The sequence below is a fragment of the Ralstonia mannitolilytica genome (genome assembly GCF_905397375.1).
Lineage (GTDB): Bacteria > Pseudomonadota > Gammaproteobacteria > Burkholderiales > Burkholderiaceae > Ralstonia > Ralstonia mannitolilytica.
On the sequence record NZ_CAJPVG010000003.1, the window covers coordinates 56,480 to 114,150 of the forward strand.

The 57,671-nt window shown below is 64.6% G+C and carries 46 protein-coding genes and 3 tRNA genes (1 of these 49 cut by a window edge); 37 read left to right on the forward strand and 12 right to left on the reverse strand.

Annotated elements, in window-relative coordinates:
• Nucleotides 1-90 precede the first annotated feature (90 nt).
• From KHN96_RS08380 to KHN96_RS08410, 7 genes are all read left to right on the forward strand, one after another.
• Entirely contained in the window at nt 91-831 is a 741-nt protein-coding gene (locus tag KHN96_RS08380) for a 3-ketoacyl-ACP reductase (protein ID WP_045786938.1), read from the forward strand.
• Nucleotides 832-1,215: 384 nt separating this feature from the next.
• Nucleotides 1,216-1,770 (forward strand): polyhydroxyalkanoate synthesis repressor PhaR, encoded by a 555-nt coding sequence (phaR, locus tag KHN96_RS08385; RefSeq protein WP_045786937.1) that lies wholly within the window; start codon nt 1,216-1,218, stop codon nt 1,768-1,770.
• A gap of 194 nt (nt 1,771-1,964) precedes the next feature.
• A complete protein-coding gene (locus tag KHN96_RS08390; RefSeq protein ID WP_062738504.1) occupies nt 1,965-2,945 on the forward strand; it encodes a tRNA dihydrouridine synthase in 981 nt (326 codons plus the stop codon).
• Between the two features lie 62 nt (nt 2,946-3,007).
• A complete protein-coding gene (gene rimO / locus KHN96_RS08395; protein WP_045786935.1) occupies nt 3,008-4,369 on the forward strand; it encodes a 30S ribosomal protein S12 methylthiotransferase RimO in 1,362 nt (453 codons plus the stop codon).
• 87 nt (nt 4,370-4,456) lie between these two features.
• Entirely contained in the window at nt 4,457-5,641 is a 1,185-nt protein-coding gene (gene bktB, locus KHN96_RS08400) for a beta-ketothiolase BktB (RefSeq protein WP_062738505.1), read from the forward strand.
• A complete protein-coding gene (locus KHN96_RS08405; RefSeq protein ID WP_045786933.1) occupies nt 5,616-6,374 on the forward strand; it encodes a hypothetical protein in 759 nt (252 codons plus the stop codon). Before bktB ends, KHN96_RS08405 begins: the two co-directional genes overlap by 26 nt.
• Before the next feature lie 53 nt (nt 6,375-6,427).
• Nucleotides 6,428-7,639, forward strand: a complete 1,212-nt coding sequence (locus KHN96_RS08410) for a cystathionine beta-lyase (RefSeq protein ID WP_045786932.1) — start codon at nt 6,428-6,430, stop codon at nt 7,637-7,639.
• 49 nt (nt 7,640-7,688) lie between these two features.
• On the opposite strand, the gene KHN96_RS08415 is transcribed toward KHN96_RS08410, so the two are convergent.
• From KHN96_RS08415 to mfd, 4 genes are all read right to left on the reverse strand, one after another.
• Nucleotides 7,689-8,750, reverse strand: a complete 1,062-nt coding sequence (locus KHN96_RS08415; RefSeq protein WP_062738506.1) for a PDDEXK nuclease domain-containing protein — start codon at nt 8,748-8,750, stop codon at nt 7,689-7,691.
• A gap of 14 nt (nt 8,751-8,764) precedes the next feature.
• Nucleotides 8,765-9,622 (reverse strand): phosphoserine phosphatase SerB, encoded by an 858-nt coding sequence (serB, locus tag KHN96_RS08420; protein ID WP_062738507.1) that lies wholly within the window; start codon nt 9,620-9,622, stop codon nt 8,765-8,767.
• A gap of 67 nt (nt 9,623-9,689) precedes the next feature.
• Nucleotides 9,690-10,883, reverse strand: a complete 1,194-nt coding sequence (argE, locus tag KHN96_RS08425; protein ID WP_045786929.1) for an acetylornithine deacetylase — start codon at nt 10,881-10,883, stop codon at nt 9,690-9,692.
• A gap of 39 nt (nt 10,884-10,922) precedes the next feature.
• Nucleotides 10,923-14,354: a transcription-repair coupling factor gene (gene mfd / locus KHN96_RS08430; protein WP_062738508.1), complete on the reverse strand. Its 3,432-nt coding sequence runs from the start codon at nt 14,352-14,354 to the stop codon at nt 10,923-10,925.
• A 159-nt stretch (nt 14,355-14,513) separates the two neighbouring features.
• On the opposite strand from mfd, the gene ispD reads away from it, so the two are divergent.
• Together ispD and ispF are read left to right on the forward strand one after the other, a co-directional pair.
• On the forward strand, nt 14,514-15,254 hold the full coding sequence (gene ispD / locus KHN96_RS08435) for a 2-C-methyl-D-erythritol 4-phosphate cytidylyltransferase (RefSeq protein ID WP_045786927.1): 741 nt from the start codon (nt 14,514-14,516) through the stop codon (nt 15,252-15,254).
• A 17-nt stretch (nt 15,255-15,271) separates the two neighbouring features.
• The gene (gene ispF, locus KHN96_RS08440; protein ID WP_045786926.1) at nt 15,272-15,778 is read left to right on the forward strand and encodes a 2-C-methyl-D-erythritol 2,4-cyclodiphosphate synthase; all 507 of its coding nucleotides are present in this window, start codon (nt 15,272-15,274) and stop codon (nt 15,776-15,778) included.
• Nucleotides 15,779-15,866: 88 nt separating this feature from the next.
• On the opposite strand, the gene KHN96_RS08445 is transcribed toward ispF, so the two are convergent.
• The 5 genes from KHN96_RS08445 to KHN96_RS08465 form a co-directional block, all read right to left on the reverse strand.
• Nucleotides 15,867-16,385 (reverse strand): carboxymuconolactone decarboxylase family protein, encoded by a 519-nt coding sequence (locus KHN96_RS08445; protein ID WP_045786925.1) that lies wholly within the window; start codon nt 16,383-16,385, stop codon nt 15,867-15,869.
• 84 nt (nt 16,386-16,469) lie between these two features.
• Nucleotides 16,470-17,018, reverse strand: a complete 549-nt coding sequence (locus KHN96_RS08450) for a peroxiredoxin (protein WP_045786924.1) — start codon at nt 17,016-17,018, stop codon at nt 16,470-16,472.
• A gap of 261 nt (nt 17,019-17,279) precedes the next feature.
• The gene (locus tag KHN96_RS08455; RefSeq protein WP_045786923.1) at nt 17,280-18,641 is read right to left on the reverse strand and encodes an ATP-binding protein; all 1,362 of its coding nucleotides are present in this window, start codon (nt 18,639-18,641) and stop codon (nt 17,280-17,282) included.
• Between the two features lie 33 nt (nt 18,642-18,674).
• Nucleotides 18,675-19,397 (reverse strand): osmolarity response regulator transcription factor OmpR, encoded by a 723-nt coding sequence (ompR, locus tag KHN96_RS08460; RefSeq protein ID WP_045786922.1) that lies wholly within the window; start codon nt 19,395-19,397, stop codon nt 18,675-18,677.
• A gap of 276 nt (nt 19,398-19,673) precedes the next feature.
• The gene (locus KHN96_RS08465) at nt 19,674-20,048 is read right to left on the reverse strand and encodes a hypothetical protein (RefSeq protein WP_181817396.1); all 375 of its coding nucleotides are present in this window, start codon (nt 20,046-20,048) and stop codon (nt 19,674-19,676) included.
• 75 nt (nt 20,049-20,123) lie between these two features.
• Here KHN96_RS08465 and KHN96_RS08470 point away from each other — a divergent pair, with 75 nt between their 5' ends.
• Nucleotides 20,124-21,731 carry a DUF1800 domain-containing protein gene (locus KHN96_RS08470; RefSeq protein WP_045786920.1) on the forward strand — a complete coding sequence of 536 codons (1,608 nt, stop codon included), beginning with the start codon at nt 20,124-20,126 and terminating at the stop codon, nt 21,729-21,731.
• Nucleotides 21,732-21,756: 25 nt separating this feature from the next.
• Nucleotides 21,757-22,941: a DUF1501 domain-containing protein gene (locus KHN96_RS08475; RefSeq protein ID WP_045786919.1), complete on the forward strand. Its 1,185-nt coding sequence runs from the start codon at nt 21,757-21,759 to the stop codon at nt 22,939-22,941.
• Here KHN96_RS08475 and hpnD read toward each other — a convergent pair whose 3' ends face one another.
• Nucleotides 22,942-23,814: a presqualene diphosphate synthase HpnD gene (hpnD, locus tag KHN96_RS08480; RefSeq protein WP_082062893.1), complete on the reverse strand. Its 873-nt coding sequence runs from the start codon at nt 23,812-23,814 to the stop codon at nt 22,942-22,944.
• Between the two features lie 137 nt (nt 23,815-23,951).
• On the opposite strand from hpnD, the gene KHN96_RS08485 reads away from it, so the two are divergent.
• The 3 genes from KHN96_RS08485 (at nt 23,952) to KHN96_RS08495 (ending at nt 28,536) form a co-directional block, all read left to right on the forward strand.
• Nucleotides 23,952-25,160: an efflux RND transporter periplasmic adaptor subunit gene (locus tag KHN96_RS08485; protein WP_062738509.1), complete on the forward strand. Its 1,209-nt coding sequence runs from the start codon at nt 23,952-23,954 to the stop codon at nt 25,158-25,160.
• Nucleotides 25,161-25,202: 42 nt separating this feature from the next.
• A complete protein-coding gene (locus KHN96_RS08490; protein WP_062738510.1) occupies nt 25,203-28,322 on the forward strand; it encodes an efflux RND transporter permease subunit in 3,120 nt (1,039 codons plus the stop codon).
• A gap of 127 nt (nt 28,323-28,449) precedes the next feature.
• Nucleotides 28,450-28,536: transfer RNA gene (locus tag KHN96_RS08495), tRNA-Leu, on the forward strand.
• Nucleotides 28,537-28,619: 83 nt separating this feature from the next.
• Here KHN96_RS08495 and KHN96_RS08500 read toward each other — a convergent pair.
• On the reverse strand, nt 28,620-29,204 hold the full coding sequence (locus KHN96_RS08500; protein WP_045786915.1) for a PAS domain S-box protein: 585 nt from the start codon (nt 29,202-29,204) through the stop codon (nt 28,620-28,622).
• A gap of 549 nt (nt 29,205-29,753) precedes the next feature.
• Between KHN96_RS08500 and KHN96_RS08505 the strand changes: the two genes are divergently transcribed.
• Complete coding sequence (locus tag KHN96_RS08505) at nt 29,754-30,203, forward strand: hypothetical protein (RefSeq protein ID WP_062738511.1); 450 nt, start codon at nt 29,754-29,756, stop codon at nt 30,201-30,203.
• Between the two features lie 93 nt (nt 30,204-30,296).
• Here the strand turns inward: KHN96_RS08505 and KHN96_RS08510 are convergent, their stop codons facing one another.
• Nucleotides 30,297-31,616, reverse strand: a complete 1,320-nt coding sequence (locus KHN96_RS08510) for an MFS transporter (RefSeq protein ID WP_045786913.1) — start codon at nt 31,614-31,616, stop codon at nt 30,297-30,299.
• Nucleotides 31,617-31,762: 146 nt separating this feature from the next.
• Here KHN96_RS08510 and cyoA point away from each other — a divergent pair, with 146 nt between their 5' ends.
• The 22 genes from cyoA to KHN96_RS08620 all read left to right on the forward strand — a co-directional run.
• Nucleotides 31,763-32,818: a ubiquinol oxidase subunit II gene (gene cyoA, locus KHN96_RS08515; RefSeq protein WP_062738512.1), complete on the forward strand. Its 1,056-nt coding sequence runs from the start codon at nt 31,763-31,765 to the stop codon at nt 32,816-32,818.
• A 62-nt stretch (nt 32,819-32,880) separates the two neighbouring features.
• Entirely contained in the window at nt 32,881-34,884 is a 2,004-nt protein-coding gene (gene cyoB, locus KHN96_RS08520; protein ID WP_062738513.1) for a cytochrome o ubiquinol oxidase subunit I, read from the forward strand.
• Nucleotides 34,877-35,539, forward strand: coding sequence for a cytochrome o ubiquinol oxidase subunit III (cyoC, locus tag KHN96_RS08525; protein WP_082062895.1), 663 nt, complete (start codon nt 34,877-34,879; stop codon nt 35,537-35,539). Before cyoB ends, cyoC begins: the two co-directional genes overlap by 8 nt.
• Entirely contained in the window at nt 35,536-35,964 is a 429-nt protein-coding gene (gene cyoD, locus KHN96_RS08530) for a cytochrome o ubiquinol oxidase subunit IV (protein WP_045786910.1), read from the forward strand. The genes cyoC and cyoD overlap by 4 nt, the downstream gene beginning before the upstream one ends.
• Nucleotides 35,965-36,126: 162 nt before the next feature.
• Nucleotides 36,127-36,321, forward strand: coding sequence for a hypothetical protein (locus tag KHN96_RS08535; protein WP_045786909.1), 195 nt, complete (start codon nt 36,127-36,129; stop codon nt 36,319-36,321).
• Nucleotides 36,322-36,464: 143 nt separating this feature from the next.
• Nucleotides 36,465-36,974, forward strand: a complete 510-nt coding sequence (locus tag KHN96_RS08540) for a sigma-70 family RNA polymerase sigma factor (RefSeq protein WP_045786908.1) — start codon at nt 36,465-36,467, stop codon at nt 36,972-36,974.
• 83 nt (nt 36,975-37,057) lie between these two features.
• The gene (locus KHN96_RS08545; protein ID WP_233902575.1) at nt 37,058-39,259 is read left to right on the forward strand and encodes a TonB-dependent siderophore receptor; all 2,202 of its coding nucleotides are present in this window, start codon (nt 37,058-37,060) and stop codon (nt 39,257-39,259) included.
• 304 nt (nt 39,260-39,563) lie between these two features.
• Nucleotides 39,564-40,943: a lysine N(6)-hydroxylase/L-ornithine N(5)-oxygenase family protein gene (locus tag KHN96_RS08550; protein WP_062738514.1), complete on the forward strand. Its 1,380-nt coding sequence runs from the start codon at nt 39,564-39,566 to the stop codon at nt 40,941-40,943.
• Nucleotides 40,940-42,178 carry an MFS transporter gene (locus KHN96_RS08555; RefSeq protein WP_062738515.1) on the forward strand — a complete coding sequence of 413 codons (1,239 nt, stop codon included), beginning with the start codon at nt 40,940-40,942 and terminating at the stop codon, nt 42,176-42,178. The genes KHN96_RS08550 and KHN96_RS08555 overlap by 4 nt, the downstream gene beginning before the upstream one ends.
• Nucleotides 42,168-42,761 carry a GNAT family N-acetyltransferase gene (locus tag KHN96_RS08560; RefSeq protein WP_062738516.1) on the forward strand — a complete coding sequence of 198 codons (594 nt, stop codon included), beginning with the start codon at nt 42,168-42,170 and terminating at the stop codon, nt 42,759-42,761. Before KHN96_RS08555 ends, KHN96_RS08560 begins: the two co-directional genes overlap by 11 nt.
• A gap of 13 nt (nt 42,762-42,774) precedes the next feature.
• A complete protein-coding gene (locus KHN96_RS08565) occupies nt 42,775-44,655 on the forward strand; it encodes an IucA/IucC family protein (RefSeq protein WP_062738517.1) in 1,881 nt (626 codons plus the stop codon).
• Nucleotides 44,652-45,467, forward strand: a complete 816-nt coding sequence (locus KHN96_RS08570; RefSeq protein WP_147282531.1) for a siderophore ferric iron reductase — start codon at nt 44,652-44,654, stop codon at nt 45,465-45,467. Before KHN96_RS08565 ends, KHN96_RS08570 begins: the two co-directional genes overlap by 4 nt.
• Before the next feature lie 39 nt (nt 45,468-45,506).
• Nucleotides 45,507-46,667 carry an aromatic ring-hydroxylating oxygenase subunit alpha gene (locus KHN96_RS08575; protein WP_062738519.1) on the forward strand — a complete coding sequence of 387 codons (1,161 nt, stop codon included), beginning with the start codon at nt 45,507-45,509 and terminating at the stop codon, nt 46,665-46,667.
• 64 nt (nt 46,668-46,731) lie between these two features.
• Nucleotides 46,732-48,738 carry a bifunctional tRNA (5-methylaminomethyl-2-thiouridine)(34)-methyltransferase MnmC2/FAD-dependent 5-carboxymethylaminomethyl-2-thiouridine(34) oxidoreductase MnmC1 gene (gene mnmC, locus KHN96_RS08580; protein WP_062738520.1) on the forward strand — a complete coding sequence of 669 codons (2,007 nt, stop codon included), beginning with the start codon at nt 46,732-46,734 and terminating at the stop codon, nt 48,736-48,738.
• Nucleotides 48,739-48,979: 241 nt separating this feature from the next.
• A complete protein-coding gene (gene tig / locus KHN96_RS08585) occupies nt 48,980-50,326 on the forward strand; it encodes a trigger factor (protein WP_062738521.1) in 1,347 nt (448 codons plus the stop codon).
• 34 nt (nt 50,327-50,360) lie between these two features.
• A complete protein-coding gene (gene clpP / locus KHN96_RS08590) occupies nt 50,361-51,008 on the forward strand; it encodes an ATP-dependent Clp endopeptidase proteolytic subunit ClpP (RefSeq protein ID WP_045786900.1) in 648 nt (215 codons plus the stop codon).
• Nucleotides 51,009-51,195: 187 nt separating this feature from the next.
• Nucleotides 51,196-52,470 carry an ATP-dependent Clp protease ATP-binding subunit ClpX gene (clpX, locus tag KHN96_RS08595; protein WP_045786899.1) on the forward strand — a complete coding sequence of 425 codons (1,275 nt, stop codon included), beginning with the start codon at nt 51,196-51,198 and terminating at the stop codon, nt 52,468-52,470.
• Between the two features lie 210 nt (nt 52,471-52,680).
• On the forward strand, nt 52,681-55,095 hold the full coding sequence (gene lon, locus KHN96_RS08600) for an endopeptidase La (protein WP_062738522.1): 2,415 nt from the start codon (nt 52,681-52,683) through the stop codon (nt 55,093-55,095).
• Nucleotides 55,096-55,253: 158 nt separating this feature from the next.
• Nucleotides 55,254-55,526: an HU family DNA-binding protein gene (locus KHN96_RS08605; RefSeq protein ID WP_045786897.1), complete on the forward strand. Its 273-nt coding sequence runs from the start codon at nt 55,254-55,256 to the stop codon at nt 55,524-55,526.
• A 76-nt stretch (nt 55,527-55,602) separates the two neighbouring features.
• A tRNA-Val gene (locus KHN96_RS08610) sits at nt 55,603-55,678 on the forward strand.
• A 47-nt stretch (nt 55,679-55,725) separates the two neighbouring features.
• Nucleotides 55,726-55,802 (forward strand) — tRNA-Asp (locus tag KHN96_RS08615).
• A gap of 155 nt (nt 55,803-55,957) precedes the next feature.
• A protein-coding gene (locus tag KHN96_RS08620; RefSeq protein WP_045786896.1) for a SurA N-terminal domain-containing protein crosses the window boundary here: on the forward strand, nt 55,958-57,671 show its 5' portion. The gene runs 233 nt beyond the window's last position; the window shows 1,714 of its 1,947 coding nt (coding positions 1-1,714); its start codon is at nt 55,958-55,960; its stop codon lies beyond the right edge, outside the window.

Consider the following 57,671-nt stretch of genomic DNA (forward strand, 5'->3'; position numbering starts at 1 on the left):
ACAAAAAGCGCGCACGCCGATCGGAGAGAACCGAGCACCACCGCCCGGCAGGACGCTGGGCGGCTCTAACAACAAGGACTAGGAGTGGACATGACCAAACGCATCGCATACGTCACCGGTGGCATGGGTGGTATCGGAACGGCGATCTGCCAGCGCTTGGCGCGCGATGGCTTCACCGTCATTGCCGGTTGCGGCCCGAACTCGCCGCGCAAGGCCAAGTGGCTCGAGCAGCAGAAGGCGCTCGGCTTTGATTTCATTCCGTCCGAGGGCAACGTCGGCGACTGGGAATCGACCAAGGCCGCATTCGACAAGGTCAAGGCAGAAGTGGGTGAGGTGGATGTTCTCATCAACAACGCCGGCATCACGCGCGACGTGGTGTTCCGCAAGATGACGCGTGCCGATTGGGACGCCGTGATCGACACCAACCTGACTTCGCTGTTCAACGTGACCAAGCAGGTCATCGATGGCATGGCGGACCGAGGCTGGGGCCGCATCATCAACATTTCGTCGGTGAACGGGCAGAAGGGGCAGTTCGGCCAGACCAACTACTCGACGGCCAAGGCCGGCCTGCACGGCTTCACGATGGCCCTCGCGCAGGAAGTCGCCACCAAGGGCGTGACGGTCAACACCGTGTCGCCGGGCTACATTGCCACGGACATGGTCAAAGCGATTCGTCAGGATGTGCTCGACAAGATCGTCGGCACGATTCCGGTCAAGCGACTCGGCGAGCCCGCGGAAATCGCTTCGATCTGCGCCTGGCTTGCCTCCGACGAGTCCGGTTTCGCCACGGGCGCGGACTTTTCCCTCAACGGCGGCCTGCACATGGGCTGACGCTCTCACGCCCATGCTACACAATTGCTGCAGCATGGGCGCAGCATTCTTTCCCCCGGTTTGCCCCACGGTGTTGCGATGCTCGATTGCACTGCAGCAGGCTTGCGGCGCGTGATCCAGCCCACATCATGGTGCCGCTACGGCACCAAAATGCTGCGGGTTTCTACCGGGGGAGGTCGCCTTTTCTTTGCACGGCGATCCGCATAGAATCCAGTCACGGAGGCGCTTCGCGGGGAGACACCGGAGCGTCCGATCATAACCGGATGCATCTGCGTTGCCGCATTCGCACGCAGATCGGCACAGCAGCGCAACCGCGATTTTGCTGTGCCGATTTCGCACTGCATCGGCTGCACCGCAGCAGCATCGCCAACACGGAAAGGCACGATGGCCACCAGTAAGAAGGGCACCGAACGGCTGATCAAGAAATATCCCAACCGCCGGCTCTACGACACCCAGACCAGCACGTACATCACGCTGGCAGACGTCAAGCAGCTCGTGATGGACACCGAGGAGTTTCGCGTCGTGGATGCGAAATCCGGTGAAGACCTGACGCGCAGCATCCTACTGCAGATCATTCTGGAAGAGGAAACCGGCGGCGTGCCGATGTTCTCCGGCTCGATGCTTGCGCAGATCATTCGTTTTTACGGCCACGCCATGCAGGGCATGATGGGCACGTACCTGGAGAAGAACATCCAGGCCTTCATCGACATCCAGAACAAGCTGGCCGAGAACTCGAAGGACCTGTACAGCGGCAACACGTTCAACCCCGATATGTGGTCGCAGTTCATGAACATGCAGGGGCCGATGATGCAGGGCATGATGAGCAACTACATCGAGCAGAGCAAGAACCTGTTCGTGCAGATGCAGGAGCAGATGCAGAGCCAGGCCAAGAACATGTTCGGCACGTTCCCGTTCAACCAGCCGCCCGAAAAGAAGTAATCCTTCGGCCTGGAGAACAGGGCGAATCGCATGGCGGTTCGCCTTTTTGCTTTGGGGGCGGCAAATCGGGCAGCAGGGTAAAATGCGGCATTTCCGGCAAGGCGCGGCTTTGCCGGAGGATCACACCCCTCAGATTGCCCCCAAATGTTCGATGTCAGCCCCCGGCCTGCAGGCCGGTTGATCGCCTTTTTCACATGAGCCGCCTCTTGCTTGCCCCGATGGAAGGGGTTGCGGATTTCGTCATGCGCGACGTGCTGACACAGGCGGGAGGCTATGACGGCTGCGTCTCGGAATTCGTTCGCGTGACGGGTTCAGTGCTTCCGTTGCGCACCTACGAGCGCGAAACTCCTGAGATTGCCAACGGCGGCTACACCGCCAGCGGTACGCCGATGGTGATCCAGCTCCTCGGCAGCGATCCGGAATGGATGGCGCGCAACGCAGCCTATGCGGCGACGCTGTCACCGCATGGCATCGACCTGAACTTCGGGTGCCCCGCCAAGGTGGTGAACCGGCACGGCGGCGGTGCCATGCTGCTCGACACGCCGGAAGTCCTGCACGCCATCGTGCGGGCGGTGCGCGGTGCGGTGCCGCCGCACATTGCAGTGACGGCCAAGATGCGGTTGGGCGTTTCGGACACTTCGCGTGCGATTGACTGCGCGACGGCGCTGGCCGAAGGCGGCGCGGTGTCGCTGGTGGTGCATGCCCGCACGCGCGATCATGGCTATCGCCCGCCGGCACATTGGGACTGGATTGCGCGCATTGCGGGCGCAGTCAGCATCCCCGTCACGGCCAATGGCGAGGTCTGGACCGTGGCCGATTGGGAGCGCTGCCGCGCCGTCAGCGGCTGTGACGACGTGATGATCGGCCGTGGCGCCGTGTCCGACCCGTTCCTGGCCCAGCGCATTCGCGGCCAGATGGCGCGTGAGCCGTCCGCCGCCGAATGGCCGATCGTACTCGGCTACCTTGCCGACTATCTCAAGAAGTTGCACGCCCGCATCTCCGCCAAGCACGAGCACGGCCGCGTCAAGCTGTGGCTCGGCTACCTGAAGCGGACATGGCCCCAGGCCGCGGAACTGCACGACGCGATCCGCCGCCTGCACGACGCGCTGGAAATCGAGCGTGTGATCGAACAGGCCCGGCTCGCGCTGGGCCGCCCCGGCGCAGTGAACGGTTAAAATACGCCACCGCGCGGCGCGCCATGCGCTGCGCCATCCTCTCCCCACTTCAGGTTGTTCCCATGTCCGACGTCAGTACCCAGAGCCCGAAGGTGGGCTTCGTTTCGCTCGGTTGTCCCAAGGCCCTGGTCGATTCCGAGCAGATCATCACCCAGCTCCGTGCGGAGGGGTACGAGATCTCCGGCACGTATGGCGGGGCAGACCTGGTGGTGGTCAATACGTGCGGCTTCATCGACGAGGCCGTGCAGGAAAGCCTCGATGCGATCGGCGAGGCGCTGGCCGAGAACGGCAAGGTGATCGTCACCGGCTGCCTCGGCGCCAAGAAGGATGCCGCCGGCCAGGACATCATCACGAGCGTGCACCCGAAGGTACTGGCCGTCACCGGCCCCCATGCGCTCGGCGAAGTCATGGAAGCAGTGCACACGCACCTGCCCAAGCCGCATGATCCGTTCATTGACCTGGTGCCGCCGCAGGGCATCAAGCTCACGCCGAAGCATTACGCGTATCTGAAGATCTCCGAGGGCTGCAACCACCGCTGCAGCTTTTGCATCATCCCGTCGATGCGGGGCGACCTGGTTTCGCGTCCGGTGGCCGAAGTGATGCTGGAGGCGGAAAACCTGCTGAAAGCCGGTGTGAAAGAGCTGCTCGTGATCTCGCAGGACACCAGCGCCTATGGCGTCGACGTCAAGTTCCGCACGGGCTTCTGGAACGGCCGGCCGCTGAAGACGCGCATGACCGAGCTGGTGGCCGCGCTGGGCGAACTGGCCTCGCAATACGGCGCCTGGGTGCGCCTGCATTACGTCTATCCGTACCCGAGCGTGGACGAAGTGATGCCGCTCATGGCCGAGGGCAAGGTGCTGCCGTACCTGGACGTGCCGCTGCAGCACGCCCACCCGGATGTGCTCAAGCGCATGAAGCGCCCGGCCAATGCCGAGAAAACGCTGGACCGCATCCGCGCCTGGCGCGAGGTGTGCCCCGAGCTGACCATCCGCAGCACCTTCATTGCCGGTTTCCCAGGCGAGACGGAAGAGGAATTCCAGACACTGCTCGACTTTATCGCCGAGGCCGAGCTGGACCGCGTGGGCTGCTTCGCGTATTCGCCGGTCGAAGGCGCCACCGCCAACGATCTGCCCGGTGCACTGCCCGACGAGGTGCGCGAAGAGCGCCGCGCGCGCTTCATGGAAGTGGCCGAGCGCGTGTCGGCGCGCCGCCTGCAGCGCAAGGTCGGCAAGACGCTGCGCGTGCTGGTGGACGAGGTCAACCAGGATGGCGGGATCGGTCGTTCGTCGGCGGATGCGCCCGAAATCGACGGCCTGGTCTATGTCGCGCCGCCGTCCAAGTCGTACAAGCGCTACAAGGCCGGCGATTTCGTGTCGGTCAAGATCACCGGTGCCGATGGGCACGACCTGTGGGGCGAGGTCTGAGCCACTTAGGTAGTCTTACCTAAAATTTGCGAACGACCGTGCGTTTATACTGGCCGCCATCCAATTCTGATGGCATGGGAGACAGCAATGGCACGTGAAGTGGTGGTGGTCAGCGGCGTTCGTACCGCAATCGGGACGTTTGGCGGCAGCCTGAAGGACGTGGCGCCGTGCGAACTGGGCGCGCTGGTCGTGCGCGAGGCGCTGGCCCGCGCCGGCGTAAAGGGCGAGGAGGTCGGCCACGTCGTGTTCGGCCACGTCATCAACACCGAGCCGCGCGACATGTATCTCTCGCGGGTGGCTGCCGTCAACGGCGGCGTGTCGGCCGAGACGCCCGCGTTCAACGTCAACCGCCTGTGCGGCTCGGGCCTGCAGGCCGTGGTGAGCGCCGCGCAGACCGTGCTGCTGGGCGATGCCGACATCGCCATTGCCGGCGGCGCCGAGAGCATGAGCCGCGCGCCGTACCTCGCTCCCGCCGCGCGCTGGGGCTCGCGCATGGGCGACGCCCAGATGGTCGACATGATGCTCGGCGCGCTGCACGACCCGTTCCACACGATCCACATGGGCGTGACGGCGGAAAACGTCGCCAGGGAATTCGGCATCAGCCGCGAGCAGCAGGACCAGACGGCGCTGGAATCGCACCAGCGCGCCTCGCGCGCCATCCGGGCCGGCTACTTCAAGGATCAGATCGTTCCGGTGACGATCAAGTCGCGCAAGGGCGACATCCAGTTCGACACCGACGAACACGTCCGCCACGACGCCACCATCGAAGATATGGCCAAGCTCAAGCCGGTTTTCGCAAAGGAGAACGGCACCGTCACCGCAGGCAACGCCTCGGGCCTGAACGATGCCGGTGCGGCGCTGGTGCTGATGGAGCGCTCGGTGGCTGAACAGCGTGGCCTCAAGCCGCTGGCGCGCCTCGTGTCGTACGGCCATGCGGGCGTGGAGCCGAAGATCATGGGGATCGGCCCGGTGCCGGCCACGCGCAAGGCGCTGGAACGTGCGGGCCTGTCGGTCAAGGATCTCGACGTCATCGAGGCGAACGAGGCATTCGCGGCCCAGGCCTGCGCCGTGACCAAGGAACTGGGGCTGGACCCGGCCAAGGTCAATCCGAACGGCTCGGGCATCTCGCTCGGCCACCCGATCGGCGCAACGGGGGCCCTCATTACGGTGAAGGCGCTGCACGAGCTGCAACGCATCGGTGGTCGCTACGCGCTGGTGACCATGTGTATTGGTGGAGGACAAGGCATTGCGGCGGTGTTCGAACGCATCTGAACGCTTTCTATCGATTGCACGCCTGACCCGGCCCGCCGGCGCGCTGCGTGCGCTGGTGCTGGCCGCAGGCGTTGCAGCTATGTCGGCGGCGTCTGCGCAAACGCCGTCTGCCAATAACGGCTACGACGTATCGACCGGCAGCATGACCGTGCAGCCGGGCGACCTCGGCCTGAACCGCGCCATCGCGGAGGGTGAAAAGCGCCGCGCTGCCAAGGCCGGCAATGGGTTCTCCGCCCAGACGCAGTCGCCCGCCGTGCTGCAGCCGCAGCCGGACTACGCAAAATATCCCGTCTACACCGGCGTGATCGGCGACGTGCCGATCCGCATGCGCCTGGGCCGCAAGCCTGGTGAGATCGACAGCGTCCACGGCGAATACGTAGCCGGCCAGCAACCGGGTGTACGCCTGGTGACAGGCGAATACGAAAACGGCGGCTTCCTCATGGAGGAGTCCGATGACGGCACGCACGTCACCGGCACGTGGGAGGGGGCGATCGATGCGCATGGCATCGTGCGCGGCACGTGGACCGATGTGGCCCACGACGGCCACACGCTGCCGTTTGTGCTCCGCCCCCTCGCCGTGGTGGTGATTCCGCCTTACGATGCCGCTGCCAACAGCAACGCGGCGGTCGCTGCAACGCCGCTGACGCCCGCGGCGCCCCTGGCACCGGGCCAGATTGCACCGCCGCCCGCGCTGCCAGCTGTCAATCCCGCACGGTCCGGCGCGCACTGGTAAGCTGACGGGCTGACCACCGAAGGTCGTCATCCGCCACTCATCAGGAATGTCTCGTGACCGACGATACCAAGCTTCCGCCCATGTTTCCCGCCACGAAAGCCGTCCACCCGGACCTGCAGATTCCACCCGGCTTTGCCGCGTTTTCTCAGGCCACGCATCGCGCGTCGACCGTCGTATTCAAGAACCTCGCCGACATGCGTGCCTTTGGCAGTGGCAGCGTGGTCCATTGGCGCTACGGCCTACATGCCACGCCAACGTCCGACGCGCTGTGCCAGGCGCTGGCGCAGATCGAGGGCGGCTCGCACACGCTGCTGCTGCCATCCGGGCTGGCCGCCATTTCGCTCGTGTACTTCACGCTCATCAAATCCGGCGATGACGTGTTGATTCCCGATAACGCGTACGGCCCCAACCGCGACCACGGCGAATGGATGGCGCGCCAGTTCGGCATCACCGTGCGGTATTACGACCCCATGATAGGCGCCGGCATTGCCGACCTCATTCGCCACAACACCAAGCTCGTGTGGCTTGAGGCGCCGGGTTCGGTGACGATGGAAGTGCCCGATTGCACGGCCATCGCCGAGGCGGCACGGGCGGCTGGCGCCATCACCGCCATCGACAACACGTGGAGCGGCGGCGTGTACTACCAGCCGTTTGCGCGTGGCATCGATATCTCGGTGCAGGCGCTGACCAAGTACCAGTCCGGTGGCAGCGATGTCCTCATGGGCGCGGCCATCACCAACGATGAAGCGCTGCACCAGAAGCTCCTCGCCACGCGCATGCGCATGGGGTGGGGCGTGTCGGCAGACGATTGCTATTTCGTGCTGCGCGGCCTGCCGAGCCTGCCGACGCGGCTGGCTGCCCACGACGCCCACGCGCGTGAAGTGGCGGAATGGCTTATGGACCGTCCCGAAGTCGTGCGCGTGCTGCATCCGGCGCTGCCGAGCTGCCCGGGCCATGAAAACTGGAAACGCGACTTTACCGGCGCAAGCGGCTTGTTCTCGATCGTGCTGCACGAGCGCTATTCGCAGGCACAGATCGATGCGTTCATCGAGGCCCTGCGCTATTTTGCGATCGGCTTTTCGTGGGGCGGCGCGCACAGCCTGGCGCTGCCATACAACATCCCGTCGATGCGCACGGCGACTGCTTGGCCGCCAGCCGATTGGGAAAACGCGGGTGGTTTCGTTCGCCTCTATATCGGCCTGGAAGACCCGCGCGACCTGATTGCCGATCTGAAGCAGGCGATGGAGACGCACCTGCGCGCTTGATCGGCCGGCATTGCGCCCCCGGGGCCACCGGCCAATATGCCGGTGGCGGCTATAGCGTTTCCAGCAGGCGCGCGATGACTTCCGGCGAGGGCAACTGGCCCTGCAGTTCCTTCGGCAGTGTCTTGGTGATTGCGTAGGTCGCCACGCCGATGGGCTTTCTCGCATCGCGCAAGGCGTATTCGACGATCGTGCGCTTCTTTTCCTTGCACAGGATGATGCCGATCGACGGATTCTCATCCTCCTGGCGGACCTGTTCGTCGAGCGCAGCAAGATAAAACTGCATCTTGCCGACGAATTCGGGCTCGAATTTGCCGATCTTCAGTTCTATGGCCACGAGTGAGCGCAGGCGCCGGTGGAACAGCAGCAGGTCGATGAAATACTCGTCGCCCTCGACTTCAAGCCGGTACTGGCTGCCCATGAAGGCAAACATGCCGCCCATTGCGCGCAGGAAATCTTCGATGCGTTCGATCAGTGCGCGCTCGAGTTCGCGTTCGCTGTGCTGTTCGCCTAGTTCCAAAAAGTCGAAGGCGTATTCGTCCTTGACCGCCAGCTTGGCCTGCGCGCGCAGGGCAGGGGTGAGTGCCTTGTCGAAATTGGTTTGGCCGAGCAGCGATTTTTCGTAGCTCTGGTTGTCGATCTGGTGCGCCAGAACGTTCTTCGACCAGCCGAACTTGCGCGTCATGCGCAGATAGAACTCGCGCTGCTGGATGTCCTTGCAGCGCTCGAGAATGAGCACGTTGTGGCTCCAGCCGATTTCTCGCACCAGTGGTGCGAGTTTCGGCGCGCCGCTGTAGGTCTCGAAGAAGCCCTTCATGCGCCACAGGTTGGACGCCGAGAACCCGCCCGTGCCAGGGAAGCTTGCCTGCAGGTCGGCGGCCAACTGCTGCACCACGGCCTTCCCCCAGCCCTCGGCTTGCTGCCGGGCTACGATCAGCTGTCCGATGTCCCAGTACAGGCCCACCAGCTCCTTGTTAACGGCCCGCAGCGCGGCGTACTGCGCGGCCTGGATGCGCGCTTTGACCTCCGTCAGCAGCGCGGCGTAATCCTGCGGCTCCACCATGTCTCGCACCCCCGGTGCGAGTTTCTTGCGGGAGGATTGCGGGGCCGCCATGGCGTGGTCTCGACCTACCGGTGCGGAAACAGGTTCAGCAGGCCGTCGAGGCCGACCACATTGAACGCCACATCCGCCTGCGCCTGCACGATTGGCTTGGCGCGGAACGCCACGGACAGCCCGGCCACCCCCATCATCTTCAGATCGTTCGAGCCGTCACCCATGGCGATCGCGTTATCCGGCGACACGCCGAGCTCCTTGCAGAACGCCTTGAGCGTCTGCGCCTTGACGTCTGCATTGACGATTTCACCGAGGATGCGGCCGGTCAGCTTGCCGTCGACGATCTCCAGCGTATTGGCACGCGCGCGGTCAAGGCCCAGGCGTTCCTGCAGGCGCGAGGTGAAGAACTCGAAGCCACCGGATACAAGCAACGTACGGATGCCCATGGCCTGCACCGCCTTGAGCATCTTTTCGGCGCCCGGCGAGAGTTGCAGGCGTTCGTTGTAGACGCGTTCCAGGACGCTGGCATCCAGCCCCTTGAGCAGTTCGACCCGGCGCGTCAGGCTCTCGTTGAAATCCTTGATCTCGCCGCGCATGGAGGCTTCGGTGATCGCGGCGACCTGCGGCTTGAGCCCGCAGAAATCGGCAATCTCGTCGATGCACTCGATGGTGATGAGCGTTGAGTCCATGTCCATGGCCAGCACGCGGAAGTCGCCGAACGTCCATTCGTCGGGAATCCACGCGTAGTCCATCTTCAGGCTCGCGCAGATGGCGTCGAGCTGGATGCGCAGCTCGCTGGGCAGTTCGTGCACCCAATCGATCGCCGCGACGTTGGGCGCGCGCATTTCGTAGGCAGCGGTGCCGAACAGGCTGCGGACGGATTCAATGTCGCCAGTGGACAGCGGCGACAGGCTTTGCAGGACGACGGGCATGAGAGAGAGGAGAGGGCGCCGGAAAGTCCGCTATTGTAGCGAACGCACCCGGCGGGGAACCGTGTAATCAGGCCGACGGGGCGTCGAGCATCAGGCTGCGCGCAACCTTGGCGAGAAAGCGGTCGCAGGCCTCCAGCTGAGCGAGCTCGACGTATTCGTTGGCCTTGTGCGCCTGCTCGATGTTGCCCGGGCCGCACAGCACGGCCGGAATGCCGGCGCGCTGGAACAGGCCGGCTTCGGTGCCGTAGGCGACCTTGCGCTTGTCGTTGTCTTCGGTCAGCACGCGCACGAGCTGCGTGATCGCTGCCTGCTCCGAGGCGTCGAGCGACGGCGCGGCGGCAATCTCTTCGAGCTCGATGCGGGCGTCCGGATGTTCGCGCTGCATGGCTGGCTCGATCGTCTCGCGCACATAGCGCTCCACGCGCGCCCGGATGGCCGGCGCATCCACGCCCGGCAGGTTGCGGAACTCGAAGACCAGTTCGCACAGGGCAGGAATCGTGTTGAGCGCGATGCCGCCCTGGATCAGGCCCGTCGAGGCGGTGGTGAACGGCACGTCGAACGCCTCGTCGAACGGGCCCTTGGCGCGGAATTCATCGGCCAGGTCGCGCACGAAGCAGATGATGCGCGCCGCGTATTCGATGGCGTTCACACCCTGCGGCGTGAGCGACGAATGCGCGGCGCGGCCGTGCACCCGGCAGCGGTAGGCGTTGATGCCCTTGTGCGCAACGATGGGCCGCATGCTGGTGGGCTCGCCGACGATGCAGCCGGCGGGCTTGATGCCGCGCGCCACCAGGTCGTCGATCATGCGCGGCGCGCCCACGCAGCCGACTTCTTCGTCGTACGAGAGCGCAAGATGCACGGGCTCGCGCAGCTTGGCACCGAGCAGCTGCGGCACCAGCGCAAGCGACGACGCAATGAAGCCTTTCATGTCGCAGGTGCCGCGACCGTAAAGCCGGCCGTCCCGGATTTCCGGGGTGAACGGGTTGCTGTCCCATTTCTGCCCATCCACCGGCACCACATCGGTATGGCCCGACAGCACGATGCCGCCTTGCACGCTGCCGTTGGCGGCCGGAATGGTGGCGAACAGATTGGCCTTGTTGCGATCGTCGTTGTGCGAGAGGTGCGAATCGATGCCGAGGCCGCGCAGGTAGTCGCGCACGGTTTCGATGAGCGCAAGGTTGGAGCCACGGCTGGTGGTGTCGAAGCTGACGAGCTTGGTGGTCCAGTCGAGTGTGGAGAGGGCGGTCACGGCGGTGCTCATGTTGGTTTTTCCTTGTTCGCGTCGCTGCATCCTAGCGGATCACATCAATTGCCGCATGGCATGGCGAATGGTCTGCGCGAGCGCAGCGGTCTCGGCCGGGATGTTCTCGATACGCAGGCGGTCCTGCCCGGCCAGCTTGATCTGCCGGTTCTTCTGCACGAGGTCGATGATCTTGATGGCGTCGATGGGCGGGTTCGGCACGAACTGCAGCGTGACGGCGTTCGTGCCGGTGTCGATCTTGCGGATGCCCAGCGGCTGCGCGGCAATGCGCAGACGATGCGTCTCGATGAGCGACTGCGCCTGCGGCGGCAGCTTGCCGAAGCGGTCGATCAGCTCTTCCTGGATGTTGTCGATGGCCTCGCTGCTCTCGCAGTTGGCCAGGCGCTTGTACAGCGACAGGCGCTCCTGTACGTCGCCGCAATAGTCCTGGGGCAGCAGGGCAGGCGTGCCGAGGTTGATTTCGGTGGTGGCGGCCAGTGGCGCCATCAGATCGGGCTCCTTGCCCGCCTTGAGCGACTTCACCGCCTGGTTCAGCATGTCCGTGTAAAGCTGGAAGCCGATCTCGGAGATCTCGCCAGACTGCTTGTCGCCGAGCACCTCGCCGGCGCCGCGGATTTCCAGGTCGTGCATCGCCAGGTAGAAGCCTGAGCCAAGCTCCTCCATCTGCTGGATTGCCTCCAGGCGGCGCTGTGCCTGCTTGGTCAGGCCGTCCACATCGTGCACCAGCAGGTACGCATACGCCTGGTGGTGCGAGCGACCGACACGGCCGCGCAGCTGGTGCAGCTGCGCCAGGCCGAACTTGTCCGCGCGGTGGATCAGGATCGTGTTGGCCGTGGGCACGTCGATGCCGGTTTCGATGATCGTCGTGCACAGCAGGATGTTGGCGCGCTGGGCCACGAAATCGCGCATCACGCGCTCGAGTTCGCGCTCGTGCATCTGGCCGTGGGCGACCGCCACGCGTGCTTCCGGAATCAGTTCCTCCAGCTTGGCGCGCTTGTTCTCGATGGTCTCGACCTCGTTGTGCAGGAAGTAGACCTGGCCGCCGCGTTTCAACTCGCGCAGGATGGCCTCGCGCAGCACGCCGTCTTCCTCGCGGCGCAGGAACGTCTTGATGGCCAGGCGCTTTTGCGGCGCGGTCGCAATCACCGAAAAATCGCGCAGGCCTTCGAGCGCCATGCCCAGCGTACGCGGGATTGGCGTGGCCGTGAGCGTGAGCACGTCCACCTCGGCGCGCAGCGTCTTGAGCGCCTCTTTCTGACGCACGCCAAAGCGGTGTTCCTCGTCGATGATGACGAGCCCCAGGCGGTTGAACTTCACATCAGGCGAGAGCAGCTTGTGCGTGCCGATCACGATGTCGATCGTGCCGGCGTTGATGGCTTCGATCGCGGCGTCGATCTCTTTCTTGTTCTTGAAACGCGAAATCTCGGCAATGCGCACCGGCCAGTCGGCAAAGCGGTCGACGAGCGTCTGGTAATGCTGTTCGGCCAGCAGCGTGGTCGGCGCGAGGATGGCCACCTGCTTGCCGCCCATCACCGCAACAAACGCGGCACGCAGCGCGACTTCCGTCTTGCCGAAGCCGACGTCGCCGCAGACGAGTCGGTCCATCGGCTTGCCAGACGTCATGTCGCCGATCACCGCAGCGATGGCGGCGGCCTGGTCGGGCGTTTCTTCAAAGCCGAAGCTCTCGGCAAACTTGACGTAGTCCTCCGGCGCAAGCGGGAAGGCAAAGCCCTGGCGCATTGCACGGCGTGCGTACAGGTTCAGCAGTTCGGCCGCCGTGTCGCGGATCTGCTGCGCCGCCTTGCGCTTGGCCTTTTCCCACTGACCCGAGCCCAGCGAGTGCAGCGGCGCCGTTTCCGGATCGGCGCCCGAGTAGCGCGAGATCACGTGCAGCTGGTGCACCGGCACGTACAGCTTGCTGCCCTTGTCGTAATCGAGGTGGAGGAATTCCTCCTCGCCGTTGCCCGTGTCCACCGACACCAGGCCCTGGTAGCGCCCGATGCCGTGCTCGCTGTGCACCACCGGGTCGCCGATCTTCAGTTCGGCCAGGTCGCGCACCATCGAATCGACGGCGGTGGCCTGTTCCTGCTTGCGACGGCCGGCGCGACGCGTGGTTTGCGCGTACAGCTCGGTTTCGGTGATGAAGGCGATGCGCTCGTCGCCGAGGATGAACCCCTGGTAAAGCGGCGCCACGCCGAGGACGAACTTCGCGTCGCCGGCGAGCAGGTCGGCGAAATCGGCCACGCCTTCCGGATGCAGGCCGCTGGCCGCGAGCATCTGCGCGAGCGTCTCGCGGCGGCCGGCGGATTCGGCGCAGATCATCACGCGGCAGTTGCCGCGCATCAGGAAGGATTCGAGGTTGACGAGCGGATCTTCCGCACGCCGGTTGACGGCCACGTTGGGCAGCGGCAGCGACAGCGGCGCGTCGCCGGGCTCGGTGCGCAGCACGAGACGGGCATGCGGCTTGGCGGCCACGAAGAACGATTCTTCGTCGAGGTACAGCGCCGAAGGCTGCAGCAAGGGCCGCTCGCGGTCGTGGCGCATGAAGTTGTAGCGCTGCGTGGCGTCGGCCCAGAAGCGGCGCACCGCACCTTCGATGTCGCCCACGAAGGCCAGGTGCGTGGCGCCCGGCAGATAGTCGAAGAGCGTGGCGGTCTCTTCAAAGAACAGCGGCAGGTAGTATTCGATGCCGGCCGAAGGCACGCCGTTGCCGATGTCTTTGTAGATCGGCGAGCGCGTCGGGTCGCCCTCGAACACCTCGCGCCAGCGGCCGCGGAAGGCCGTGCGCGACGCTTCGTCCATCGGGAATTCACGGCCGGGCAGCAGGCGCACTTCGTTCACGGGGTAGAGGCTGCGCTGCGTGTCGGGGTCGAACGCGCGGATGGTCTCGATCTCGTCGCCAAACAGGTCCAGCCGGTACGGCAGCGGCGAGCCCATCGGGAACAGGTCGATCAGGCCGCCGCGCACCGAGTATTCGCCGGGGCGCATGACGGCGCTGACGTGTTCGTAGCCGGCCAGCGTGAACTGCGCCTTGAGTGCCGCCTCGTCCAGCTTTTCGCCCTTCTTGAAGAAGAACGTGTAGGCCGCCAGAAAGGACGGCGGAGCGATGCGCTGCAATGCCGTCGATGCCGGCACCAGCAGGATGTCGCACGCGCCATTCTGCAGATCGTGCAGCGTGGCCAGCCGTTCGGAGATCAAGTCCTGGTGCGGCGAGAAATTGTCGTACGGCAGCGTCTCCCAGTCCGGCAGCAGCTTCACACGGGCCTGCGGAGCAAACCAGCGCAGTTCTTCCGCCAGGCGCTGCGCATCGACGGCATTGGCGCAGATCACCGCCAGCATCGGCACGGCAGCGCGATGCTGTTCGAGATAGCGCGCCAGGAGCAGGGCGTCCGCCGCGCCCTGCAGGCCGCTGAAGAGGAAGCGCTGGCCTGGTTTGACGACGGGCAGGGCAGAAAGCGAGAAATCGGACATGGGACGTCAAGATCGGAGGACAAAGCACGACACCCCGCCGGCATGTGCAGGCGGGGTGTCGTGACGCTGACCGCTATTATAAAATCCGCGCCAGCCGCGCGCTTGCACGGGCCCAAACCGACGCAAATCCTGCGCCCACGTCCCATTCTTCCGCCCTTCATGACGACTTCCCGCCCTGGCCGACGCCGTTTTGCGCTGATTCCGTCTGCGGGTACCGGCTCGCGTGCCGGGGGCGATCTGCCAAAGCAGTATCAATCGGTCGCCGGGCGGCCGATGCTGTGGCATACCGCGCAGGCGTTCCTGGCGAGCGCTGAAATCGATACGGTGCTGATCGTTACCACACCCGGCACAGAGCCGCTCGTGCAGCGGTTTCCCGGCTGCGGTTTCGACGTGCCCGGACTGGTGGAGGTCGATTGCGGCGGCGATTCGCGCCACGCGTCGGTCATGCATGGCCTGGCGGCGCTGCGAAGTCTCGGTGCAGAAGATGGCGACTGGGTGCTGGTGCACGACGCCGCGCGCCCCGGCCTGACGCCCGCGCTGGTCGCGCGTCTGATCGCGGCCGTTGAGGCGGAGGGCGCGCACGCGGCGGGCGGCATTCTCGCGCTGCCGGTGGCCGACACGCTCAAGCGCGCCGACGGCACCCAGCATATCGACGCCACGATCCAGCGCGAGGGCCTCTGGCAGGCGCAGACACCGCAGATGTTTCCGCTGGGCCTGCTGGAACGCGCCTTGCGTGACGCGCTGGCGCAGCACCGCATCGTCACCGACGAGGCGAGCGCCATGGAAGCCTGCGGGCACAAACCGCTGCTGGTGGCGGGCGCGCTGCGCAACTTCAAGGTGACGTATCCCGACGATTTCGCGCTGGCCGAGGCCATCCTGGCGCACGCCAGCCACGACTGAGAGAAAGGACCACACGCATGAACTGGATGGACATCCGCATCGGTCAGGGCTACGACGTGCATGCGCTCGTGGAGGGCCGCAAGCTCATCCTCGGCGGCGTGGAGATTCCGCACACGCGCGGCCTGCTCGGCCACTCCGACGCCGACGCGCTGCTGCACGCGATTACCGATGCGCTGTTCGGCGCGGCCGGCCTCGGTGACATTGGCCGGCATTTTCCCGATACCGATCCTGCCTTTGCCGGCGCCGACAGCCGCGTATTGCTTCGTGAAGCCGTGCGCCGCGTGCGCCACGCTGGCTACGCCGTCGGCAATGTCGATGCGACGGTGATCGCGCAGAGGCCCAAGCTCGCTCCGCACGTGCCCGGCATGATCGCCAACCTGGCCGAAGACCTTGGCATCGCCCGCGAGCGCTGCAACGTCAAGGCAAAGACGAACGAACAGCTCGGCTTTGAAGGCAAGGAGGAAGGCGTCGTCGCGCAGGCCGTCGTGCTCATCTATCGCGCGGAAGCCGCCGAGCAGGACTGAGCTTGCGCCTCGCCGCACGCCATGCCCGACGGCAGCCCGGATCGCTCGGCGCTGCCGTTGTCATTTGCACGCCCGCTGCGCCATGCCGCTATTCGGCGGCGATCACGACCGCCGCGGCGTTGACGACCGAGGCAATGCGGCCTACATCGCGCAACTGCTGCGTGGTCATGCCGATCTCCTTGAGCAGCTTGTAGTGTGAGCTGACACAGAAGTGGCACTTGCCGACGATGGACGCTGCCAGGGCATACATCTCGAAGCGGCGCTTGTCGATGCCGCCGTGGCTGGCATAGGCATTCATGCGCAGTTCCGCGCGCTGCGTCTTCAGGTCGGCGTCGTCGGCCATCTCAACGAACGGATACCACGTGTTGTTCATGCCCATGAGCGCGGCCGCGGTCAGCACGCCGGTGGTCTCTTGCGGAGACAGCACGCCGGCGTTGCGGATGACGTCCACCAGCACCTTGCTCCTGGCTGCAAACGCCGCTGCCAATGCCACGCCCACCGCGTCGGGGCCCTCCAGCGAGGAACGCGCGATCGTACCGTCGAGATTGAGCCGGATGTCTTTCGCGTAGTCGGGAATCAGGCCCTTGATGGTCTGCAGAAATTCCATGGGGATCTCCTTTCTGCCGCGGCGGAGCCAGAAAGAAAGCCCGCGCAAGGGCGGGCTTCGAACCGGATCAGCGCCGCGTGGCCGTTACAGCGTGGCACCGCCAACGGCGCGGTTGCACGGGCAGAGCTCGTCGGTTTGCAGGCCGTCGAGAATGCGCAGCACCTCATCCGGGTTGCGGCCCACGTTCAGGTTGTTGACCGAAACGTGCTGGATCACGTTGTCCGGGTCGACGATGAACGTCGCGCGCAATGCGACGCCCGCTTCATGCTCGCGCACGCCGAGCTGGTCGATCAGCGCGCCGGTCGTGTCGGCAAACGACCACTGGTTCAGCTTATTGAGATCCTTGTGCTCGCGGCGCCACGCGAGTTTGACGAATTCGTTGTCCGTCGAGCCGCCCATCACGATGGTGTCGCGGTCGGCAAAGTCCTGATTGAGCTTGGCAAAGGCCACGATCTCGGTCGGACATACGAACGTGAAGTCTTTCGGATAGAAGAAGATGACCTTCCACTTGCCCGGGAACGAGGTCTCGGTGATGCCTTCGAATGCCGACTCGCCGTTTTCCTCGTGGTTGTTGAATCCCGGCTTGACGCCGACGACCTTGAACGGTTCGAGCTTGTCACCAATGGTCTTCATGGGCTTCTCCTGGAGGGGTGCGGCAATGGAAAGGGGCTTGCAAGCACGAGCTCACACCCGGGCGGCAAACGGGGGGCGGGCGCAGGCGAAGCTTGCGGCATGGACCGGCAAGGCCGCGCAGCGTGGCGGCTGCATTATTGGCGATGAACAGGCAGGCGGCCAATTGATAATCTCAAAGCCGCGCATAGCGCAGCCAGTACGGCCTGGGCGGCCGCACATGTCAGGCAGGGGAAGCAGGGGATGTGCCCGGCGCCCAGGGCGTCAGACGCGTGCGTAGCAGGCGCAGACGATGAGGCCGGTCTCGGGCGGCGTGCGGTTCTCGAGGGTCAGACGACCGCCGCTGCGCTGCAGGATGCGATTGACGATCGACATGCCCAGGCCGGCGCCCTTGGCTTCGCTGCGGGCAGATTCCAGCCGGTAGAACGGGCGAGTGAGCAAGGCAAGCTGGTCCGGCGGCACGCCCGCACCGCGATCGGCCACGCACAACACAACTTCGTTGCCCCGGAGCACGGTGCTGACGGTGATCTCCGCGCGGCCGGTGCCGGGCGTTTTGCCGTAGCGGCGCGCATTTTCGATCAGGTTGTCGAGAATGCGCTGCGTCTCCATCCGGTTACAGCGGGCGATGGCTTCGGGCGCCAGCTTGAGGGTGAGGTCGATGTCGTCGTGCGCGGAATAGACGGGCGCCGTGTCGCGCACGAGCTCGGTCAGGTCCACGGCTTCGAGCATTTCACCGCTGGGGCGCGCGTAGTCGAGAAACTGCCCGATGATGGCGTCCATCTGTTCGATGTCGGCCACCATAAGCTCGCGTGTCTGGTCGTCGACCGGGCTCATCTCGGTTTCCAGCCGCAGGCGCGTGAGCGGTGTGCGCAGGTCGTGCGAAATGCCGGCCAGCATGACGGCGCGGTCTGCCTCCAACTGCTTGAGGTCACGCACCATCTGGTTGAAGCTGTGATTGGCCTGCGCCACCTCGGTGCCGCCGCCTTCGGGCAGCGGCTTTGGATCATCGCCGGCGCTGATGGCGCGCGCCGTGTCGGCCAGGCGCTTGAGCGGCTGGTTCACGCGTGACGTAATGAAGGCCGCACCCAGCACCGACAGCACCAGCGCCGCCGTCGACCACCACAGCCATTGCACGCCGGGCACGCGCTCGAAGCGGTCAGGACTGATGGCGACCCAGTAATCGTCGCCCTCGATCTGGAAGCTCACCCACACGCCCGGGATGTCGTTGACCGCCGTGGCGATCACCGTCTCGGCGCCGAGCCGGTTACGGATCTCGTGCTGCACAAGTTGCGTGAGGTACGGGTTGGTATGCGGCTCGCGGTATTCGTCTTCGCGCTCACGCGGGTAGACCTTGATGCCTTCGTTCTGTACGAGGTCGAGCAGCAGGAAGCGCCGGCGCGTGGGGTCGGAATACAGCAGCGCCGCGCGCGTGAGCTTGACCACGCTCACCACCTGCATGGCGATCTGCTGCGCGCGCGGCTCGCGCTCGAAAATGCGGAAGCTCTGGAACCACACGCCCAGCGAGATCGCGATGAGCAGGGCGATCAGCATGAAGGTCCGCCAGAACAGCGAGCCGAACACACTGATCAATAGACGCCGCAACGCGGCCGGACGCGGGATGCGCAAGTCGGTGCGGGGATGAAGGGTTGAAGGCCGGTCTTACTTGGCGCCGTCGGGGATGAACACGTAGCCCAGGCCCCAGACCGTCTGGATGAAGCGCGGGTTGCTCGGATCCGGTTCGATCAGCTTGCGCAGGCGCGAGATCTGCACGTCGAGGCTGCGGTCGAAGACTTCGTATTCACGGCCGCGCGCCATTTCCATGAGCTTCTCGCGCGATAGGGGTTGGCGCGGATGGCGTGCAAACACCTTCAGGACGGAGAATTCGCCCGTTGTGAGCGTGATCTCTTCGTCGTTCTTCTTGAGCGTGCGCGTTGCCAGGTTCAGCACAAAGTCGCCAAATGCGAAGGTCTCGGGCGTTTCGGACGGCGCGCCGGGAATCTCGGCCGGGCCGCGGCGGCGCAGCACGGCGTGGATGCGCGCGATCAGTTCGCGCGGATTGAACGGCTTGGGCAGGTAGTCGTCGGCGCCCATTTCGAGGCCGACGATGCGATCGACGTCTTCACCCTTGGCGGTGAGCATGATGATGGGCGTCTGATCATTCGCACCGCGCAAACGGCGGCAGATCGACAGGCCGTCTTCGCCCGGCATCATCAGGTCGAGCACCAGCAAGTCGAAGCGCTCGCGCAGCCAGAGTTTGTTCATGGCCGTGGCGTTTTCCGCCACCAGCACGGTGAAGCCCTGTTCCCCCAGGTAGCGGCGCAGCAGGTCACGCAGGCGGGGGTCGTCGTCCACGACGAGAATCTTATGACTGGAATTTTCCATGGCGCTAATGGTAACGACAAAAACATGGGCCCGAGGCGCTGTGAAAGCCCAATTGAAACAGACGGTTACATTATTTACCGGCCCACGTGAACAGGGCGCAGGACGCGCGGCTACACTGCCTTGGCAGTTCCTCGCAGCAGTTTGGGGTCTGTCGACCCCCGCGGAGGGGACTGGCGTGCAATGCGGTTGCCTGTTATCGATTGTCGCGCAATGATGCATGGCGCATCGGTTTCCAGCAACAAGGACGTGGCTTCTCAATCCCCTTTTTCGACTCGGTCAGGAATATTTCGGCGGCATCTGGTGCTGCTGGCTTGTGCGGCCGGCCTGTGCATGGCTGGCTTGCCGGCGCACGCGCGTGGCGACCGCGGCGGTTTTGGCGGCTTCGGCGGCTTTTTCGGCGGCGGACATGCCATGCAGGCCGGTGGACCGGAGAAAAGGGGCGGGCAGGGGCAGGCGCACGGCCGAGGCAGCGAAGAGCGCAGCCGACGTGCCGCCGCCATGGAAAACCGCCGTGGCGAGAACGCCGATCGACCAGGTCCGCAGCGCAAGCTGTCTCCCGAGGAACGCAAGCAATTGCGTCAGAACATCTACGACGTCACGCGCGATCTTTACCATCGCGGCGGGTAGGTCGGCGCGGGAAACGGCGCGCAAGTCGCTGCCCCCAACCGCAACGCAATTGCGTGGCGTCGAGAGAATAGGGCAATGGGGCCGATTCGGGGGACCAACATGCGTATCCGTACCACAGCACTATGGGTGGCGCTGGCCGCCAGCGTTCTTTGCCTGCCGGCCACGCAAGCGGCGGCGCAGGGCAAGCCGCAACGGCATTCCACGCACGTCAAGGCGGCCGTCGCCGAGGAGCAGCGCCTCGATCGCGACGAGGCGCGCTACTTCCTGACCCGCATCGGCTTTGCGCCTTCCGAAAGCGAGCTTGACGCCTACGCAGGGCTCACGCACCGCGAAGCCGTCGATCGCGTGCTCGCCCAGACGGGCACTGTTGCCACGCAGCCGCCGCCTGCGTGGGTGAACGAGCCGATCCTTCCCTATGACAAGCTCGCCGACGAAGACGCCCGCAAGGCTGCGAGACGCACCAACGCGGCGCACGAACTCGAGCTGCGCGCATGGTGGCTCGGCGAAATGATCCAGACGCCGTCACCGCTGACCGAGCGCATGACGCTGTTCTGGCACAACCATTTCGTGTCGAGCTCGCAGAAGGTCCCGTTTGCGCAGTTGATGTATCGACAGAACGTGCTGCTGCGGCAGAACGCGGTCGGCAACTTCGGCGCCATGCTCCATGCCGTCGCCAAGGACCCGGCGATGCTGATCTACCTGGATGGCGCGCAGAGCCGCAAAGGCAAGCCCAACGAGAACTTCGCGCGCGAGGTGATGGAGCTCTTCACGCTGGGTGAAGGCCATTACAGCGAACAGGACATCAAGGAAGCTGCCCGTGCCTATACCGGCTGGAGCGTCGACCGCGACCACGACTTTGCGTATGTCTGGCGGCCGCAGATCCACGACACCGGCGTGAAGACGGTGTTCGGCCAGAGCGGCGACTACGACGGCGACCAGATGCTGGACATCCTGCTGTCTCGCCCCGAGACAGCGACGTTTATCGTCACCAAGCTGTGGCGCGAGTTCGTTTCGCCCGATCCGGATGCGGCGCAGGTGCAGCGCGTGGCCGATGCGTTCCGCGCCAGCGGCTACGACATCAAGGTCGCGTTGCGCGAGTTGTTGATGACCCCGGCGTTCTGGGCGCCGCAGTCGCGCGCGACGCTGGTGAAGTCGCCGGTCGAGATGATCGTCGGCACGCTCAAGGCATTCAACGTGCAGTATTCCGACCCGACGCCGTTTGCGATCAAGGCCGCGCAGCTTGGGCAGAATCTGCTGGCGCCGCCCAACGTCAAGGGTTGGCCCGGCGGCGATGCGTGGATCAACTCCAACACGCTGCTGGGGCGCAAGCAGTTTCTCGATCAGCTCTTCCGCTCGACGGAGATGAAGGCGCCCGCGCAGGCACAGAAGCCCGCCGTGGTGATGGCCTCCATGCGTGAAGCGCTGAACCAGGGCGGCGCGGTGCAGGGCCTGGGCCAGGCCCTCAAGGGCATGGGGCAGGAAGGCCGCTTCAAGCTCGCGCAATCGCAGACGATGGTGTCGTTCAACGCGGCCACGTGGCTTGCGCAGTTCGGCGCGAATGCGGACGACCCGCCGCCGCTCACCTCGCGTATCTCCATTCAGCGGGCCGTGTTGCCGATCGAGCCGACGGCGCCGATTCCCGTCAAGCTGGCAGGCACGGCGTATCTGCGCACGCTGCTGATGGACCCGGCTTACCAGTTGAAGTAGCGCCATCGCTGCAGGAGCACACATCATGAAACGTCGCGATTTTCTCAAAGCAGGCGCCATGCTCGGCCTTGGTGGCACTGCACCCGGGATCGTCTTCGCGCAGGGCGAAGATCGTCGCAAAGGCTATGGCAACCTGCTCATTCTCATCGAACTCAAGGGCGGCAACGACGGGCTGAACACCGTGGTGCCGTACACAAGCGCGCAGTACTATGCGCTGCGCCCGCGCATTGCCATCAAGCGCGAACAGGTGCTGCAGCTCGATGACCGCTACGGCCTGCATCCGTCGCTGCAGGCCATGATGCCGCTGTGGCAGGCGGGTGAGCTCAGTGTGGTGCAGGGGTTGTCGTATCCGCAGCCGAATCTCTCGCATTTCCGCTCCATCGAGATCTGGGACACGGCCTCGCGCTCCGACCAATATCTGCGCGAGGGCTGGCTTACGCGCGCCTTCGCCGTCAAACCGGTGCCCGCATCGTTCGGCGCCGATGGCGTGATCATCGGCAGCGCAGACCTCGGCCCGCTGGATGGCGGCGCACGCGCCGTGGCGCTGGCCAGTCCGGACGCCTTTCTCAACGAAGCCAAACTGGCAATGCCCTCCAACGCACGCGGAAACGCCACGCTCGCGCACGTACTGAAGGTCGAGGCGGATATCGTCAAGGCGGCCGACGGGCTGCGTCCGAAGTCGGGCAAGTACGCGTTCCAGACGCGCTTTCCCGACGGCGGCTTTGGCAATTCGATCAAGGCGGCGATGCAGGTGGTCGCCGCACCTGGTCACGGCGGTGCCGACGTTGCGGTGGTGTGCCTGTCGCTGGGCAGCTTCGATACGCACACCAACCAGCAAGGCACGCAGGCGAATCTGCTGCGGCAACTGGCCGAAGGCATCGCTTCGCTCAAGAGCGCCCTGACCGAACTGGGCCGCTGGAACGACACGCTGGTCGTCACGTACTCGGAGTTCGGCCGACGTCCGCGCGAAAACCTCAACGGCGGGACGGACCACGGCACGGCCGCGGCGCACTTCGTGGCGGGCGGGCGCGTGAAGGGCGGGCTGGCAGGCCAGGGGCCCGTGCTGGAGCGGCTGGATGGCAGCGGCAACCTCGATCCGTCGGTGGATTTCCGCTCGCTCTACGCGACGGTGTTGGAGCGCTGGTGGGGCATGGATTCCCAGCCGGTGCTGGCCGGCCGGTTTGCGCCTCTCGACCTGATCAAGGCCTGATCAGCCGCGGATCTGCGTCTTCCAGGCAAGCCACAGCTTGCGCAGCGGCGTGAGGTCGGTCCGCTGCGTGAGCACCTGGAAGCCGTCGGCCTCCACTTCATCAAGCAAGCGCATGGCCAGCACGCCGCGAATCAGCGCGGGGCGCTGCGCACGGCGGTCTTCGGTTGGCAGCGCCGCGAGCGCTTCGTTGTACGTGGCACGCGCGCGCTCGGCCTGGGACGCCATCAGCGGCTTGAAGCCTTCTGCATAGCGGCGGTTGAACAGGTCGGCGGCCGGCACGTTGAAACGCTGCAATTCATCCACGGGGATATAGATGCGGTTGTGCCGGACATCTTCACCGAGGTTGCGGATGAAATGGACGAGCTGCTCGGCCAGCGACATCTGCCGCGCAAATTCCAGCGTGCGCGCATGGGTATGCCCTGCAATGCGCGCGGCCAGCCGGCCCGCCACGCCTGCCACCTGATCGCCATGGCGGCGCAGGTTGGGCCAGTCGAGATAGCGGTTCTGCATGGCGTCGGCTTCCACGCCGGCCAGCAGTTCGCCCAGGTGCACGGCGCCGATGTCGTACGTGTTCAGGAACGGCTGCAGCGCCTTCGTGGCGGGGTGCTCGGGGCGGCCCTCGAACAGCCGCGCCAGTTCCTGCCGCCACCACTGGAGCTTGGTCTGCACGACCGACGGATCGCTGGCATCGCGCACGGCGTCTTCCAGCTCGCGGCGCACGGCTTCGAGCGCGACGGTTGCGCGGCGGCGCTCGGGCGACAGAAACAATACGCTGTAGTACACGTCGCTGCCGGGCGGGGCGGCCTTGTCGGCGCAGTATTCGTCGGGGGTCACGGAAGAAGCCGTTACAGTGGGTTGGAGCAGGGCGCTCATTCTACATGGCGCGGCAGTGCAGCATGCCGCCCGCCTGAGCCTTGCGAGAAAAGTCAATCAGACAACGCCGCGTCGTTGACCCTGCGCATTGCCGTGGGTATATTACTGACCGGTCAGTTATTTACTGAGAGCGTGTCATGCCTGCGATGTACCCGTCGTACCTGCATTCGGACTTCACCGGTTCCTCCGACACGCCTTCGGTGTCGCGCGGACGCATCCCCCGCGTGGCGGCCACCGCGGCGTTGCTCACGGCGGCGGCACTGCTTGCCGGCTGCAGCAAGGAACAGCCCAAGGCTCCCGAGGTGCGTCCGGTGCGCACCATGACCGTCACCAGTGAACACGGCGCCGGCACCGCGGAGTTTTCCGGCGACGTGCGCCCGCGCATTGAATCGCGCCTCGGTTTCCGCGTGCCGGGCAAGATCGTCGCGCGGCTCGTGGATGTGGGTGCGACGGTCAAGAAAGGCCAGGTGCTCGCCCGGCTCGATCCGACCGATCTGGCGCTCGCGCAGCAGTCGGCCCAGGCGCAACTGTCGGCCGCCAAGACCGACCGCGACCTCGCCGCGGCTGACCTCAAACGTTTCTCCGAACTGTTTGCCAAGGGCTTCATCAGCGCGGCCGAGCAGCAACGCCATCAAGCCAATTACGACGCCGCGCAGGCACGCTATGAGCAGGCCGCGGCGGGTTATCGCAATCAGTCCAACCAGGCCGCGTATGCCACGCTCGAAGCCGACGCCGATGGCGTGGTGACTGGCGTGGACGCGGAAGTCGGGCAGGTGGTGTCCGCCGGCCAGCCCGTGGTGCGCGTGGCCCAGACGGCCGAGAAGGAAGTGGTGGTCGGCATCCCGGAAGACCAGGTCGACACGCTGCGCAAGTCGCCCGAGGTGAGCGTCAGGCTTTGGGCCGACCAGTCGCGCAGCATTCCGGCCAAGGTGCGCGAGATTGCGCCCGCGGCGGACCCGCTCACGCGCACGTACACCGTGAAGATTTCGATTCCGAATCCGCCACCCGAACTGAAACTCGGTATGACCGCGGTTGCCACGTTTGTACGCCCCGGCGGCGGTGCCGACAGCGGCGGCATGGGCGTGCGCGTGCCGATCACCGCGCTGCTGCAGGAGCAGGGCAAGAACGTGGTGTGGCTGTACGACGCCGCATCGCAGACGGTCAAGCCGGTGCCGGTGACGGTCGGTGCGCCGCGCGACAACGTGCTGCTGGTCACCCGCGGACTGCAGCCCGGCCAGACCATCGTCACCGCCGGCGTGCACCTGCTCAAGGCCGGCCAGAAGGTGATGCCGATGGCCCCGGCCGATCAACCGTCGGCGCAGTCTGCCATCACGCCGCGCCGTTGATCGACGCCCCGGCCCTCGCCAACACACGCACACACCGCGCGCATGGAACATTCCCGTTTCAACCTGTCACGCTGGGCGCTTGAACATCAGCCGCTCACGCGCTTCCTGTTGGTGGCGCTGCTGCTCGGCGGCATCTTTGCGTATTCGAAGCTGGGGCAGGACGAAGACCCGCCGTTCACGTTCCGCGCAATGGTGGTGCAGGCCTTCTGGCCGGGCGCCACGGCGGAGCAGATGTCGCGCCAGGTGACCGACAAGATTGAGAAGGCGCTGCAGGAAGTGCCATACGCGTGGAAAATCCGCAGCTACTCCAAGCCCGGCGAGACGCTAGTCACGTTCCAGTTGGCCGACACGTCGCCCGCCAAGGAAACGCAGCAGCTCTGGTACACGGTGCGCAAGAAGGTGGGCGACATTGCGCCGACCTTGCCGCAGGGTGTGCGCGGGCCGTACTTCAACGACGACTTTGGCGACGTGTACGGCTCGATCTACGCGCTGTCGGCCGATGGCTTTACCTACCGGCAGCTCAACGACTACGCCGATGCGATCCGCCAGCAGCTGCTGCGCGTGCCGAACGTCGCCAAGGTGGAGCTGCTCGGCGATCAGGACGAGAAGATCTACATCGAGTTCCAGCAGGCCAAGCTGGCGCAGATGGGGCTGGACATCAACACCATTGCCACGCAGATCGGGCAGCAGAACAACATCGGCCCCAGCGGCGTGCTGGTGACGCCGACCGACAACGTGCAGATCCGCCTTTCCGGCCAGTTTTCAGACATCCGCGACCTGGAAAACCTGAGCCTGCGCGGCCCCGGCGGCACGACCAACATCCGCCTGGGCGACATCGCCACCGTGAAGCACGGCTACATCGATCCGCCGCACGCCAAGATGCGCTTCAACGGCAAGGAGGTGATCGGTCTGGGCATCTCGATGACCAAGGGCGGCGACATCATCCAGCTCGGCAAGGACTTGCGTGCGACGGTCGAGAAGATCCGCGCGAAGCTGCCGGTCGGCATCGAGATGGAGCAGGTGCAGAACCAGCCGAAATCGGTGCAGAACTCGGTGGGCGAGTTCGTGCATGTACTGATCGAGGCGGTGGTGATCGTGCTGGCGGTTAGCTTTCTTTCGCTCGGCCTGCACACCAAGCCGAAGCTGCGCATCGACATCTGGCCGGGCCTGGTCGTGGCGCTGACGATTCCCCTGGTGCTGGCGGTGACGTTCCTGTTCATGAACATCTTCGACATCGGCCTGCACAAGATTTCGCTCGGCGCCCTGATCATCGCGCTGGGCCTGCTGGTCGATGACGCGATCATCGCGGTCGAGATGATGGTGCGCAAGCTGGAAGAGGGCTTCTCCAAGATGGAGGCCGCCACCTTTGCCTACACGTCCACCGCCATGCCGATGCTCACGGGCACGCTGATCACCGCCACGGGCTTCCTGCCGGTCGGGCTGGCACGCTCGACGGTGGGCGAATACACATTCGGCATCTTCGCCGTGACGGCGCTGGCGCTGGTGCTGTCATGGTTTGCGGCCGTCGTGTTCGTGCCGTATCTCGGCTTCCTGCTGTTGCGCACGAAATCGCACGTGGGCGACGGCGGCCATCACGAACTGTTCGATACGCCGTTCTACAACCGATTCCGCGGCTGGGTGAACTGGTGCGTCGAGTACCGCAAGACGGTGATCGTCGTCACGCTGGTGGCGTTCGGGCTGGGCGTGTTCGGCTTCAAGTACGTGGAGAAGCAGTTCTTCCCCGATTCGAGCCGGCCTGAGCTGATGGTGGAGCTCTGGCTGCCGGAAGGCTCCAGCTTCAACCAGACCGAAACCGAAGCGAAGCGCTTCGAAGCGCTGATGCGCAAGGAGCAGAACGTCGACAGCGTGACGCTGTTCATCGGCTCCGGCGCGCCGCGCTTCTACCTGCCGCTCGACCAGATCCTGCCGCAAACGAACGTGGCGCAGGCCATCGTCATGCCGACATCGCTCGAGACGCGCGAGGGTGTGCGCCAGCGCGTCATCGGCTTGCTGAAGTCGCAATTCCCGCATCTGCGCGGCCGCGTGAAGCTGCTGCCCAACGGGCCGCCGGTGCCGTATCCGGTGCAGTTCCGCGTGATGGGCCCGGACATTGGCGGCGTGCGCAAGATTGCCGACCAGGTCAAGGCGATCATGCAGGCGAACCCCAATACCGTGGGCGTGAACGACAACTGGAACGAGAACGTCAAGGTCCTGCGGCTGGACATCGACCAGGACAAGGCCCGTGCGCTTGGCGTGTCCACGGGGTCGATCTCGCAGGTCACGCAGACGGTGCTGTCCGGCGCGCCCATCGCGCAGTACCGTGACGGCGACAAGCTGCTGGACATCGTGATGCGCCCCGAGGCGAACGAGCGCAACACGCTCGATGCGCTGCAGCGCGTGCAGGTGCCGACGGCCAGCGGCCGCGCGGTGCCGCTTACACAGGTGGCGCGCGTGGGCTTTGCATGGGAGCCGGGGGTAATCTGGCGCGAGAACCGCGACTACGGCATCACCGTGCAGTCGGATGTGGTTGATGGCGTGCAGGGCCCGACCGTGACGGCGCAGATCAACCCGCTGCTCGACAAGATCCGCGCAGACCTGCCGCCCGACTACCAGATCAAGATCGCCGGCGCGGAAGAGGAGAGTGCCAACGCCGGCGCGTCCATCGCCGCGCAGATGCCGCTGTGCATCTTCATCATCTTCCTGCTGCTGATGCTCCAGCTCCACAGCTTCTCGCGCTCTGTGATGGTGTTCCTGACGGGCCCGCTCGGCCTGATTGGCGCGGCCGCCACGCTGCTGCTGCTGCGCGCGCCGATGGGCTTCGTGGCGCAGCTCGGCATTACCGCGCTGATCGGGATGATCATCCGCAACTCGGTCATCCTGGTGGATCAGATCGAGCAGGACGTGGCCGCCGGTGTGCCCACATGGAACGCCATCGTCGAAGCGGCAGTGCGGCGCTTCCGTCCCATCATCCTCACGGCGGCTGCGGCGGTGCTCGCGATGATTCCGCTCTCGCGCAGCGTGTTCTGGGGCCCGATGGCGGCGGCCATCATGGGCGGGCTGATCATCGCTACGGTGCTGACGCTGCTGTTCCTGCCCGCGCTGTATGCGGCCTGGTTCCGCGTGAAGCGGCCCGAAGCCCGGGCCGCCGCGCCGACTGCCTGACGGCGGCGAGGGAAGGCGCAATCCCGGCCACGCGCGGTGCGGGCGGGGGATTGGAAACCCTCGGACGACTGCGATATAATCGCCGGCTTCCTTACCGGCGCCCTCAGCGGGCGCCGCGTTCCATCCGGCGAGGGTGGCGAAATTGGTAGACGCACCAGGTTTAGGTCCTGACGCCAGCAATGGTGTAGGGGTTCGAGTCCCCTCCCTCGCACCAGAATTCTCTTGCAGATCAGCGATTTAGCTTCAAAGGCGTTCCTGCCGCCGAGCGCTTTCACACGCGACGCCTTGTCCACCGCATCAGCGATCGCGAGTCTCTTTGAGCCACAGGCTCATAAGCCCAGCGCGGCCGCGCACACCGAACTTCCGATAAATGCTCGTGACGTAGGAATGCGTCGTGGAAATGGCAAGGCCGAGTTGTTCGGCAATCTGCTTTTCCGCGGCTTCCGTCAGCAACAGCTGCAATACCCTGCATTCGTGGGGCGCCAGCCGCTCCTTCAGTTGTGCGAGCGGGTTGTGCGCGCCGGCCGTTCTCAGTGCCGTGATGTTGCGTGCCACGCCGATGCGCAGCCGATGCTCGACATTCCACCGCGCCGACCATGACAAGTAGACATCGTTGCCCAGCTGATGCCGGTAGCGGTTCTCAAATCCGGTGCGTCTGGCGCCGGCCTGAACGCGGGCCGCTTCCCGCTGTGTCCGATCGCGGTCGTCCGGCGCCACAAGCTCGAGCATGAACTGGCCGACCAGTTCGGATGGCCGATAGCCGAGGATTTCCTCCCACGCGGCATTGGCGTAACGGATTCGCCCGGTCTCGTCGACCATGAAAACGGCATCCGGCAGGCTGTCGGCCAACGTGATCGCGCTCACTTCTTTGAGAACTTCCATGCTCTGCCGCTTTCGATCTGGACTGCGAAGGAAGAATGGCTGGCTTACCGAGGCCCATCGCCGAGCAAGGTTGCAGCCTGCGCCTTGATGGCGACCACGCCGGCGGCCTGTCTAGCACCGGAAGACAGCATCGGACCACGCCTACACGGGAATGCTTACCCTCTGATTAGCAGGGTGCCAGCCAGAATAGCGTCTGCTATCGTTTCCCACAATGTGCGGTGCCAGCATCACGCCGGACTCACGACATTCAAGGCACATTCGCTCCGACGGGGCGGGCGCGATGCAAACGAGGGGGAAGCCTGTGAGCGAGCCAGCCGGCGCAGACCGGCCTCAGCGCTCGCGGGCATCGGCGAAAAATATAAGAACTCGCGGGACGTTTCAAAGAATGGGGAAGTTTTCGCGCACCAATCCAGCGGCGGATCCGGGGAGGGACCTCCGCCGCCCATGCGCCGCCGACTGTGCTGGCGAGCTGCGACAGCGACGATCAGCTTATCCGGTCGGCAAAGACATGCGTGAATAAGCCTGTCGACACTCTGCGCGCGGCATCCTATGGACCTCCTCTATAAAGTCAGGCTGTACCAGGAGAACGGTCACTACTTTGCCGTCCTGGTAGCGTCGGGCACGCTGCATTCCAGCACAGGGCGAAACATCGCCGAAGCCTTGGAAAACCTGGGGAGGTCCATGGCCGATCACCCTGCGGCCGCACCGGCTGATTGCCCAGTGAATCCGAAAGAGCGTGAGGCAAAATGCCAAACAGCGGAGCCCGTGCCGGCTGCTCCGGAGGTTCGGCGCCGCGCCGCTCTCGTCAAGCAACGTCTTGACGAGCGTTTCGGCAAGGCCACCCTGCGCGAGCTGGCGGACAAGCTCGGGCTGGACAACGTCACCCCGCAACTGCTCTCGTCCTCGATAGCGGGCAGAGGGGCGAAGCGTGTTCGGCTCGCCATTGCGGCCGCGCTTGGCGAAGACCCGAACACGCTCTGGCCGGCAGGACGCCATTGACAATCGGTGCGCCGTTGAATGGGTGCGAATCGCCCCCTCAGGCGGCGGAGCACGGCGGGTCCGTTCGCCCGCACCCTTCAACGGCAGCCGGTTTCAGGTATCGGGCGTTCCGAGCGCGCGGTTGATCCGCAGCGCCACGAGTGTTCCGATCACCCCCGACATCAGGTACAGGCTGACCGCCGCAAGCCCGAATAATGACGAGAGGCCCAGCGCCACCAGCGGCGCAAAGGCCGCCCCGAAGAGCCAGCCGAAGTCCGTGGTGAGGGCGGCGCCGGTGTAGCGGAACCGCCGTTCGAAGTTCGAGGTGACCACGCCAGCCGCCTGGCCATACGAGAGCCCCAGCAGGCCAAAGCCGAGCAGGATGAAGATGTCCTGGCCGGTAGCGCCTCCATCCAGCAGCCACGGCGCAGCCAGACTGAACAGACCGATCAGCACGGCCATGGCGGCCAAGGTGGTGCGCCGGCCGATGCGGTCTGCGATCAGGCCCGACACCAGCGTACCCATGAGCGCGATGACCGCGCCGACGATCTGCACAGCCAGCACATTCGACACGCCCTGGGTCTTGTGAAGCGCGATCCATGACAACGGAAACACCGTGACGAGGTGGAACAGCGCATAGCTGGCCAGCGAGGCAAATGCGCCCAGGAAGATGTTGAACCCCTGCGCATTCACCATCTGCAGGGTGCTGATCGGTTCCAGCTCGCCTTCTTCCAGCAGTTGCGTGTATTCGTACGTCACCACGAGCCGCAGCCGCGCAAACAGCGCGACCACGTTGATGGCGAAGGCCACGTAGAACGGATACCGCCAGCCCCAGTCGATGAATTCTTCCGGCGTCAGGCTGGCATGGAGGAAGAGGAACAACCCGCCCGCCACGATGAAGCCGGTAGGCGCGCCGAGCTGGCCGAGCATGGCGTACCAGCCGCGCCTGTCTTCGGGCGCGTTCAGTGCGAGCAGCGACGGCAGGCCGTCCCAGGAGCCGCCAAACGCAATGCCCTGCATGAAGCGGAAGAGGGCCAGCAGGTAGATCGCCGCGCTGCCGATCGACGCGTACGACGGCAAGAACGCAATCCCGACGGTGGCCGTGCCGAGCAGGAACAGCGACGCGGTCAGCTTCGTGCCGCGGCCCCATCGGCGCTGGATGCGCATGAACAAGGCGGTGCCAAACGGCCGGCCGATGAAGGCAAACGAAAAGATCGTGAAGCTGAAGAGCAGCCCCGCCAATTCGCTCGCAAACGGAAAGTAGACCGACGGGAAGACGAGCACCGAGGCGATGCCGTAGACGAAGAAGTCGAAGTACTCGGAGGCCCGCCCGATGACCACGCCGGTGGCGATCTCAGCTGGGGCGACTTCATGGTGGCCTGGTGCGGGCGGAGCAGTGGGGGACGCGCGATGCTGATGGGTCAGACTGGCCATCGTGGGGTCTCCGTCGAGGGCGGGGGATGTCGTCAGGGCATTAAAGTCCGGCAATCACCAGAATAGGCGCCTAAACTGCAACGGCAAATCGAAAGATCGTTGGGGGCATCCCCGCGCGACGTTAACCAGACGCCACTTCCGAGACCATGCCACGCTTCGATGCAGCGGTGAAATCCTTCCAGGTAACGGGAAGATCGCTTTTGAGAAGTGCCGCAATTGCTTTGCTCCTGGCGCTTGCGGGATGCAGCAACGCGGTGCTGCTGTCGCCGGCAGGCGACATGGCGCTGCGGCAGCGCGACCTCATCATCATCGCCACCTGCCTGATGCTGCTGATCATCGTTCCGGTGATCATTCTCACGCTCGTGTTTGCGTGGCGATACCGGGAGAGCGCCGACGACGCGCACTACAACCCGGACTGGGACCACTCCACAGTGCTGGAGCTGGCGATCTGGGCCGCGCCGCTGCTCATCATCATCACGCTGGGCGCCATCACGTGGGTCAGCACCCATCAGCTCGATCCGTATCGGCCGCTGACGCGGCTCGATTCCCAGCGCCCGGTGCCGCCCCAGAGCAAGCCGCTCACCGTGGAAGTGGTGGCGATGGACTGGAAGTGGCTGTTCCTCTATCCCGAGCAGGGCATCGCCACTGTCAATGAACTGGCGGCGCCGGTTGATCGCCCGATTGCGTTCCGCATCACGGCCACGTCGGTCATGAACGCGTTCTTCGTGCCGTCGCTGGCAGGCATGGTCTATGCGATGCCGGGCATGGAGACCAAGCTCCACGCGGTCATCAACCGGCCCGGCGTGTACGACGGGTTCTCGTCCAACTACAGCGGCCAGGGTTTCTCGCACATGCGGTTCAAGTTCCACGGCCTGTCGAATGAGGAGTTCGACCGATGGGTGGCGCAGGTCAAGTCATCGGGCACGCCGCTGTCGAAAGACGTCTACCTCAAGCTGGCCAAGCCCAGCGAAAGCGAGCCGGTGCAGCGCTACGCCAGCGTGGCGCCGGGCCTCTACGACCGCATCCTGAACCGCTGCGTGGACGGCCAGGCGTGCCTGGCAGACACCATGGCGCGCAACCGCAACCGTGCCGGGTTCGACCCGTCGACGGAAATCTGCACTGCGAGCAACGTGGCCGATGTCATGCCCATGCTCGCGGCGGAAACCGCCATCAACGACGACGGCCGGCGGCTGTTGCGGTAACGCGCAGTCTCGCGCGCCTTTTCGACGTTTTTCGCCAAATTTGATCGGCCCAGGTGACACCTATGCCCGAGCGTTCCGAACTCGCCAATCTGATCTTTGGCCGCCTGACATGGGAGGCCATTCCGTACCACGAGCCGATCCTGCTGGCGACCTTCGCGGTCGTCGCGCTCGGCGGCCTCGCGCTTGTCGCGGCGCTGACGTACTACCGCGTCTGGGGCTACCTGTGGCGCGAGTGGTTCACCAGCATCGATCACAAGAAGATCGGCATCATGTACGTCGTGCTCGGGATCGTGATGCTGCTGCGCGGCTTTGCCGACGCCGTGATGATGCGCATCCAGCAGGCCGTGGCCTTTGGCGACAATCTCGGGTACCTGCCGCCGCATCACTATGACCAGATCTTCACCGCGCACGGCGTGATCATGATCTTCTTCGTTGCCATGCCGCTGGTGACGGGTCTCATGAACTTCGTCATGCCGCTGCAGATCGGTGCGCGCGACGTGGCGTTTCCGTTCCTGAACAACTTCAGCTTCTGGATGACCACGGGCGGCGCCATCCTGGTGATGATGTCGCTGTTCGTGGGCGAATTCGCACGTACGGGCTGGCTGGCGTACCCACCGCTCTCGGGCATCCTCGCCAGCCCCGACGTGGGCGTCGATTACTACATCTGGGCGTTGCAGATCGCGGGCGTCGGCACCGTGCTATCGGGCATCAATCTGCTGGTGACCATCGTCAAGATGCGCGCGCCGGGCATGACGCTGATGCGCATGCCGATCTTCACGTGGACGTCCCTCTGCACCAACACGCTCATCGTGGCAGCGTTCCCCGTTCTGACAGCCGCCGTGACGCTGCTGGCAGCCGACCGCTACCTCGGCACGCATTTCTTTACGGTCGAGCAGGGCGGCAGCGCAATGATGTACGTCAATCTGATCTGGATCTGGGGCCACCCCGAGGTCTACATCCTGGTGCTGCCGGCGTTCGGCATCTTTTCGGAAGTGGTGGCCACGTTCTGCCGCAAGCGGCTGTTCGGCTACGCGTCGATGGTGTACGCGACGGTGGTGATCACCGTGCTGTCGTATCTCGTGTGGCTGCACCACTTCTTCACGATGGGGTCGGGGGCCAGCGTCAACTCGTTCTTCGGGATCACGACGATGATCATTTCGATCCCGACCGGCGCGAAGATCTTCAACTGGCTCTTCACGATGTACCACGGCAAGATCCGCTTCGAGACGCCGATGCTGTGGACGGTGGGGTTCATGGTCACCTTCGTCATCGGGGGCATGACGGGCGTGCTGCTGGCGGTGCCGCCGGCAGACTTCTCGCTGCATAACAGCCTGTTCCTGATTGCGCACTTCCATAACGTGATCATCGGCGGCGTGCTGTTCGGGCTCATGGCGGGCATCACGTACTGGTTTCCGAAGGCGTTTGGCTACCGGCTGGTGTCGTCGTGGGGCAAGGCGTCGTTCTGGTTCTGGTTTGTCGGCTTCTACGTGGCCTTCATGCCGCTGTACTGGCTCGGCATGCAGGGCGTGACCCGGCGCATGAGCCATTTCGACGATGCGTCATTGCAGATCTGGTTCGAGCTCGCGGCACTTGGCGCGGCGCTCATCGCCGTCGGCATCGCGTGCTTCCTGATTCAGCTCGTGGTGAGCTTCCTGCGCCGCGAAGAGTTGCGCGACACCACGGGCGACCCCTGGAACGGCCGCACGCTCGAGTGGTCGACGTCATCGCCGCCGCCGCAGTACAACTTCGCGCTCACGCCGCTCGTGCACGACACCGACGCGTGGTGGCAGATGAAGCAGTACGGCTACCAGCGTCCGCAGGAGGGTTTCAAGCCGATCCACATGCCGAAGAACACGGCCGCAGGCATCGTGCTGGCGGGCCTTTCCACACTCTGCGGCTTTGCGCTGATCTGGCATATCTGGTGGCTGGCCATCGCCTCGTTCGCGGCCACCATCCTCTCGGCGATCGTCCACACCTTCAACTACAAGCGCGACTATTACATCCCGGCGGAAGACGTGCTCCGCACCGAAGCCGCGCGCACTCAACTGATGGCAGGCCATGGCTAATACCAGCTCGCTGCATGTGACGGCCCCCACGGGCACCACCACGGTGGATGACGTACCACCGGGCGGTTACCAGTTTCACCTGACCGAAGAGCCGCATGTGCCCAACGGCACGCTGCTCGGTTTCTGGGTCTACCTGATGAGCGATTGCCTCATCTTTGCGTGCCTGTTTGCCGCCTATGGCGTGCTCGGTCGCGAATACGCAGGTGGACCGACGGGGGCGGAACTGTTCGACCTGCCGCTCGTGGCGCTGAACACGTCGTTCCTGCTGCTGTCGTCCATCACGTACGGCTTTGCGATGCTACAGATGCAGCAGAACCGGATTCCGGGCCTGCAGATCTGGCTCGCCATCACGGGGCTTTTTGGTGCGGCGTTCCTCGCGGTGGAGCTCTACGAGTTCGTGCATCTGATCCATGAAGGGGCGGGGCCGCAGCGCAGTGCGTTCCTCACGTCGTTCTTTGCCCTGGTTGGCACGCACGGGCTGCACGTCACGTTCGGCCTGATCTGGCTGGTGGTGCTGATGCTCCAGGTTTCGCGGCATGGGCTGATCACAGCCAACAAGCGCAGGCTGATGTGCCTGTCGATGTTCTGGCACTTTCTGGACGTCGTGTGGATCGGCGTCTTTACCTTTGTGTACCTGATGGGGACGCTGCCATGAGCGCGCAAGATCAAACGCTGAACGGTCACGGCGACGGCCACAGCCATGACCATCACGAAGAAGACATCGGGCCGCACGCCACGCTGGGCGGCTACCTGACCGGCTTCGTGCTGTCCGTCTTCCTGACTGCCGTTCCGTTCTGGCTCGTGATGGGCCACGTGTTCGAGCGATCGTCGACCACGGCGGTGGCGATCCTCCTGATCGGTGCCGTGCAGATCGTGGTGCACATGATCTACTTCCTGCACATGAACGCGAAGTCCGAAGGCGGCTGGAACATGCTCTCGCTGATGTTCACGCTCGTGCTCGTGGTGATCACGCTCACGGGTTCGCTGTGGGTGATGTACCACCTGAACACGAACATGATGCCGCACATGCGGCCGCCCACTGATACGGGGGCCGTGATTCTGCCTCCGCGCGCGCCTTAGGACGGACGTCGGCCAGGGCAATCCAGATACTGCTCGACACCTGGCCGTGCCGGCCGCCAGACCGGTCGCGGCCTGAGCGGTCGCCTACACGGAACGTGCGGTGGCACACCCGCGCCACCTTCCCTACGATGACATGGCACAGACCAGACGGGGAGCCGCGCCATGTCCATCTTTGACGAGAACGAGCACCGCGAGGCGTTCTGGGAAACCGTGCGCCAGGCCATCGAGGCGCGCGAACAGGCCGACCGGGCGCGTCGCTCCGGCCGGATGACAGGGCTGGCAATCGGCCTGTCGGTGGCAGCCCTGGCCGTCGCACTCTTGGCGTGGCGGCGGCGCGCATCGGGCGACATCGCTTAGCACGGCCCGTCGCCCATCCCACCCGTTGTGGAACCCCAGTTGCAAAATGGGCTTCGCACCGCTTACAATGAGAATGATTCTCATTCGTAAGGGCGCCGGATGCGGGCTGCATACGCGCGTCCGGTTGACCTTCCGGAGCGCGCATGCAGGCCGTCCAGTCCGATCCGCTGCACGACATCGATTCGCTTTACGCCGACCATAGCGCGTGGCTGTTCGCGTGGCTCAGCAAGAAGCTGGCGTGCCCAGAAGAGGCCGCGGATGTGCTGCATGACACCTTCATGCGCGTGTTGGACTGCCCGCGCCCGCTCGAGGGGGTGCGTGAGCCGCGCGCTTACCTGACCACGACCGCCAAGCACCTGATGATCGATCGCGCGCGTCGGCGGAAGGTGGAGGACGCTTGCCTCGATGCGCTGACGCTGCGCTGCGCGGCATCCGGTCATGCGCCCTCGCCGGAGCAGCACCTGGCCCAGGCGCAGGTGCTGCAGCGCACGAGCGCGGTGCTCGATACGCTGTCATCGAGTGCGCGCGAGGCGATCCGGCTGCGCTACATCGAGGGGCAGTCCCAGGCCTGCATTGCCGAGACGCTCGGCAAGTCGACGCGCATGGTGCGCAAGTACCTGGTGCAGGCAGCGGAGCGCTGCGCGATGGCGTAAGCAAAAAAAATCACAATCGAGTTCCGCTTTTGTGCTGTGGCTCGTCGATGTGCACGGAAACCTCACGCATCTTCCAACACATCATGCCAAAGCACATCAACACAACGGTTTTTCCATCTGAAACGACTGGCCATACGGCGCTGCGCCCCGTGGTGCTCGCCGCGCGGCTGACATGCGTGGCGCTGCTGGGGGCGGTGCTGCCCGTGCAAGTCATGGCGCAGGGTACGGCCGCCGAGGTCACGGCGACGCTGCCGGCCACAACGGCCGTCGGCCGCGGCGAGACGGCACAAAGCCCCGGCAAGGGCTTCGTTGCCAAACAGAGCGCGGCCGGCACCAAGACCGACACGCCGATCATCGAGACGCCCCAGTCGATTTCGGTGGTCACCCAGCAGCAGCTGGATGACCAGAAGCCGCGCGGCCTGTCGGAGGCACTCAACTACACGTCCGGCGCGTTCACGGCCCTGGTGGGTGCATCCAACCGTTACGACTACGTGGCGTTGCGCGGCTTCAATGACAGCAGCGTCGACAACACCTTGCTCGATGGCCTGCGCCTGATGAGCGACCAGGGCAGCTATAGCTCGTTCCAGATCGACCCGTATTTCCTGCAGCGCATCGATGTGCTGAAAGGGCCGGGCTCGATTCTCTATGGCCGCGCGTCGCCGGGCGGAGTGGTGGCGTTGACGAGCAAGAAGCCGCTGTTTCAGCCGTATCACGAGGTGGAAGTCACGGTGGGCAACCGGAATCGCCTGGAAGGTGCGTTCGACATCTCCGGTCCGGTCGACCAGAACGGCGTGATGGCCTTTCGCGTGACAGGTCTTGCGCGCGGCATGGACACACAGTTCGAGCACGTGCGCGAGCAGCGCTTTGCCATTGCGCCATCGCTAGCGATCAACTTCACGCCCGACACGCACTTGCTGCTGCAGGCCTACTTGCAGCATGACCCGGAGGGCGGCTACCACAGCGGCGTGCCGGCCGAAGGCAGCATCTTCCCGCGCAACGGCCGCTTCATCTCGCGGTACTTCTTCGATGGCGACCCGACGGTCGAGAAGTTCCGCCGCACCCAGCGCATGGTCGGCTATCAGTTCGAGCACGCGTTCAATGACCAGTGGACGGTGCGCCAGAATTTCCGTTATGTGTTCGGCGACACGCGCCTGCGCCAGATCTATGGCTACGGCTGGGCCAGCGCAGAGGAACTGACGCGCTACTACTCCGGCGCCAAGGAGGCCACGCACGCCTATACCGTCGACAATCAGCTCGAAGGCAAATTCACGACCGGCCCGGTCAGGCATACGATGCTGTTCGGCCTGGATTACCAGAAGCGCCATGTGGATGGCTTCTGGGAGTCCGGCAGTGCAGACCCGATCAACGCCTTCAACCCCGTGTACGGCAATCCGGGCCTCACCGGTGTCAGCGCAACGCCGATCGACCGCTGGCTCGAGCAGACTGGCCTGTACCTGCAGGACCAGATTGCCATCGATCGCTGGCGCTTCACGCTGGGCGTGCGCGAAGACCACGCCAAGGCATCGAATCTGTTTGGCGCAGGCACGCCCTCGGAGTGGAGCGGGTCGAAGTTCACCAAGCGCGCGGGCGTGGTCTACCTGTTCGACAACGGGATCGCCCCGTACTTCAGCTATGCCGACGGCTTCAACCCGAGCCTGCGGGCAGACCAGCAGGGCAACCTGCTGCAACCGGCGACGGCCAAGCAGTTCGAGGCCGGTGTCCGTTATCAGCCGAAGGGGTCGAGCACGATGCTGTCGGCAGCGGTGTTCAACCTGGATCAGGAAAACGTGGCGACGCGGCCTGTCGGGCAGATCTACTACCAGCCGAGCGGCAAGATCCGCACGCGCGGCCTGGAGCTGGAGGCGCGCACGCAGCTGACGGACACCGTGTCGGTGCTGGCCAACTACACGTTCACCAACATGAAGTTCATCGACTCGGCAGAGGGCTTCGTGGGCAACACGCCGTACCAGGTGCCACGCCATATGGCATCGGCATGGCTCGATTGGACCTTCTTGCCCGGCTACACCGCTGGCATGGGCCTGCGCTATGTCGGCACGAGCTGGGGTGACAACGCCAACAGCTTCAAGGTGCCGCCGTACACGCTGGTCGATCTGATGCTGCGCATCGACCTGGCGCGCTGGGATCCGTCACTCAAAGGTGCCAAGCTGCAATTGTCGGCGAAGAATCTCTTTAACAAGAATTACATGGCATCGTGCCTGAGCGATACCTATTGTTATTGGGGTGATGCGCGCAACGTGATGGCAACCATTTCGTACCAATGGTAATTCGGTTTTCTTCATACAAGCATCATATTTTACGTGTAGTATTCTGATTGTCCTGTCGCCCGGTAATGTCGATTCCGACGTTGCCGGGCATTCCAGGTCGATTCCCAATATCGCTTCGGCGATATTCCATGATCATTCAGCGGCCGGCATGCATCGGCCGTGATCCATTCCCCACCTGAATCCACCCAGCCTAGGCGCGGCCTGATGCCGCCAGCCGACGGAGAACGCGCGCGTTTATCCGGCCGGGGCGTTGCTGCCGTCGTTTGTCAATGCAGCCTTTGTAAAATCAGGAGGTTCAAGCGTGATGAAATCCGATGTTTATGACTTTATTGCAATCGGGTTGGGGCCATTCAATTTAAGTCTGGCTTGCCTGGTCGAGCCTATTGACGGATTGAATGGTTTATTCCTGGAGCGTGCGCAGGAATTCAATTGGCATCCTGGCATGCTGATCGATAATGCGACATTGCAGAATCCATTCCTGGCCGATCTCGTCAGCCTGGCAGACCCGCAAAGCCGGTTCAGCTTCCTGAATTACTGCAAGCAGGAAGGCAAGATCTATTCGTATTACATCCGCGAGAACTTCTATCTGAGCCGGGCGGAATACAACCGCTACTGCCAGTGGGTCATCGCGCAGCTCACCAGCGTGCGCTTCCACCACGACGTGCGCGCGCTGTCGTATGACGCGGCGCACGGCTGCTATGTCGTCAGCGGATGCCGCGGCGCGGGCCGCGAGCCGTTCGTGCTGCGCGCCCGCAAGCTGGTGCTCGGCGTCGGGTCATCACCGTCGTTTCCCCCCTGCGTGCCGCGCGACGGGCACCGTTACCTTCATACCGCCGACTACATGGACATGCGGGAGACGCTGCGCGAGAAGCGCTCCATCACGATCGTCGGCAGCGGGCAGAGCGCGGCGGAGGTCTATTACGACCTGCTCAAGGAGAGCGACAAGCACGACTACAGCCTCGTGTGGATCACGCGCTCGCCGCGCTTCTTCCAGATGGAGAACACGAAGCTCACGCTCGAGATGATCTCGCCGGATTACATCGACTACTTCTTCAACCTGCCGGATGGCCGCAAGGAAAGCATCATCCGCAAGCAGGACAGCCTGTACAAGGGCGTGAACGCGAGCCTGATCAACCAGATCTACGATCTGCTCGATGACCGGCGCAAGACGGGGGCGTTGCGCACGCACCTGATCACCAACTGCGAGCTGCAGGCCTGCCGGTACAACGCCGCCACGGGCCGCTACGAGACCGAGTTCCAGCAGCTCGACACCGGCGCCCGTTACGCGCACCGCACCGAGGCCCTGGTCTTTGCCACGGGGTATGAGCAGAACATCCCGGCGTTCATCAGCGGCATCCGCCACCGTCTGCGCTGGGACGCGAAAGGCCGCTACCGGCTCTCGCGCAACTACGCCGCCGATTTCAACGGCAACGAGGTCTACGTCCAGAACGCCGGGCTGCACACGCACGGCCTGACCAACCCGGATCTCGGCATGAGCTGCTACCGCAACTCCTGCATCATCCGCGAGCTCACCGGGGTGGAGCACTACAAGATCGAGCAGCGCATCGCCATCCAGGACTTTGCGATTCCTGCCACGGCGGAGTTCATCCCGCTGGCGGCGAAGGCTCCCGCCACCGCGCCCGTTGAAGCCGCTGTCGAGGAGACTGCCGAGGTGGCGACATGACGTTGCGCCTTTACATCATCCTGATGACGACGTTTGCCGTCATCAGCGATGCGATCCTGATTCCGTTCTATCCGCAGTTCTTTGCCTCGCGCTACGGGTTGGAAAGCCCGGTGCACGTGGGCGCCTACGTGGCCGCCATTTCGATCGCGGTGATGTGCACGCTGCCCATCTGGGCGCGCGTGGCCCGGCGTGTGGAGCCGTTGCACCTGCTGGTCTACACGCAATGCGCGGCGGGCACGTTCAGTCTGCTCAGCGACTTGGCGCCTGACGTGGTGACGTACTGGGTGCTGTCGATGCTGATGTTCATGTGCAAGAGCAGCTACCTGCTGATGTATCCGTACATGATGCGGCTCACGCCCAAGGACCAGCACGCTGCCACGGTCGGCATCCTCTCGGTGGTGGTGCACTTCGGTGCCATCTTCGGCGCCGTGGTGGGCGGCTTCGTGCTGCAGGCGTGGGGGCCGCGCGCCAGCATCGTCGCCATGGCCGCTGGGGATTTCTTCCAGATGGGCGTGTGCCTGTACCTGATTCGCAGCGGCAAGATCGTGCGCGTCAATTCGGGCGAGCACGCGGCGGTGGATGATCCGCAAGCACCCCGCGCGCGCTGGCGGGATCGCCTGCCGATCCTGCGCCTTGCGCTGGTGATGCTGGTGTTCGACTTCAGCGCATACCTGATACGCCCGTTTTTCGCGGTGTACTGGCAGCGGGTGTCGGGCGTCGACAGCGAGTTGGTTTCAGGCATGGCATTTGCCATTCCGGGCGTCGTCGCCATCGTTGCGCTGCGTCTGCATGCGCGCATCCGCGCGCGAGGCGGCCAGTTGCCCGACCACACACTGGGCAACCTCCTGCTTGGCACGTTGGGCCTGCTGCTGCACGCGGCGCCTCACCCTGCGCTGATCGTGCTTGGCCGCGTGCTGTACGGCTGGGCGCTGTTCCAGATCATCGTGAAGCTCGAGGTGAACCTGTTCCGGCTCTCCACACCGCAACGCTACGCGCACGACTACAGCATCACCAACTTCTTCCAGAACCTGGGCGTGCTGCTGTCTTCGTTTGCGGCGGGGGCGATCGTCGATCGCTACGGACTGCACGTGCCGTTTCTGTTGGCCGCCGGTGGCTTCGTGCTGACGGCGCTGCTGGACCGCCTGATTCTGAACGTGCCCAGCGCCAGCCATGCAGCCGAAGCGGGCAGGGCATCGGAGCCCAGCAGCCTGGAGGCGCCAGCCCATGCAAACTGAACACACCATCCACCGCCGCGCCGATGCCGCGCATCGGCCGTACACCGATGCACAGGGCTACACCTTCCGCCTGCTGCGCATTCCGGAAGACATCCCGACGCTGCATCGCTGGTTCCAGCCCGAGCGCGCATCGTTCTGGCTCATGCGCGACAAGACCGAGGCTGAGATCGCACAGATCTACCAGGATCTGATGGACTCGGGCCACGCGACCGCCTACCTCGTCTGGCAGGGCGGCCGCCCGGTCTTCCTGGCCGAGTGCTACGACCCTGCACACGACCGCATCCGCGCGTTCTACGACGTGCAGCCAGGTGACCTCGGCATGCACATCTTCGTCGGGCCGCCGGAGGTTCGGGTGGCCGGCTATACGCGCACGGTGTTCTTCGCCCTCATGCGCTTCATGTTCGAACACCTGGGTGCCGCGCGCATCGTGGTGGAGCCCGACGCCAACAACGAACGCATCCATGCCATCAACCGCGCGGCTGGTTTCGTCTACGACCGCAACGTCGCATTTACCGAAAAGATCGCCAGCCTCGCCTTCTGCACCCGGCGGGATTTTGAACAGGCCACCGCCGCCATCGCTTAAGAAAGGATTTGCCATGAACGTGACCCTCCAGAACCATCTCTCGCAACACCCGGCGCAGGCTGCGGCCCATCTCACCCCCGAGGTGTGGGCGCAGGCCAACCGCCTGTTGCTGCGCAAGGCGATTGCCGAATACGCGCACGAGATCATCCTCGAACCCGAGCACCTGCGAGACACCACCGACGGCTTTGCGCTGTACCAGGTGTTCTCCGACGACGGCAAGGTGTGCCACCAGTTCGAAGCCCAGCGCCTGGCGCTGCGGCACTGGTCCATCAAGCCCGAGTCGATCCGGCGTCTGGCGGACGGAGTTGAGCAGCCGCTCGACGCGCTGCAGTTCATCATCGAATGCCGGCAGCGCCTCGGCATTCGCGACGATCTGCTGCCGATCTACCTCGACGAGATCAGCAGCACGCTCTTCGGCAGCGCCTACAAGCGGATGAAGGCCGATGCCCCGAGCAGCGCGCAACTGGCCGAGGCCACCGACTTCCAGACCATCGAGGTGGCCATGATGGAAGGGCACCCCGGCTTTGTCGCCAACAACGGGCGGCTGGGCTTCAATGCGGTCGACTATCAGGCCTACGCGCCGGAAGCCGGCTCCGACATCCGCGTCATCTGGCTGGCCGTGCACAAGGACCACGCCACGCCGTCGACGCTTTCCACGCTGAGCTATGCGCAGCTGCTGGCCGAAGAACTCGGCCAGGCGACGGTGGATGACTTCACGCGCCAGGTGGCCGCCAAGGGCGTCGACCCGGCCGACTATCACTTCATGCCCGCGCACCCGTGGCAGTGGTTCAACAAGCTCTCCATCGCGTTTGCCGGCTACGTGGCGCAGCGCAAGATCATCTGCCTCGATTACAGCGCCGACCACTACATCGCGCAGCAGTCCATTCGTACGTTCTTCAATACGAGCGATCGCACCAAGCGCTATGTCAAGACGTCGCTGTCGATCCTGAACATGGGCTTCATGCGCGGGCTGTCGCCGTACTACATGTCGGGCACCCCGGCCATCAACGAGTTCATCAAGGGGCTGGTGGCCGATGACGCCTTCCTGCGCGAGAACGGTTTCACCATCCTGCAGGAAGTTGCCGCGATCGGTTTTCGCAACTTCTATTACGAGGCCGCCATTCCGGTGGATACGCCGTACAAGAAGATGTTCTCCGCGCTGTGGCGCGAGAACCCGCTGCCGTTGCTCGGGCCGGGTGAGCGCCTGATGACGATGGCCGCGCTGCTGCACGTCGACAAGGATGGCGTTGCGCTGATGCCCGAGCTGATCCGCCGGTCGGGCCTGCCGGCCATCACCTGGGTGCGCCGCTACCTGCAGGCCTATCTGACTCCGCTGCTGCATTGCTTCTACGCGTATGAGCTGAGCTTCATGCCGCACGGCGAAAACCTCATCCTCGTCATGGACGACTACGTGCCTGTGCGCGCCATCATGAAAGACATTGCGGAGGAGTCAGCCATCCTCGACATCAAGGCGCGCGAGTGGCTGCCCGAGCGCGTGCAGCGCCTGGCCGTGGAGGTGCCCGACAACTTCAAGCTGCTCGGCATCTTCATCGACGTGTTCGACGGTGTGCTGCGCCACATCAACCACGTGCTGGTGGAAAACCACTGCTGCACGGAAGACCAGTTCTGGGGCGCGGTGGCCGACTGCGTGTACGACTACCAGGACGCCCATCCGGAGCGCGCTGCCAAGTACGCGCACTACGACATGTTCGTGCCCGAGTTCCTGCACTCGTGCCTGAATCGTCTGCAGCTCGGCAACAATGTCCAGATGGTGAACCTGGCCGATCCGGCATCGAGCCTGAAGATGGCCGGCAACCTGGTCAACCCGATCGCCAAGTTCCGTCGCGCAGCGCCCCAGGCTGCGCCGGTCGAGGCGGTGGAAGCGGCTGCGTGACAAGCGTCATGCCGGCGTTTGCCCAGGAACTGGTCGGCTTCGGCGACGTGGTCGCGCGCGCGTGGTTTGCGTCGCCGATGCCCGATCCCGGCCTCGCTCGCACCTTCGAAACCGTGCGCCGCGTGGTGCCGAGCCTGCGTGGCGAGCAGGGCGGCGCGGTGCCGGCCGGTGCGCGGCTTGGTGAAACCAGCGCATTGCAGGGCCTGTGCGACCACTGGGCGCGTGCGCATCCGGAGGCGGGCAAGCATTACCTTGCGCTGCGGTGCTGGGGGTTGGCGATCTGGCAGCCGATTTATGCCTGCGTGATCGCCGTCCATCTCGATGCGCCGGTGCCGCGCCTCGCGGGTCTCGCGCAACCCGTGAAGAGCGGCTTCCCGAGCGGCATGCATCTGCCGACGCATGTGCCGCTCGATGGCACGTTTGCCCGGCGGATGGATGCGGCGGCGGAAGAGCTCCGCCAGTTCTGCGCAGCGATGCGCCGTGCACTCCAGCCCATGATTGCCCTGCACGATCGCGCCGCCGATCGGCTGCAGGCGGAATGCGTGCTCGGCGCGCTCATGGCCGTCCGCCCGCATGTGGCCATGTCGGACGCCGCGGTCGTTGACGCCGGGCAGGCATGGCTCAGCAGGCTGGGCATCGAAGGCGGCTGCGGCTTCTTCGCCTACCGCGCCCGCGATGGCACGCCGGCGCTGGCGCTTGATCGCAAGGTCTGCTGCCACCACTTCCGCCGTCGCGACGGCGAGAAGTGCAGCACCTGCCCAAAACTCTCCATCGACGCGCGCATCGCCCGCCTGCTGGCCGAGGTGCCGTAGCGCGCGTCTCGTTCAACTGCCAACCATGTTGGAGCCCCGATGACCGATATCGGACGCCTGGCCCACGTGATGCCAGCGCATACCCAGTTGCCTGTCGCCGCCTACTTTGACGACGATCTGTTCGCGCTCGAACTCGACACCATCTTCAAGCAATCCGCCTGCTATGTCGGCAACGAGAAAGCCGTGCCGGAACCGGGCGACTGGCGCCGTCTTGCCCATGAGGGCGGCGGACGCGTGCTGGTGCGCAATGCCGGCGGCGTCGAGCTGATGTCGAACGTCTGCCGCCACCGGCAGGCGCTCATCCTCGGCGGCGAGGCCGGCAACGTCGCCGGCCCTGCCAATGTCACCGGCAATCTTCGCGCGGCGGGCGGCAACATCGTTTGCCCGCTGCACCGCTGGACCTACACCGATCGCGGTGAGCTGATCGGAGCCCCGCAGTTCGGCAGCACGCCGTGCAAGAACCTGCAGCGCTTCACGCTGCGCAACTGCCATGGGCTGCTGTTCGAAGGCCCGCGTGATCCGGCACGCGACATGGCGCCGTTGTTCGCGCGCCCGGAGTTCAACTTCGCCGACTACGTCCTCGACCACGTCGAGGTGCACCAGTGCAACTACAACTGGAAGACCTTCATCGAGGTTTATCTGGAGGACTACCACGTCGCGCCGTTTCACCCGGGACTGGGCCACTTCGTCACGTGCGACAACCTGGAGTGGGAGTTTGCCGACTGGTACAGCATGCAGCGCGTGGGCATCCACCAGGCGCTGAGCCAGCCCGGATCGGACGTGTACAGCGCATGGCATGACCGGCTGCTCGATTACCGTTGCGGCACATCGCCCGATTTCGGTGCCATCTGGGTGACGTACTTCCCGACCCACATGATCGAACTGTATCCGCATGTGCTGGTGCTCTCGACGTTGTATCCGAAGGGCCCGCAGGACACCGTCAACGTGGTCGAGTTCTACTACCCGGAAGAGATCGCCGCGTTCGAGCGCGAGTTTGTCGAAGCGCAGCGCGCGGCCTACATGGAAACGTGCGTCGAAGACGACGAGATCGGCGAGCGCATGGATGCCGGCCGCCGCGCATTGATGGCGCGCGGCGTGTCGGAAACCGGCCCGTACCAGTCGCCACTGGAAGATGGCATGCGGCATTTCCATGCGTGGTACCGCCGCATCATGGGCACGCTGCCCATTGCCGACGTGTGACCGGCAGGGGCGCGAATGGAGGGCATGCAGCGGTACAATCCGCTGCTTCCTTCCAGGGTGTTTCATGCCACGCGGCCTCGTTCTCGCCACGCCTCAGCTCACGCCGGACGGCACGCCGTTCTCCGCCGAGTACGACGACGTCTATCACAGCACTGAAGGCGGCCTGGCACAGGCACGGCACGTCTTTCTGGGCGGCAACGGACTGCCGGGGGCATGGCAGAGCAAGGGCGCATTCACCATCGTCGAGACCGGTTTCGGCCAGGGCCTGAACTTCCTGGCGACCTGGGCCGCGTGGCGCGATGACCCGCAGCGTTGCGCCCGGCTCGATTTCGTTTCCATCGAGAAGCATCCGTTCGATCGCCCGGGCCTGTCGGTCGTGCACCCGAAGCACGGAGCGCTTGCGCCACTGGCCGAGCAATTGCGGCAGGGGTGGCCCGTGCCGGTACCGGGCGTCCATCGCCTCGCATTCGAGCAAGGCCGCGTCACGCTGACGCTGCTGTTGGGCGATGCGATGGACATGCTGCCGCAACTCGCCTGCGCGGCCGACGCGTTCTATCTGGACGGCTTCTCGCCCGCCAAGAACCCGGACCTGTGGCAGCCGCGCGTGTTCAAGCAGCTCGCCCGCATTGCGCGCGCCGGTGCCACGCTCGCCACATATACCGCGGCGGGGTTCGTGAGGCGAGGGCTGCAGGAAGCCGGCTTCGAGGCGCGCAAGGCGCCCGGTTTCGGCACCAAGCGCGACATGACGGTCGCCCGGTTTCCGACGCACTGGCGCACGCGGCGCGGGCCGGCCGAAGCGCCGCTCTGGAGCGAGCGCCATGCCATCGTGCTGGGCGCCGGGCTCGCGGGCTGCTCCGTCGCCGAGCGCCTTGCCGCGCGCGGTTGGCGCATCACGCTCATCGATGCCAACGAGGGCCCCGCGCGCGGCACGTCGGCGCATCGGGCAGCGGCCATGCATCCGCATGTGTCCATCGACGACAGCGTGCTGTCCCGCCTCTCACGCGCGGGCAACCTGCTCGCGCGCCGCCACTGGGCAGCGCTCGACCAGGCCGGCTTTGCCACAGGCTTTCAGGCGACCGGCGTATTGCAGCTCGCCGAGAGCGCCGACGATGCCATCGAGCAGCAGCGCGTCGTACAGGCGCTCGGCTATCCCGCCGACTACATCACATGGCTCGATGCCACCCAAGCTGCCGAGCATGTCGGCGCGAGTGTGCCGCGCGGCGGCTGGTGGTTCGCGCAGGCAGGCTGGGTCGCGCCGCCCGACGTGTGCAGCGCCGCCTTGGCCGCCGCGGGCGGCGCCATCGAAGCGCATTGGAAGACGCGGGTGGAGGCGCTTGTGCAGGATGGCGCCCGATGGCAGATGCTGGACACCGAAGGCCGGGTGATTGCCGCGGCGCCGGTCGTCGTTCTCGCCAACGGTGTGGATGCCGCACGGCTGGCACCCCTGGCGTCGGCGTCACTCAAGCCGGTGCGCGGCCAGCTCACCGATGTTCCGATCGACGCGTTGCAACCGCACGTCGCGTGGCCCGGGGCGGTCGTCTGCGGCGACGGCTACCTGCTGCCCGCCGAGCCGGGCGCCGAGACCGTGCGGATCGGGTCTTCATTCCAGCCCGGCGACGTCGACCTTGCCGAGCGCGTTGCCGATCACGCGGCCAATCTTCAGCGCGCGGCGCGTCTGCAGCCAGCGCAAGCCGATGCCCTGGCGCGCGTCGACCCCGCACGGCTGCGCGGCTATGTCGGCTTGCGCTGCGTGTCGGCCAACCGGCTTCCGCTGATAGGCCCGGTTCCGGACGAAGCGGCGGCCGCGGCGCCCGGTTTTCGCCTGCGCGGGCCGCATGCGGCCGTGCCGCGTGTGCCGGGGCTGTACGCCGCGCTGGCCTATGGCTCGCGCGGCCTCACATGGTCGGTACTGGGCGCGGAGCTCCTCGCGGCACAGATCGACGGCGGACCGCTGCCGCTGGAAGCCGACCTGGCCGCAGCGCTCGACCCACGCCGTTTCATCCTGCGCGCGCTGCGCCACGGGCAGGGCGCCACCCGCGCTGAAACGGACCCCGCGGGCACGCTCGACTAGCGCACGATCTGTAGGGCTTTCCCAAGCGTTCCGACCCAAAAATCAGGGCTGGCGAGCGTTCCATGCCATAATATGCGTTTTGCGTTTGCCAGCCCGAACGCGCCCATTGCACCGTTCAAGCCGCCCATGCGGCCCGCGCGTCGCATTCGGTGCAAGCCCGGCAAGACCAAGAACTGAACCACGGCTGCTGCTGGCGCTGCGCCGTTCGACGCAACTTTCTTCTGAATCTGGAATTACGACCATGTCGACTGTCATTGAAAACCTCGGCAAACTCGATCGCAAGGTGACCCTGGCCGTCCCGAAGGCCGAAGTGGAGCAAGAGAAGCAAAGCCGTCTGGCGCGTCTGTCCAAGACCGTCAAGATGTCCGGCTTCCGCCCGGGCAAGGTGCCGATGAAGATGGTCGAAAAGCAGTACGGCCAGCAGGTTGAACTCGAGGTGCGCTTCGACAAGGCCGCCCGCCAGTTCTTCGACATCACGAACCAGCAGGGCGTGAAGGTTGCCGGCCAACCGCGCTTCGAACTGAAGACCGAAGGCGTGGCCGATGACCAGTTCGCCTTCGACGCCACCTTCGAGGTGTATCCGGAGGTGAAGATCGGCGACCTGGCCGGTGCAGAACTGACCCGCACCAAGACCGAGATCACCGACGCCGAAATCGACAAGACCATCGACATCCTGCGCAAGCAGCGCGTGCACTACCACCCGCGCGGCGAGGCCGGCGAGCACGGTGACGGCGGCGAAGCCGTCGCCCAGAACGGCGACCGCGTGACGGTGGACTTCGTCGGCACGATCGACGGCGTGGAGTTTGCCGGCGGCAAGGCCGAAGGCTTCAGCTTCGTGCTCGGCGAGGGCCGCATGCTGCCCGAGTTCGAGCAAGCCACGCTGGGCCTGAAGCGGGGCGAGTCGAAGACCTTCCCGCTGGCCTTCCCCGAGGACTACCACGGCAAGGACGTTGCCGGCAAGACCGCCGAGTTCACCGTCACGCTCAAGCAGGTCGAGTGGGCGCACCTGCCGGAAGTCAACGCGGCCTTCGCGCAATCGCTGGGCATCGCCGACGGCAACCTCGACAAGATGCGCGCCGACATCCGCGAAAACCTCGAGCGTGAAGTCAAGCGCCGCACGCACGCGCTGCTCAAGGATCAGGTGATGGAAGCGCTGCTGAAGGTGGCCGAGCTGGACGTGCCGAAGTCGTTGGTCGAGCAAGACCAGGAGCGTCTGGTGGAAATGGCCCGCCGCGATCTGGAAGCGCGCGGCATGCCGAATGCCAAGAACATGCCGATCCCGGCCGAGATGTTTGCGCAGCAGGCCGAGCGCCGCGTGAAGCTGGGCCTGGTGCTGGCCGAAGTCGTGAAGGCCAACGGCCTGGAAGCGAAGCCGGAGCAGGTCAAGGCCGAGATCGAAGAGTTCGCCAAGAGCTACGAGGATCCGAAGGAAGTCATCCGCTGGTACTACGGCGACCAGCAGCGCCTGGCCGAGATGGAAGCCTACGTGCTCGAAAACAACGTGGTAAATTTTGTGTGCGACAAGGCCAAGGTCACCGACAAGACCGTGTCGTTCGAAGAGCTGACCGCCACGCCGGCGCAAGGCTGATTCGACCCGCTGAGTTTAAGCACCGGAGAACCGCATGATCCGCAATGAACTGATCGATCAACTCGCCCGCACCCAGGCTTCCGCGCTCGAGACGCAGGGGCTCGGTCTGGTGCCGATGGTGGTCGAGCAGTCTGGCCGCGGCGAGCGCGCCTATGACATCTACTCGCGCCTGCTCAAGGAGCGCGTGATCTTCATGGTGGGCGAGGTGAACGACCAGACTGCCAACCTCGTGGTGGCACAGCTGTTGTTCCTCGAAAGCGAGAACCCGGACAAGGACATCTCGCTGTACATCAACTCGCCCGGCGGGTCGGTGTCGTCCGGCCTGGCGATGTACGACACGATGCAGTTCATCAAGCCGGACGTGTCGACATTGTGCATGGGCATGGCCGCCAGCATGGGCGCCTTTCTGCTGGCAGCCGGTGCCAAGGGCAAGCGCCTGGCGCTGCCGAACTCGCGCATCATGATTCATCAGCCGCTGGGCGGTGCACGCGGTCAGGCTTCGGACATCGAAATCCAGGCCCGCGAGATTCTGTATCTGCGCGAGCGCCTGAACACGGTGCTCTCCGAGGTGACCGGCCAGCCGGTCGACAAGATTGCCCGCGATACCGATCGCGACAACTTCATGAGCGCCGAGCAGGCCAAGGAGTATGGCCTGATCGACCAGGTCATCAGCAAGCGCTGAAGTATCGGGAGGGCGCACGCGTGTGCACGGTAGCCGGTGTCGCGCGCGGCACACCGGCGGTTGCACCAAACATGTCAAGCGGTGTCAAAAACGAGGCTTCGCGCCTCGTTTTTGCTTTGTACAACACCTGCGGATCGTCGCCAGATAATTTGGCGTATGATGCTGCCAGGAACTACTGGTTATCGTTATGGCGGACAAGAAAGGCTCGACTGGCGAAAAGCTGCTGTACTGCTCGTTCTGCGGCAAGAGCCAGCATGAGGTCAAGAAACTGATTGCCGGCCCCTCGGTCTTCATCTGCGATGAATGTATCGACCTGTGCAACGAGATCATCCGGGATGAGGCCGCCATCTCCGAAAAGGAAGGTGGCCTGGCCGTCAAGTCCGACCTGCCCACGCCGCACGAGATTCGACAGAGCCTTGATCAATACGTGATTGGTCAGGAGCAGGCGAAGAAGATCCTGGCGGTTGCGGTCTACAACCATTACAAGCGTTTGAAGCACCTCGGCAAGAAGGACGATGTCGAGCTGTCCAAGAGCAACATTCTGCTCATCGGGCCGACCGGCTCGGGCAAGACCCTGCTTGCGCAAACGCTGGCACGTCTGCTGAACGTGCCCTTCGTCATCGCCGATGCCACCACGCTGACCGAAGCCGGCTACGTTGGCGAAGACGTCGAGAACATCATCCAGAAGCTGCTGCAGAACTGCAATTACGAGGTGGACAAGGCCCAGCGCGGCATCGTCTACATCGACGAGATCGACAAGATCTCGCGCAAGTCGGATAACCCTTCGATCACGCGGGATGTTTCCGGCGAAGGTGTGCAGCAGGCGTTGCTCAAGCTGATTGAAGGCACGATGGCGTCGGTTCCGCCGCAAGGTGGCCGCAAGCATCCTAACCAGGATTTCCTGCAAGTTGACACCACCAACATCCTTTTCATCTGCGGCGGGGCATTCGACGGTCTGGAGAAGATCATCATGCAGCGCTCGGACAAGACCGGCATCGGTTTTGGCGCGGAAGTGCAGAGCAAGGAAGAACGCGACGTCAACGAAGTGCTGCCCCAGGTGGAGCCGGAAGACCTGATCAAGTTCGGCCTGATTCCCGAGCTGATCGGCCGTCTGCCCGTGGTGGCGACGCTGGCCAAGCTCGATGAGGCAGCCCTCATGGAGATTCTGGTCGAGCCGAAGAATGCAATCGTCAAGCAGTATCAAAAGCTGCTGGCGATGGAAGGGGTGGAGCTGGAAATCCGTCCAAGCGCGCTGACGGCGATTGCCCGCAAGGCGATCAAGCGCAAGACGGGGGCGCGCGGTCTGCGTTCCATCGTCGAGCATGCGCTGATGGATGTGATGTATGACCTCCCTAACCACAAGGGCGTGCAGAAGGTGGTGATCGACGAGAGCACGATCTCCGGCGACGGCAAGCCCCTGCTGATTTACGAAGAGCAGCCCAAGGTTGCAGGTTCCAACTGAGAGCCGGCTCACGGCCCCACCGGGGCTGTGCTGGTTCTGACGCGAATGCTCGGCCGGGATGCGCCGTATGCGTCCCACGCAGGAAGCCGTTCGCACGCGAGCGGCTTTTTTTGCATCGGGAAACCGGGTCGGCATGCGACTTGCAGCAACGGTCTTGTAAAAACGTTGCCGCGCCCAATTTAGCCCTTACATGACTTTCTGGGGAAAATAATGTCCGGAACCCAACTTTTACCCGCTGAGCAGATTCGCCTGCCGCTGTTGCCGCTGCGTGACGTGGTGGTGTTTCCGCACATGGTGATTCCGCTGTTCGTGGGGCGCCCCAAGTCCATCAAGGCGCTCGAAGCCGCGATGGAGGCGGGCAAGAGCATCATGCTGGTTGCCCAGAAGACGGCGGCCAAGGATGAGCCGACCGATAAGGACCTCTACGAGGTCGGCTGTATCGCCAACATCCTGCAGATGCTGAAGCTGCCGGACGGCACCGTGAAGGTGCTGGTCGAGGGCACGCAGCGCGCCAACATCCTGTCCGTCACCGACGACGAATCGCACTTTTTCTGCGAAGCCGTGCCCGTCGGTCCGGAGCCCACTGAATCGGCCGAGACCGAGGCGCTGCGTCGCGCCATCGTGTCGCAGTTCGATCAGTACGTGAAGCTGAACAAGAAGATTCCGCCGGAGATCCTGACCTCGCTGTCGGGCATCGACGAGCCGGGTCGCCTGGCGGATACGATCGCCGCGCATCTGCCGATCAAGCTCGAGCAGAAGCAGAAGATTCTCGAGATGTTCAACGTGACCGAACGTCTGGAGAGCCTGCTGTCGCAGCTGGAGGGCGAGATCGACATTCTGCAGGTGGAAAAGCGCATCCGCGGCCGCGTCAAGCGCCAGATGGAAAAGAGCCAGCGCGAGTACTACCTCAACGAGCAGGTCAAGGCCATCCAGAAGGAACTGGGCGAAGGCGAAGAAGGCGCCGATCTTGAAGAGCTGGACAAGAAGATCAAGGCCGCCCGCATGCCGAAGGAGGCCAAGAAGAAGGCCGAGTCCGAGTTCAAGAAGCTCAAGCTGATGTCGCCGATGTCGGCCGAGGCAACCGTCGTGCGCAACTACATCGACACGCTGGTCGGCTTGCCGTGGCGCAAGAAGAGCAAGGTCAACAATGACCTGGCCAACGCCGAGCAGGTGCTGGATCAGGATCACTACGGTTTGGAGAAGGTCAAGGAACGCATTCTCGAGTACCTCGCAGTGCAGCAGCGCGTCGAGAAGGTGAAGGCGCCGATCCTGTGCCTGGTGGGGCCGCCGGGCGTCGGTAAGACTTCGCTGGGCCAGTCGGTGGCGCGTGCGACGAACCGCAAGTTCGTGCGCATGGCGCTGGGTGGCGTGCGCGACGAGGCCGAAATTCGCGGCCACCGCCGTACGTACATCGGGTCGATGCCGGGCAAGATCCTGCAGAGCCTCACCAAGGTCGGCGTGCGCAATCCGCTGTTCCTGCTCGACGAGATCGACAAGATGGGTGCGGATTTCCGCGGCGACCCATCGTCGGCCCTGCTCGAAGTGCTGGATCCGGAACAGAACCACACGTTCCAGGATCATTACATCGAGGTGGACTTCGACCTGTCGGACGTGATGTTCGTGGCAACGTCGAACTCGCTGAACATCCCGGCGCCGCTGCTCGACCGGATGGAAGTGATTCGCCTGTCGGGCTACACGGAAGACGAGAAGGTCAACATCGCCCGCCGCTACTTGCTGCCCAAGCAGGTCAAGAACAATGGTCTGAAGACCGGCGAGATCGAGGTGACCGAAGCCGCGTTGCGCGACATCATCCGCTATTACACGCGGGAAGCCGGCGTGCGCTCGCTCGAGCGCGAGGTCTCGAAGATCTGCCGCAAGGTCGTCAAGCAGTTGTTGCTGAAGAAGGAAGCCGCCACGTCCGTGAAGGTGGATTCGGACAACTTGGACAAATTCCTCGGCGTGCGTCGCTTCGACTTTGGTCTGGCCGGCAAGGAAGATCAGGTCGGCCAGGTGACCGGCCTGGCATGGACGGAAGTGGGCGGCGATCTGCTGACCATCGAAGCCGCGCTGATGCCGGGCAAGGGCAACATCACCCGCACCGGTTCCTTGGGCGACGTGATGAAGGAGTCGGTCGAGGCTGCGCGCTCGGTGGTGCGTTCGCGGTCGGCGCGCCTGGGTATCAAGGATGAGATGTTCGAGAAGCGCGACATCCACATCCACGTGCCCGAAGGTGCGACGCCCAAGGACGGCCCGTCGGCAGGTATTGCGATGACGACGGCGCTGGTGTCGGTGCTGACCGGGATTCCGGTGCGCGCTGATGTGGCAATGACCGGCGAAATCACGCTGCGCGGCGAGGTGTTGCCGATCGGTGGCCTGAAGGAAAAGCTGCTGGCGGCTCACCGTGGTGGCATCAAGCTGGCACTGATTCCGGAAGAGAACGTCAAGGACCTGGCCGACATTCCGGACAACGTGAAGAACAGCATCGAGATCCAACCCGTACGGTGGATCGACAAGGTGCTGGAGCTCGCGCTGGTGCGCAAGCCCGAGCCGCTGCCCGAAGAGGAAGCCAAGCCGGCGCCCGCGAAGAGCGACGACGGCAAGGCGCAGGAGATGGTGCACCACTGACAACTCCAGCGTGTAGCGATTGAAAAAGGGCCCGACATGTTCGGGCCCTTTTTCTTTGTCGGGCGGCGGTGCGGTGTAGGCACTTCTTCGCCTTGACACGTCGATAGGCGGCCACTTTAATGAATCCACACTGAGCGGGTGTTCGGGGAGGTGGCACGATGAACAAGACAGATCTGATCGACCATGTGGCGGCACAGACTGACATGTCAAAGGCTGCCGCCGGGCGCGCCATCGACGCGTTGATCGGCGGGATCAAGGACGCGTTGTGTGACGGCGGATCCGTCACGCTGGTCGGGTTCGGGACATTCCTGGTCGGCAAACGGTCTTCCCGCAACGGGCGCAACCCGCGCACGGGGGCCGCCATCACCATCGAGGGCGGCAAGGTTGCGAAATTCAAACCTGGCAAAGCGCTGAAAGATGCGCTAAACTAGCGGGCTTTGGTGCTTGCGGCTCGGGTGACAACGAACGCATGCGCCGGACAGTCCGGCTTGCGCCGGCAGTGCGAACGGGTGCTTAGCTCAGTTGGTAGAGCGGCGCCCTTACAAGGCGTAGGTCGGGAGTTCGAGCCTCTCAGCACCCACCATCGTTCGCAGTGCCGCTCTCGGCAGGTCGTGCAGTCCGACCCAATCTGGAGCGGTAGTTCAGTCGGTTAGAATACCGGCCTGTCACGCCGGGGGTCGCGGGTTCGAGTCCCGTCCGCTCCGCCAGAATTTGCACAAAGGCCCGATTCGTTCGGGCCTTTGTCTTTTCTGCGGCCGATGCATTGGCGTGTGCCTGTGCGTCGAGCCGCGATTGTCGGAGATGTCGGCGGCACCTGATAGAATCGCCGGATTTTCCATCTTCCCTTCACCCCCGGTCCAGCATGCTTGATTTCGTACGTACGCATCGGCGCTTGATGTTTCTGGTGCTGCTGATTCTGGTGTTCCCGTCGTTCGTGTTCTTTGGCGTGCAAAGCTATTCGAGCTTCATGGACAGCTCGCACGATGCCGCCAAGGTCGACGGCAAGGTCATCTCCACCAACGAAGTCGACGCGCGCGTGCGCGAGCAGACCGAGCGCCTGCGCCAGATGCTGGGCGCCCAATATGATCCGCGCCAGTTCGAGGGCCCGCAGATGCGCCGTGACGTGCTGGACGGCATCATCCAGCAGCGCGTGCTCGCCAATGAAGTCGCGCGTGCAAATCTGAACGTGTCGAACGAAAAGATCCGCGACACGATCCTGCAGATTCCCGCCGTGGCCGCGCTGCGCAAGCCCGATGGCTCGTTCGATCAGGAAGCCTACGTGCGCCTGCTGGCCGCGCAGAACATGACGCCCGAGCAGCTGGAGGGCAACCTGCGCTTTGAACTGGCCCAGCAGCAGATTCCGCAATCGATCGTGTCGACGGCGTTCGTGCCGAAGTCGCTGGTCGACCGCCTGATCCAGGCGCGCGACCAGCAGCGCGAGGTGCAGGCGCTGCTGTTCAAGCCGGCGGACTATGCTGCCAAGGTCAATGCGGACGACAAGGCCATCCAGGCCTACTACGACGCGCACCAGCAGGAGTTCTCGGTGCCGGAACAGGTCAAGGCCGAGTACGTCGTGTTCTCGGGCGAAGACATGATGAAGCAGATTCCGGTCACGCCCGAGCAGATCAAGGAGTACTACGACCAGAACGCCGCGCGTTTCAAGACGCCGGAAGAGCGCCGTGCCGCCCACATCCTGATCAAGCTGCCGGACAACGCGAAGCCTGCCGACAAGGAGGCCGCCAGGAAGAAGGCCGAAGAAGTCCTGGCCGAGGTGCGCAAGAACCCGGCAAGCTTTGCCGAACTGGCCAGGAAGTACTCGGGCGATCCGGGCTCGGCGGCGCAGGGCGGGGAGCTCGGCTTTCTCGGCAAGGGCGCGACCGTGCCGGCGTTCGAGAACGCGCTGTTCGCGCTCAAGCAGCCGGGCGACATCAGCGACGTGGTGGAAAGCGATTTCGGTTTCCACATCATCAAGCTGGAAGAGGTGAAGGGCGGCGGCGTGCAGCCGCTGGAGGCGGTCAAGCCCGAGCTCGAGCGCGAGGTGCGTACGCAGTTGGCCAACAAGAAGTACTCCGAGTTGGCTGATGCATTCTCCAACACGGTTGAAGACCAGTCCGACAGCCTGAAGCCGGTGGCCGACAAGCTCAAGCTGCAGATCCAGACGGCCGACAACGTGACGCGCACGTCCAACCCGGCGCTGGCCAACAGCCCGGTCGCCAACGACAAGGTGCTCAAGGCCCTGTTTGCCGACGACGTGATCAAGAACCATCGCAACACGCCGGCCATCCAGGTGGGGCCGACCACGCTGGTGGCGGCCCGCGTGGTGGAATACCGCCCGGCGACGGTGAAGAAGCTGGCCGACGTGCGCGAACAGGTCAAGGCCAAGGTGATTGCTGAACAGTCCGCAGCGCTGGCCAAGAAGGCGGGCGAAGAAAAGCTGGCTGCCGTGAAGCAGAGCAACAGTGCCGAAGGCTTCGGCGCGGTGCAGACGGTGTCGCGCCAGCAGGCGCAGGGCACGCTTCCCGCGGCGCTCACCGCCATCTTGCGCGCCGACGCAAGCAAGCTGCCCACGACCATCG

Bases quoted from the DNA above. Each gene is read 5' to 3' on its own strand.
- KHN96_RS08380 (WP_045786938.1), top strand. From the start codon at position 91: ATGACCAAACGCATCGCATACGTCACCGGTGGCATGGGTGGTATCGGA.
- phaR (WP_045786937.1), top strand. From the start codon at position 1,216: ATGGCCACCAGTAAGAAGGGCACCGAACGGCTGATCAAGAAATATCCC.
- KHN96_RS08390 (WP_062738504.1), top strand. From the start codon at position 1,965: ATGAGCCGCCTCTTGCTTGCCCCGATGGAAGGGGTTGCGGATTTCGTC.
- rimO (WP_045786935.1), top strand. From the start codon at position 3,008: ATGTCCGACGTCAGTACCCAGAGCCCGAAGGTGGGCTTCGTTTCGCTC.
- bktB (WP_062738505.1), top strand. From the start codon at position 4,457: ATGGCACGTGAAGTGGTGGTGGTCAGCGGCGTTCGTACCGCAATCGGG.
- KHN96_RS08415 (WP_062738506.1), bottom strand. From the start codon at position 8,750: ATGGCGGCCCCGCAATCCTCCCGCAAGAAACTCGCACCGGGGGTGCGA.
- serB (WP_062738507.1), bottom strand. From the start codon at position 9,622: ATGCCCGTCGTCCTGCAAAGCCTGTCGCCGCTGTCCACTGGCGACATT.
- argE (WP_045786929.1), bottom strand. From the start codon at position 10,883: ATGAGCACCGCCGTGACCGCCCTCTCCACACTCGACTGGACCACCAAG.
- mfd (WP_062738508.1), bottom strand. From the start codon at position 14,354: ATGTCCGATTTCTCGCTTTCTGCCCTGCCCGTCGTCAAACCAGGCCAG.
- ispD (WP_045786927.1), top strand. From the start codon at position 14,514: ATGACGACTTCCCGCCCTGGCCGACGCCGTTTTGCGCTGATTCCGTCT.
- ispF (WP_045786926.1), top strand. From the start codon at position 15,272: ATGAACTGGATGGACATCCGCATCGGTCAGGGCTACGACGTGCATGCG.
- KHN96_RS08445 (WP_045786925.1), bottom strand. From the start codon at position 16,385: ATGGAATTTCTGCAGACCATCAAGGGCCTGATTCCCGACTACGCGAAA.
- KHN96_RS08450 (WP_045786924.1), bottom strand. From the start codon at position 17,018: ATGAAGACCATTGGTGACAAGCTCGAACCGTTCAAGGTCGTCGGCGTC.
- ompR (WP_045786922.1), bottom strand. From the start codon at position 19,397: ATGGAAAATTCCAGTCATAAGATTCTCGTCGTGGACGACGACCCCCGC.
- KHN96_RS08470 (WP_045786920.1), top strand. From the start codon at position 20,124: ATGCGTATCCGTACCACAGCACTATGGGTGGCGCTGGCCGCCAGCGTT.
- KHN96_RS08475 (WP_045786919.1), top strand. From the start codon at position 21,757: ATGAAACGTCGCGATTTTCTCAAAGCAGGCGCCATGCTCGGCCTTGGT.
- hpnD (WP_082062893.1), bottom strand. From the start codon at position 23,814: ATGAGCGCCCTGCTCCAACCCACTGTAACGGCTTCTTCCGTGACCCCC.
- KHN96_RS08485 (WP_062738509.1), top strand. From the start codon at position 23,952: ATGCCTGCGATGTACCCGTCGTACCTGCATTCGGACTTCACCGGTTCC.
- KHN96_RS08490 (WP_062738510.1), top strand. From the start codon at position 25,203: ATGGAACATTCCCGTTTCAACCTGTCACGCTGGGCGCTTGAACATCAG.
- KHN96_RS08500 (WP_045786915.1), bottom strand. From the start codon at position 29,204: ATGGAAGTTCTCAAAGAAGTGAGCGCGATCACGTTGGCCGACAGCCTG.
- KHN96_RS08505 (WP_062738511.1), top strand. From the start codon at position 29,754: ATGGACCTCCTCTATAAAGTCAGGCTGTACCAGGAGAACGGTCACTAC.
- KHN96_RS08510 (WP_045786913.1), bottom strand. From the start codon at position 31,616: ATGGCCAGTCTGACCCATCAGCATCGCGCGTCCCCCACTGCTCCGCCC.
- cyoA (WP_062738512.1), top strand. From the start codon at position 31,763: ATGCCACGCTTCGATGCAGCGGTGAAATCCTTCCAGGTAACGGGAAGA.
- cyoB (WP_062738513.1), top strand. From the start codon at position 32,881: ATGCCCGAGCGTTCCGAACTCGCCAATCTGATCTTTGGCCGCCTGACA.
- cyoC (WP_082062895.1), top strand. From the start codon at position 34,877: ATGGCTAATACCAGCTCGCTGCATGTGACGGCCCCCACGGGCACCACC.
- cyoD (WP_045786910.1), top strand. From the start codon at position 35,536: ATGAGCGCGCAAGATCAAACGCTGAACGGTCACGGCGACGGCCACAGC.
- KHN96_RS08535 (WP_045786909.1), top strand. From the start codon at position 36,127: ATGTCCATCTTTGACGAGAACGAGCACCGCGAGGCGTTCTGGGAAACC.
- KHN96_RS08540 (WP_045786908.1), top strand. From the start codon at position 36,465: ATGCAGGCCGTCCAGTCCGATCCGCTGCACGACATCGATTCGCTTTAC.
- KHN96_RS08545 (WP_233902575.1), top strand. From the start codon at position 37,058: ATGCCAAAGCACATCAACACAACGGTTTTTCCATCTGAAACGACTGGC.
- KHN96_RS08550 (WP_062738514.1), top strand. From the start codon at position 39,564: ATGAAATCCGATGTTTATGACTTTATTGCAATCGGGTTGGGGCCATTC.
- KHN96_RS08555 (WP_062738515.1), top strand. From the start codon at position 40,940: ATGACGTTGCGCCTTTACATCATCCTGATGACGACGTTTGCCGTCATC.
- KHN96_RS08560 (WP_062738516.1), top strand. From the start codon at position 42,168: ATGCAAACTGAACACACCATCCACCGCCGCGCCGATGCCGCGCATCGG.
- KHN96_RS08565 (WP_062738517.1), top strand. From the start codon at position 42,775: ATGAACGTGACCCTCCAGAACCATCTCTCGCAACACCCGGCGCAGGCT.
- KHN96_RS08575 (WP_062738519.1), top strand. From the start codon at position 45,507: ATGACCGATATCGGACGCCTGGCCCACGTGATGCCAGCGCATACCCAG.
- mnmC (WP_062738520.1), top strand. From the start codon at position 46,732: ATGCCACGCGGCCTCGTTCTCGCCACGCCTCAGCTCACGCCGGACGGC.
- tig (WP_062738521.1), top strand. From the start codon at position 48,980: ATGTCGACTGTCATTGAAAACCTCGGCAAACTCGATCGCAAGGTGACC.
- clpP (WP_045786900.1), top strand. From the start codon at position 50,361: ATGATCCGCAATGAACTGATCGATCAACTCGCCCGCACCCAGGCTTCC.
- clpX (WP_045786899.1), top strand. From the start codon at position 51,196: ATGGCGGACAAGAAAGGCTCGACTGGCGAAAAGCTGCTGTACTGCTCG.
- lon (WP_062738522.1), top strand. From the start codon at position 52,681: ATGTCCGGAACCCAACTTTTACCCGCTGAGCAGATTCGCCTGCCGCTG.
- KHN96_RS08605 (WP_045786897.1), top strand. From the start codon at position 55,254: ATGAACAAGACAGATCTGATCGACCATGTGGCGGCACAGACTGACATG.